We start from the raw sequence: 57671 nt of genomic DNA, 5'->3' as shown, positions 1-57671 counted from the left end.
ACCCCAAGGATGTCCAGTGCTGCTGTGTTCACACCGTCTACTGAACCATCGGGGTTATGCACCACGACGCCTGATGTCATTGTTGCGAATAGGTTGCGATATCGTTCTTCACTTGCCGTCAGTTTAATGAGTGCCTGATCGAGTTTTTGAGTTCGCTCGAGCACTTTCGCCTCAAGCTCTTCATTTAATCTGGCAAGTTCAGACTCGGTCTTTTTATGTCCCGAAATGTCGCGTGTGACTCCGAGGAAAAAGTCGAAATTGCCATCAACGTCATATACAGGATGTGCGGTGATCTCTACCGGAATTGTTGAGCCATCCTTGCAGAATGCTTCCAACTGCTCGGAAATGGCTACGTCAAGCTTCTCGCCTTGTCTGATACTCTGGAGATATTTTTGAAATACAGGTTTAAGCTTTTGCAGGGAACGAGCATCAATCTGCTTATCGAAGGGCAAATTCTTGAATTCTTCTGGGGTAAAGCCACGTACATCCAGAACAGCCGGACTCACATAGGTAAGATTCAGGTCTATGTCACGAGTCCAGATCACGTCTTTGAAGTTTTGGGCAATTGCTTCCAGCTTCTGTTTACTTTCAGCGAGTTCTTTCTCGGTCTTCTTGGTGCTTTGCAGATCCACAAAGCTTTCAAGGAGATATCTTCTCTTCCCGAGTCGAAAAGGTATAACATCCTTCTTGACTGGAAAAGACTCGGTATTTGAATGCTGCCGCAACATCATTTCCCAGGAAAATATGTTTTTCTGAACATTCCGAACCGGACAGGTGTCAAGTCCCTCGGCACACCCATGCAAATAGCATGTACTCCCAAGCAGTTCTTCTCTTGAGCGGTTTAGCAAATTGCAAGCTGCCTGGTTGATCTCAAGAATCGTATGGGACGCCTCATCCACGATCATGATCCCTGTTGCAAGCATTTCGAAAACCTGCCAGTAGAGCCCAGGACTCTCTTGGAATCTACTTGTAGAGTCCTCTGCGGGATGACCTTGATCAAGATTGTCCAAGACTGGTTTTACTGCGAGAAGTAAATCACGTTCAGTCTGGGTGAAATCGATGCCTGCCTTTTCCAATTCATCGAGTTTTCCACACTGGTGTATGATCTCCTGTAAAATGTCGCTTTTCAATTTGAGGTGATCTATCATCGTAATTATTTTCCCCCGGTATCAACAATCGGTTAGACAACACCCCTCATTATCTCCCATCTCATTGGAGATGTCGAGGGTGACGAATATCCATTTGTTGGAGGTTATTGATTTCTGCTGGACAGCTTGTGAAGCTTGAATATCTTTCTGATGACAGAGGTGTTGAAAGGCTCTTGATAGGTGCGGGGAGGCCAGTATTGGTGTAGCAGTGGGGTGTTCGATCAATCTGCCCCGGAAAAAGTCTACAACATGCTACGGAATGAATGAATACCGGTGCTACCTGGCATTGGAGGTAAAATTCAGAAATAATAGAGTGGATTGATAATTATTGCGATGATGACATTATACCGTTGTCAGACTTAGCTCTTGATTCAAGTGGATAAGCCAAGAGCTAAGTCTGGTATCGAATTAGGCAGAAAGTCCAAGCGACAATCGCTTCAATTTGATTCTTTCATCCATTTTCTCTGCTGCCTTGACATAATCAGGTTCCACAAGGAACGCTGCACCAAATATATTTTCCAATCCATTTAAGGCAATATCTGTGACAAGTTTAGAACCGGTTATTTGCGGCGGGGTGCCAATATGCACGGGAATCCCGGATGCCACGCAGTACAAGCCGATAGCAACAGCTTTCTCAGAATACCATTCAGGGGAGCTGCCCCAAACTGGCAAGTCGGAGATATCAACACCTAGTGCATTCGCTATTAAGCCGCAAAGATGAATTACTCTTGAATTATCGACACAGGAACCAAAATGGAGGACAGGAGGTATCTTGAGAGCAGAACAGATTTTCTTCAATCCGGGGCCAGCCATTTCACTGCCCTCGGGAACGAGAAGCCCTGCCTTTCCAGCGGCCGTTGTAATACAGCCGGTTGCCAGTACCAGAATATCTTTTTTTATCAATTCCTTTGCCAAGCCTACGTTCTGGGAGTCGTGCTGGAACTTTGGATTATTGCATCCTACGATTGCCGCTACCCCTCGAATAGATCCTTCTTTTACGGCATCGAGCAGCGGGTCGAGGCTGCCGCCAAGCATATTCAGCAAAGCCTCATTTGAAAAACCGGTAATAGTGTCTACTGCTGCAACCGGGATCTCGACCCGTGATTGATCACGTAGCGCATAAGCTGCTATTGCCATTTCGATGATTTCTTTTGCCTGATCTGCAGCCGTTGCGGTGTTGAAAGAAATATGCGTAGCCCCGGTAAATTGTGCCTTATCAGCTGTAGTGATAAATTTGGTATGATAACAGGCGGCGACTTGAACCATGCTTGGCATTATGCACTGGTAATCAACGACAACGGCCTCGACTGCGCCGGTGACAATTGCCAGCTCTGTCATAAGGTGATTTCCTGCCATAGGAATCCCCTGTCTGCCGAGAAGCTCGTTGCCAGTACAACAGAGACCTCCGATATTGATGCCTTCTGCGCCAGCTTTCTGAGCTTGAGCGATCATCTCAGGATTTCTCGCAGCTGCAAGCACCATCTCAGAGACTACTGGATTATGGCCATGTACGAGGATGTTGACCATATCAGCTTTAATCACCCCAAGATTCACCTGGGACCTTGATGGGGTTGGGACACCAAAGATAATGTCGGAGAGTTCGGTACCGATCATCGATCCACCCCAACCATCAGCCAAGGCAGTTTTGGCAGAATGCAACAGAGTGCTCACGGCATCATTGTCACAACCCATGTGCGTTCTATGCATCATTTCGGCAATTTCCCGGTCCACCCCGCGCGGCATAACTTTATACTTTTTCCAGATCTCTCTGCGCACTTCTGGTACGCGACTGACAAATCCGAGCTCTTTTCTGCGGCTGCCAAAATCTGCGAAACAGGCTTCTACCAGGTCCTTCGCAATTGCCATGGTTTCCCGGTTGTCAACGGATATGCCAAGTTCTGCCGAGACCCTACGTAATTTGTCTTCGTCAGAGATTTTATAATCATGAGCCTCTCCCTCGGTAATGGCTTCAAGGACTTCAATGAGATCACGACCATGGTCCGAATGTCCTGCTGATCCACCCGCAACAAAGCGGCCGAAATTTCGAGCCACGATAACGTCTCCATCAGCTCCGCAAACACCTCGCTGCATTTTGCCGTCTTCCTTGAGACTTATTCTGCAGGGTCCCATGTTGCAATTTTTGCAGGTCAACCCAAGTTCACAGAATTTGCATCCCGGCTGCTGCTGTTCGAAGCGGTCCCAAACGGTTTCAACCCCGTCTCTTCTCGCCTTTTCAATCATTTTTTGGGCATCTTCCCAAATGGTTAAATCTTTAGCTGGGGTGGGCTGTTTGGACATGGTAACTCCTCAAGTAGTATTGAATTTATCATCTAGCTGTTTCGCTTTTGGGGTAAAAGCTGAGGCTAGATTATTTCACTCAAATGGGGATACTACTATGGAGGACTATGTAAAACTGTCGCGTGGCCGACAGAGGATTGAAAACTTGTGCAATGGTTTCAGGAGAGGGTAACTCCCCCTACAGATTCTAATGCCGACAGGTTTGGGATGAGGAATTTTCCGCGCTCGGGTCTTTCGATAAGCCCTGCTCTGACAAGATCGCTGAGGAGCATTGATACCGTTTGCCGTGTTGAACCTACTAAACGCGCAATCTGCTCGACAGACAAGTCGATTTGGATCTGTACACTGCCATCTTCTAAAGACATACCGTGTCTTCTCGCCTCATTTGATAATAAGGCAACCAAACGTGAATTTACATCCTTGAAAGCCAGCCCATCAATTATGGTGAATGAAGTTTTTAGAATATTACCGAGTACGCGAACCATGGCCTTTGTTACCTCGGGATCTCCAACCATTCGTTGCCTGAATGTTTTTACATCTGTCATCAAGACAACTGCATCTGTGAGAGCCTGGACAAATGTTCCTGTATGTGTTGAATAAATGTCGCCTTTGGTAAGTATACCGAGGTTAAACTCCTTTTCTTCGCAGCCAAGATAGACTCTTACCCTACCGCTCACTACAATAAATACCTGGTTGGATCCCATTCCTGGTTGGCAGATATATGAGCCCTTGGAGAATTTGTGATTGATCAACACCGAATGAAGTTCTGCAAATTCAGGACGCTGCAGATGATCTAGAAGATTTTCCTCTAAGAATTTCATTTCTTTCCTATCTCAAATTATTCCAGGATGTTCGTGTATATCTTATCCCATCTGGCTTCCAGAAAATGAAAATATAATTTAATGCATTCTCCTTATCAGGAGAATACTCTTAATCGTTATATATATCTGTCAGCTACCTGACAGATATGTACGCTATTACCTGTCGTGCGCGAAAATGTTAACGAATGGGAGAAGATATAGGGGCCTACTCATCCAGTAGCGCTATGGCACCGAGAATGAGTTGCCTTGAAAAATTGACCAGCAGCTTTGATTTCAAGTTCCAGCAATGCCAGTAGAGTTTGACGGGGATGTTGTGATCAGGTGCCAGATCAACAAGCCGACCGTCTCTCGTAAAAGGCTCGCTCTGCTGACGTGGTAACATTCCGTAACCAAGGCCCATCTCAATGAAATTGACGAATTTTTCAGAGGATGGCACATAGTTGGCTGGTATGGAGTCAGGTACTTGTCCGAAGACGAGCTGGAAGAGTTTATTGTGTAATGCATCCTTACGGTTGAAAATTATAGCGGGGGCACTGCAGGCATCAGCAATGGTGAGTCCGGAAGGGAACCATTTTTTCGCAAATTCCGGAGAGGCATACATGTGGTAATTCATCTGCCCCAGGTAGTCGAGTCTACAACCTTGCAAGGGCTGATCCTTGGTACTGATACATCCTACCGCATCACCATCTTTGAGTAATTGGTGGGTCTGTTCCTGATCATCGACTCTAATATCCAACAAGACACCATTCTCTTTGACAAAAGATTGAATTGCGGCAAGAAACCAGGTGGCAAGGCTATCTGCATTAAGAGCTACTGCTATGGGCGTGTACCTGTTGTCACTCTGTAAAGCCATCTCTCCGAGGAGATCATCTTCCAGCCGCTTGACCTGAAGATAGTGTTTTAAAAGATATCGACCAGCCGAGGTTAGCCGGGGAGGTGATGTGCGCGCTACCAAAATCTGTCCCATCTGCTCTTCGAGGAGTTTTACACGCTGAGAGACAGCCGATTGAGTTATGTTCATTGCATGAGCTGCTTTGTCAAATCCGCCACCCTGAGAAACAAGCGCCAATGCTTCGATGAGTTTATAATCAAGCATAATGAAATATTATTAGAAGAATTTATTGGATATAAAAACAATTAATTTTACTTTCTAAACTGTCTCGCCTATTTTCTCAAGTAAACACTAGTTGAGGAAATTGAAGGAATGATGATAGCACCTTTTATACAAGGATTTGGGGCGGGTGGGGGACTGATTGTAGCCATAGGTGCGCAGAACGCCTTTGTCCTATCCCAGGGAGTTCGTGGCAATCACCACGTGATCATTGCGCTTATATGTATTCTTTGCGATGCCATCTTTATCACTGCTGGAGTCGCAGGCATAGGTGGCACGGTGTCCGCCGATCCGGCTTTAGCGCAGTGGGTAACGTGGGGTGGGGCGGGGTTTCTCTTTGTCTATGGCTGTGGTTCTCTTCGCTCTGCCGTAAGGGGCGGGAGTCTTGAAACAAATGATCGTACCGTCCTGTCTTTGAACGCTGCTGTCATGACAACCTTGGCAGTGACACTCCTTAACCCGCATTTTTATCTGGATACGGTCGTACTCCTGGGTAGCATTAGCAGCCGGTTTGATGGCGAAAATCGTTTATTGTTCTGGGCAGGCTCTGTCTCTGCTTCGACACTGTGGTTTATCTGTCTCAGCCTTGGCGGACAGATGCTGGCACCAGTCTTTAGGAAACCAATATCATGGCGGATTCTCGATACCTTGGTATGGGCTACCATGTGGACAATTGCCGCGTCATTACTCATGCCAGGGATGCTTGATTGAAAAGAAAAACGTCCACTCAGTTGTTTTCAGACTCAATATAGCGCTGCTGTGCCTGACAAAAAAAAGCATCTTTGAGTAATTTTGTGTAATACGAAGCGATAGTGAGTTTCTTGCCGGTATTTGTCGTTTCGCTGTACAGGACCTCGACAATTCCATAGGTATGGAGGTTATTACTATAGAAACCTCGCTCATATTGATTTGATTCCAGCTTTTATATACGTTATGCTCTTGATGTTCCTTCTGTTACTACCATCATGCTTGTGAGCGTTGGGCGCTTCCATGTTCACGGCGGGAGCTTGCAAGACATTACATTTTTCACAATTTAGCTGGTGATGGGTTGTCCGAAAGCCGAGCATGGATATTCTCATGAACATTGTGCTGTGTGTAATTGTGATGTGATATCGTTATAATATTAAGATGTTGACCTTGTGTTACCTCCCCCTATCTTTATTGAAGGTCTGCTCATCCGGAACTATTTTTCATGGTGTTTCGTTGGTGGCTAGACACAGCTAAAAAATCCTTTTGAAACAATGGATCGCAGCTTCGCATTTACTGATTGATGATTTCGGTTTGACGACGATCCCGCTGCGGTACTGGAGCACGAGAGAAGGTTGTCTTGCCCAGATTGGTAGTGGGGTCAATGGGGCTTTTGAGCAGTATTTCTCTTTGTAAAACAGCCGAAAAACTGCAGTAGCTGAGTTCGAGGAGCTTTAGGATTTAGTCCTTTTGACATCCGTCTTTGGCGCTATTGTCCTGTAGCATAAAGCGTGAAGTTTGAAGAGGTGTCCAGGGAAGAATGTGAAACGATGCGGCCTGGAGGTTTGCCGCTGCAAAGAAGAATATTCATTTTGAGGAGAAAATTATGCGATGTGCTCTTAGAGCATGGTTGATGACATTGTTGGTAATGACTTTTGGTGCTTCAGGAGTGCAGGCTGTTACCTGCGGGCAGGTCCGTTTTTCCGATGTAGGTTGGACAGACATCACTGCTACTACAGCCCTGACCAGTGTTGTTCTTGAAGGTCTCGGCTATACCACCAAAAGCCACGTCCTTGCTGTACCTGTAACTTTTGCCAGCCTGAAAAATGCGGATATCGATGTATTTCTGGGACTCTGGATGCCGACTATGACTGCTGATGTCAAGGCATACAAGGAAGACGGTAGCGTAGAGGTGCTTCGTCCAAACCTTAAAGGTGCCAAATACACTCTTGCCGTTCCCAAATATGTTTATGATGCAGGCGTGCATGATTTTATTGATCTGCAAGCGCATAAGGACAAGTTCAAATCCCGCATCTACGGGATAGAGCCAGGGAATGACGGTAACCGTCTCATTCAGGATATGATCGACACTGACGCGTTCGGCCTCAAGGGCTGGAAGGTGGTTGAGTCCAGTGAGCAGGGAATGTTGAGCCAAGTCGGGCGGGCGGCGAAGCGCCAGGAATGGGTTGTCTTCCTTGGGTGGGAACCTCATCCAATGAATGCCAATATCGATATGGCTTATCTGGCTGGCGGTGACGCATATTTCGGACCGGATTACGGAGGGGCCACTGTCTATACCACGGTTCGCAAAGGGTATAGCGAGGAATGTCCAAATGTAGGTACCCTTCTCAATCAGCTTGAGTTCAGTCTTGCCATGGAAAATGAGGTGATGGCGTTAATTCTTGACGATGGCCTGAAGCAGAAACAGGCCGCCAGGCAGTGGCTGGTCAAGAATCCAGGAGTTCTCGATTCTTGGCTTGAAGGAGTGAAAACGGTTGATGGCAAACCGGGCCTGGCTGGAGTCAAGGCGTCGTTGGGCTTGTAAGTTTTTTTTCTGCACTTGTTATAGCGTGCCGGCTTAAGCCGCCACGCAGCAGTGTGACTCCTACCGGTTCTTGCAGACGCAGAACCGGTTAACTTCGGCTACCCGGGTAACTACCACCCCTTAACAGCGGTTTGCCGGCAAACGATACCCCAAAAAACATGACCATGAATACTATCGTAGCGCTATGGACACATCCACGATCTATTTCCACTGCTTTTGAGCGGGTGATAATGGAGCGTGGTGATTTCAATATTTTGCATGAGCCTTTTTCCTATCTTTACTATGTCAAGGGTGAGGATGCCACCATTGGCCAACAGTATGTTGATCCGGATCACCCCACAGATTATCAGGGTATCAGGGAGCATATTCTGCAGGCAGGGGCTGAGAAACCTGTCTTTTTCAAGGACATGTGTGCCCACTGTCACACCCAGCTGGCGGAGGATAAAAATTTTCTGGCGCGGCTGACTAACACTTTCCTCATTCGTGACCCGGCCAAGACCATTGCCTCTTTCTACGCCATGAATCCCAAAGTGACAGCCGATGAGATCGGTCTTGAACAGCTTGCGCAGATTTTCCAGGCTGTTGCGGCTCAGAACGGGGAGCCACCAATTGTTGTTGATGCCGAAGATCTCGAAGATAATCCAAATGAGACAATCAACGCGTATTGCCAACGGCTTGGGATTCCATTCATTCCAGAGGCCATGACCTGGGAAGCCACGCATAAAAAAGAGTGGGATATCTGGAAAGACTGGCACCGTGACGCTGCTCAATCTACGGGTATTGTCAAAAATATGGAGAAGTTTCAGGAGACGGTGGACAACAATGAGCATCTGCGTGGCTATTATGAAAAGCTGGTACCATTCTATAATGAAATGTATGCTCATAAACTGACGCCTGTAGCGCCGTAAGAAAAAATAGAAATGGATCTTACACCCTCGTTTTTGTTGAATAAAATACCAGTAGGTCAATGGGTCGCTAAAGGGCTGGAGTTTCTAACCAGTAATTTTGACCAACAGTTCCGCTTCTTCTCAGATGGGCTGGAGTGGCTTATACTTTGTACCATTGATTTGCTCACCGTGACCCCACCCTTGATTGTTATCAGCGGCGTCATGGGCCTCTGGTACGTGTTGCATCGTAATCTCAAGGGTGCGGTTGGGTTGGCTTTGGCTTTACTATTGATTCTCAACCTGGGTTATTGGCAGGAAACCATGGAGACGGTAGCCCTGGTCCTGTTTGCCACCCTTATTTCTGTATTGGTGGGGGTGCCGATTGGGATTCTAGCTGCCCGCAAGAGCTGGCTTTATATTGGTCTGCGGCCGGTGCTCGACCTTATGCAAACCATCCCGACCTTTGTTTATCTGATTCCTACCTTGATGCTTTTTGGTCTGGGGATGGTGCCAGGGTTGATTTCCACGGTGGTTTTCTCTGTACCTGCGCCGATTCGTCTTACGTACCTCGGGATAAGCGGCGTGCCGAGGGAACTGGTGGAAGCTGGAAAGTCTTTCGGGGCATCACCACTGCAACTTCTTTACAAGGTAGAGCTTCCCCATGCCATGCCGACAATCATGGCCGGACTCACTCAGTGCATCATGCTTTCCTTGTCGATGGTAGTTATTGCTGCCCTTGTGGGGGCTGACGGTCTGGGCAAGCCTGTTATTCGTGCCTTGAATACTGTCAATATGGCTCAGGGTTTTGAGGCGGGACTGGCGATTGTCATCGTAGCCATCGTTCTGGACAGATTGCTGAAGCAGTCCGATCAAAAGACCTCTTCACAGGACCGATAGGAAGGAGATGATGGAAGCAATCAGATTTGAACATGTAGATGTCCTGTTTGGTCCGGAACCGGAAAAAGGACTGGCCTTGTTAGATGAGGGAGCCGACAAGGACAAGATCTATCAGGAAACCGAGAATATTGTCGCCGTCCATGATGCCTCTCTTTCAGTTAATCGTGGTGATATCTCCGTGCTTATGGGCCTTTCCGGATCGGGAAAGTCCTCACTGCTCAGATGTATCAATGGCTTGAATAAGGTCAACCGGGGTCGGATGCTGATCCGGGATAACGGTTCAATGGTGGATCTCTCAACCTGCGGCAAAAAGGTGTTGCATCAAATACGGACGGAGAGGATCTCCATGGTTTTTCAACAGTTCGCTCTTATGCCCTGGCGGACTGTATGGGAAAATGTCAGCTTTGGCCTGGAGTTGTCCGGGGTGCCGCGTAAAAAACGTGAGGAGCTTATCCGCACCAATCTTGAGTTGGTCAAGCTTGAGGAGTGGGCTGATAAATATCCGAGTGAGCTCTCCGGTGGCATGCAGCAGCGAGTGGGTTTAGCCCGGGCGTTGGCCACCGATGCCGATATTTTGCTGATGGACGAGCCGTTTTCTGCGCTTGATCCTCTGATCCGTGAGCATTTGCAGGATGAGCTGCTTATGCTTCAGAAAAATCTCAGGAAAACTATCGTTTTTGTCAGTCATGACCTCGATGAAGCATTAAAGCTTGGTAATCAGGTGTCGATTATGGAGTCCGGCCGTATCGTTCAGACAGGCAGTGGTGAGAATATCCTGCTGAACCCTGCCAACGACTACGTCCGGCAGTTTGTCGCCTCAATGAATCCGCTCAAGGTATTGAATTGCAATGCACTGATGCGGCCGGTGACGGAACTTTCAGTAGAACCGAGTCGGGATGCCGGGATCGTCCTTGACGAAGATCGAGGCATAGTCGGTCGGGTTGATATCGATGGATGTCTTGAGCAGGTTGCCTGCGACGGGGCCATTTACAAAATGGTGGAACTGAATGATGTGAATGATATGAAAACGCTGTCTGCTAACACCATTGTTACTGGGACACCAGAGACTTCCATGCGGGATGCGGTGGAGATTAACCACCACTCGGGTCATCCGATGCCTGTGCTTTCTGAGGATAACCGGTTGATAGGGGTAGTTGGCAGGGAGGAGATCCTGGGCGGGATTGTCCGGGATAGTTGAGGTGAAGGGAGTAGGAAAAAGTACGGCTATAACCCTGTAGAATTGTGACAGCTTTGGCTATTTTTCTATTTTTTTCGAAGAAAAATTGACCGACTGGAAGAAAAATAGCGTCAATCAGAGCGTGTATGAAGTTAAAGAGCAGGGTAGAGCTTTTGCTCATTGTGATTCAATTGTTGCTTTTTCTTCCATCGCAGGTTGTGGGGTGATGGGGAAACTCAACGTAAATGTTGTGCCCTTCTCGAGTTCCGAGTTGACCTCGATATATCCTTGGTGTGCATCGACGACTTCTTTCACAAGCGAAAGACCGAGGCCGGACCCGGTAATATGACGGGTTGCTTTGCCTTTGACCCGGAAGAAACGATCGAAGATATGCGGAAGGTCTTCCTTGCTGATTCCGATACCGGAATCTTTGACCACGATATTGGCAAATCCTCCACTTATTGAGGTGGAGATGTCTACTTTGCCACCATCAGGGGTATATTTCACCGCATTGGAGATGATGTTCATACACGCAGAGCGGATATGGTCGTAATCAACATTGAACCACCATTCTTCTTCGCTCGGGTTGTAGGTGATGGTGATACCTCTGTTCTTTGCCTGCAGGGTGATCACGTCAAGGATGTGGTCAAGAACTTCATGACCACGGATAGGTTCAAGGTTGAACTCCACCGTGCCGTTTTCCATCTTTGAGAGATTGAGCAGGTTGTCGATCATGGAGAGGAGATCGCGGGTACGGACGGTGATACGGTTATGCATGGTGGAGCAGGCCGCGCCGGATTCATGCTCGCAGCCAATTTGCAGGGCATAGATCATCTGCTCAATGGATGCGAGAGGTGACTTGAGTTCATGAGCGACCATGGCTACAAAGTCCGACTTCATCCGGTCAATTTCCTTGTGGGTGCTGATATCCTCAAAGGCGGTGACCGAGCCGATCACCACACCATTGTCGACGGTAACAGGGGCGCAGTGGGCGCGTAAAAATTTTCGTGAGATGGTTCCCGGCGGAAATTCGCGGGTAACAACACTGGAATTGGCCATGGCCTGCTTCACCATATTCACAGCGGTGTCATCAAGTATTGAGGCTGCCAGTGGTTTGCCAATGACCGGGTCGGTCTGGATTTCAAGAATCTTGATGGCGGCGGGGTTGTGATGGACCACAATACTGTTACTGTCGGTGATAACCACCGCTTCAGCCATACAGCCGAAAACGGTTTTCAGTCGGCTCTTTTCGTTCTGGATAGCCGCGAGATTTAATGAATGTTCCTCGCGTAATCGTTCCGCTTCGGCTGAAAGCTTGATTTTTTCGGCAGCACGACTGACAACGATCCGGATATAATCTGGGGTAAAAGGTTTACCGACGAAATCGAACGCGCCCTGTTTCATGGCGGTGACAGCTTTTGAGACAGTGGCAAAACCGGTGACCACCACCACTTCTGTCTGTGGCCGGTTTTCCTTGATCCAGTCAAGCACGGCAAACCCATCAATTCCCGGCATCATCAGATCGAGCAATACAATATCGAATCCGCTGTTGCGGATCATCTCGATCCCTTTCTCGCCATTTTCTGCCTTGGCGATTTCATATCCTCTGCCGGACAGGGCCCTCTGGACGCCTTCGCGGATTACTTCCTCATCGTCAATTATGAGAATTCGGATGTCTCCCATTTCTTTCTCCAGAAAAATAATTCCTTTATCCGACAACCACCGGAAATACTCCTGCAACTGTCTGTGCGCAGTCAGAACCATTGCCATCCCGATATTCACTGATTGGGATGGCTCTATGGCTACTGTAATGTGCAGTTTTCTCGTTTTAAGCCAGCTGCCTTGACTGTGCTTACAGGGCAGCTGGCTTGCGGGTTATACCAGCCAGCGCCGTATCAGGCTTAGCAGCTCCGGCGGATCGACCGGTTTTGGCATATAGTCTTCCGCCTCACTCTCCAGCATATCGCGATGCGAATACTTGGAAGTAGTGACCCGGTCGGCCACCGCAGTCAGTAAAATTATCGGTATCTCACGAGTCTCAGGGTTTTTCTTTAATGCGGCGCAGGCAGCGTGGCCGTCCATCACCGGCATCATGACATCGAGCACGATCAGGTCAGGTTTTTTCTCCTTGACCATTTCGAGACCTTCCTTGCCATCAAAGGCAACCCGAACATCATATCCTCCACTTTCAACTATCACTTTTACGGCTTCGACGAAATCAGGATCATCGTCTACCAGAAGTACGTTCTTTTTCTCTGCCATAGTTTCCTCCTTGTCTTGAAGTGAAGGATGAGAAAAACTCTCTCCTTCTCAGGTCAGTCGACATGCGGTCTTGGTAACAGCCCTGCGTCCCCTACGATTTTGCCCAGTTTTTCTTCCCATTCAATCGCCATCACATGCACTCCGGCGACACCTTCTATTTCTTTTAATTCCTGAATTTGCTCGACACACATCTCAATGCCCTTGGCAGCCTGTTTTTCCTTTGGCTCATCGGCAATGCGCTTGATCACATCATCCGGAATGTCCATACCGGCCACAAACTTCTTCATGAATTTTGCCATGCCAGCCGATTTGAGTGGTGTAACCCCTGCCAGGATCTTTACCCTGTCGTGAAGGCCCATTTTTTTTGCATCTTCCATGTACTGTTTGAATTTGGCCATATTGTAGATGCACTGGGTCTGGACGAAATCAGCTCCGGCGTCGACCTTGAGTTTAAAGCGCGGCACCCTGATCTCATAAGGGTCGGCAAAAGGATTCACGGCGCAGCCGATATAGAATTTCGGTTCCCCCTCAAGTTTTTTCCCGGACGGAAAAATGCCTTCATCCCGCATGGTTTTCACCATGTGGATGAGTTGAATCGAATCGATATCAAAGACATTTTTTGCTTGTGGATCTTCACCGAATTTCTGATGATCGCCTGAGAGGCACAGCAGGTTTTTTACTCCCATGGCCGAGGCACCAAGCAGATCAGATTGCAAGGCGATACGGTTACGATCGCGGACCACCATTTGAATAAGAGGCTCCGTTCCACATTCTTTCACCAGCAGGCAACCTGCCAGCGAACTCATGCGCACGACCGAAGTCTGGTTGTCGGTAACATTACAGGCATCGACATTTCCTTTCACGAACGCGGCTTTTTTTCGGACGATTTCAGCATCGGCGCCACGGGGCGGCCCGCACTCAGCAGTGACAGCAAAATGGCCGGCGGCCAGTACCTTTTCAAGGTTGCTTCCAGCTTTCATAATGTCATGTCCTCCCTGATGATGCGGCGCGGACCACCGTCTCTTGAGGTCGACCAGCCTTTGTAGGGGATGAGCTTGCCGTAATTCTCCAACTGATTCAGTGCTTTTAACCGATCAATGATGAGCTGCCAGCCGCAGGCTACATCTGGTGACACCTCACAGATACCCTTGGCTGAACCACCGCATGGACCATGGAAGAGCGATTTGGCGCAGCGACTGACCGGGCAGATACCTCCGGTGAGGTGAAGGACACAGTCACCGCAACCCTGGCATCGCTCAGCCCATTCTCCCTGGCGTTCGGTGACGCCGAGAAAACCAGTGTTAATCCCTGGTAGAACAGGGGTCTTTTGAAATTTCTCTGCAACGAACTGGATGCCTGCCCCACAAGCGATAGATAGCACCGCATCGTAATCTTCAGCGTAGGGGCGAAGTGCCTCAAGATATTCAGGGTCGCACTGGCGCTCCAGGCAGACTTCTTTGATTTCCAGCTTGTTATCCTTGGCCTCGCGGGCAAGGCGAAGTGAAGAGGAGAGCACCTGCACCTCCTTCTCACCACCGACCCGACAGACCGTGACGCAGCCAAAGCATCCGGCGACGACGATCCGTTTGTAGGGCTCAAGCATAGCCAGTATTTCATCTATCGGTTTTGGGGTTCCGGTAATCATGGATGGTATCTCCTTCTTCAGCTCGAAAAGGTTATGCTGTAACCTGTTCCGCTTTCGTATTGCGAACCTGGTTGATGATGCTTGGCCCGAGCTGATCGATATGCTCGGAAAATTCATTGGCATAGGCGGCAAACTTTGCGCCTTCTCCGGCGCTCAGGTTGTACATCCGAACCCGATCACCGCCGATACCGATCGACTCCAGTATGTCGGAGACTCTCTGTACCCTGGCCCTGGCCCTGATGTTACCGGATAGGTAATGGCAGTCGCCCTCTAAGCAACCGACCACCATTACACCATCCGCTCCTCCCTCAAAGGCCTGTAAAATTATTGCTTCCTCGATTCTGCCGGTACAGGGCAGCATGACGATGGAGATCGAGGAGGGGTATTGTCTTCGTTCCGAACCTGCCAGGTCCGCAGCCGAGTACGCTCAGTGACGGCAGGCAAAGGCGACGATGTTGTTTGCTTTCGCTGGCATCATGCAATGTCCTCCTCGACGGCTTGGGGTTCAGGTCGCTCAGATCGAATCTTGGCGAACATATTCTTATCGTTATAACGACCAAGTGAGATGGTCTTGGCCGGACATTCTGCGACACAAATGCCGCAACCATGACATAGCGCGGGGTTGATCTCGGCGCTATGTTCGGCATTGATTACCGGAACACCGTATGGACAGGCCCGCACACACGTGAGGCATACTGCACAGTTTTTCGGGTCTACCTTCGACACCACCGCCGAGAGTGTCAGCTTGTCACGGGAAAGAATGGTGAGTGCCCTTGAAACAGCCGCCTGCGCCTGGGAGATGGTCTCCGGAATATTTTTCGGCCCGTGCGCGGTACCGGCCATAAAGAGTCCTTCGCTTGGCAGATCAACCGGTCGAAGTTTGGCATGTGCCTCAATGAAGAAGCCATGGCGGTTTCTGGTGCAGCGCAGCATGGACGACAGTTCGTCCGTGTCCCGAGGTTTTATGCCTGTGGAAAGTACCAGCAGGTCGGGGTTAAGAAAGACATCGCTGCGAATCGAAGGATCATTGACAAGAACCTGCAATCCTCCTTCAGTAGAAGAGAGAATTGGCATATTCTTTTCAGGCTCATACCTGATGAAGTTCACGCCAAGTTCCCTGGATTTGCGATAACTCAGTTCCCCGAGACCATAAGTGCGCATATCACGATAGAGGATATCGACCCTGCCTTCCGGACGAAGTTTTTTGAACGAAAGGCTGTTTTTTACCGCCTGGTTGCAACAGACACGTGAGCAGTAATCCTGCTGTTCCTTGTCGCGAGAACCGACGCACTGGATCATGACGATATGTCTGGTGAGAGAGAATTTTTCCGGTTCATCTGCCATCATCCGTTCGAATTCGGCCTGGGTGACGACCTGTTTGGATTCGCCAAGACTGAAAAGGCTGGGGCGGTTTTCCATGCCGCCGGTGGCAAGGATGATCGCGCCATGCTTCAGTGTACGCTGGGCACCGGTTGGAGTGATGATCTCTGTCTGGAAGGCACCGACAAAACCTGAATGTTCTACCACCATAGAACTGGTGTAGACCTTGATGCGTTCGTCCTGCCGGACCTTGGTGATCAGGGTGTTGAGATATTCCTGAATGTTGCGATGATCAGTGGTTTGGCGAAGCGTATTGAGATTGCCACCGAGAGTCGCCTCTTTCTCCACCAGGAACACAGAGCACCCCTGGTTGGCCGCCGACAGTGCGGCGTTCATTCCGGCGACACCCCCGCCGATGATGAGCAAGCGGGTATCGACAGGAAACTCCATCTCCTGCAGCGGCTCTGTCTGGGATGCGTTTGCTACAGCCATACGGGTGAGGCGTTTGGCTTTTTCTGTGGCCTTGTCGGGTTCCAGCGGATGGACCCAACTGCATTGATCGCGGATGTTGGCCATGTCAAAATAATACTTGTTAAGGCCTGCCGCCCGGATTGTGGACATGAATAACGGTTCGTGGGTGGTGGGCGAGCAGGCCGAAACAACTATACGATTCAGGTTGTTTTCTTCGATAATGGTGCGCATCTGTTCCTGCGAATCCTGGGAACAGGTGTAGAGCGGTTTGTCGACATAGACCACGCCGGGCAAGGTTCGAGCGTACTCCATGACCTCGGGAACATTCACTACCGAAGCGATATTGGTGCCGCAGTGGCAGATAAACACCCCGATTCTTAATTCTTCATCGGGCTGCAATTCTCTTTCGGTCGGAAGCTGTTCACGGGTAATGCGACTGCCGCGGGCAGAGGCAATAGCGGCGGAAGCCACCTGGGCTGCGCCTGAAGCCTCACTTACCGTTTCCGGGATGTCTTTAGGGCCGTTGAAGGCACCGCTGACATAGATGCCAGGTCTTGAGGCTGCCAGAGGCGAAAAGGTATCGGTGACGGCAAATCCGTATTTGTCCACCGCAATGCCGAGCAGATCTGCGAGTTGCTTACTCGATTCATGAACCTGGATGCCAACGGAAAGCACCACCATGTCAAACTCTTCTGTCAGCCTTTTTCCGGTTTCATCGGTGTAACGCAGTTCGAGATTACCGGTTTGGGGATCTTCATAGAGGCGGCTGACCATGGCCCGAACGTACCTGACCTTGTTCTCCTTGGCGCGCTCGATATATTCGTCGAAGTTCTTGCCAAAAGAGCGCATATCGATATAGAAGATGGTCGGCTCGATGCTCTTGTCATGCTCGCGTGCGATATAAGCCTCTTTGGTAGCGTACATGCAGCAGACCGATGAACAATACTCACGGTTGCAGCTGTGATCACGTGAGCCGACACATTGGATCCATGCTATCTTTTTGGGATGGCTGCCGTCACCTGGACGTGTGACTGTGCCGGAAGTAGGTCCGGAGGCGGAGAGCAGTCGTTCAAATTCGATAGAGGTGACCACGTTCTGGTAAATCCCATAACCAAATTCTGCTCGCAGTTTTGGATCGGAGACTTCAAAGCCAGGTGAGTAGATGACTGAGCCAATTTCAACGGTTTGTTCATTGATCTCGTCTCGGTAGTTAATGGCCCCGACGCCGCAGATTGAACTGCAGATTCCGCAATTACCGGTGTTGAGCTGGACGCAGGAATCCGGATCGATGGTCGGTACTCGCGGTACCGCTTGCGGGTAATGGATGTTGACCGGCTTTCTGCGATTGAGGCGTTCATTGAACTCATCAAGGAGTGGTTGGGCTGTTCTGTTGGTAAGTTTCTCCATGGCCAGATAGTCCACCGGACATACAGAAATACATGATCCGCACATCTGGCAGATGTCAACGCCGGCTTCAATACCCTGTTCATGAAGCTTCAGGGCGTTGATGCCCATTGCCTCTTTACACATCATGGCGCAGAGGCCGCAGCGGATGCAGTGCTCCGGTTGATTCTTGGCAAACGCCTTGCGCAATTCCTGAGATCTGGTGACGATAGCTGCACCAAGACTTTTTTCCAGTTCAGGGGCATTGCTTATTTCGACAGCATTGAATTTGTCGGGGCAAGCGGTAAAGCAGGCTCCGCAGCCCGTACATTTTGCGGAATCAACGTTGGCCGTATTGCCTTTTTCCCAGATGATGGCATTCTGCAGACAGGCTTTGCTGCAGAGTCCACATTTGCCACATTTTTCTTGATTGACCGAGAATGTCCAGGCGGCAAGACTTGAAGGGTTTGGCAACTCTTTTACGGTTATAAGCCGCTTATCTTTGGACTTAGGGTATTTTTTCTTGCCGTCGTCATCTGTTTGTTGTGGAAACTCAGAACGATAGGTGACAGGGCAGGTGTATTCACAGAGGCCGCAGCCGGTGCATTTTGCGATATCGACAAAGCGGGCATGACTTCTGATAGTTGCAGAAAAATTACCCTGTTCACCGGTAAGACCGGTCAACTCACTGTGGGTGAACAGCTCGATATTCTTATGGCGTCCTACTTCAACCAGTTTCGGTGAGACGATACACATTGAGCAGTCGTTGGTAGGAAAGGTTTTATCGAGCTGGGCCATCTTGCCACCGATGGCCGGCGACTTTTCGACCATATAGACCTTAAAGCCGCTGTTGGCCAGATCGAGAGCCGACTGCATGCCGCTGATGCCGCCTCCGACAACGAGCACTGCCCCCACGGGCAGCGGAGTTTTGATGCTGGTCGTTTGGGGATCGAGATTCATCGTGTCTCCTCCGTGCTGGAAAGAGCGGCCTGGTTCAGATGGTTCTGCAGAACCTGGGCGGAAACTAGATGGACTTTTTGCTGTTTTTCAGGATAACTTCCGCTCATCGCGGCGGTTATCAGCTCGGTTGCATAATAAACAGGTATGTGTGGCCCGGACGGATTGATATCGAGTTGTCGACCTTCGACATTGGCCTGGCACATCGGACAATCGGTAACCATGGCATTGGCACCGCCACGCTCTGCCGCTCGTACGATATCGCCAACCAGTTTGCCGGCGATATCCGGCCGGGTCATGGTGAGACTGCCGGAGCAGCATTCGGTGCGGTGACTCCAGGAGACAGGACGAGCGCCTACCGCCGAGACTATGGTTTCCAACGTTGTTGGCATTTCGTGGTTTACGGCATCAGTGAGGTGTTGAGGTCGAAGTGACAAACACCCGTAATAGCAGGCAACCCGCATATCTCCAACAGGCCGGGAAATTTTTGCTGAGATGCGTTCCAAAATTTCGGGTTTTGCAAGAAACGTCGAGATGTGGACCAGCTCGAATTTAGGGCTGTAGTCATCGACATCCCAGTGGTAAGGGTCGTGTTTCAATGCTTTGTCTGCCGCTTTTAATCGTTGAAAACAGGCCGGGCAGGGCACGAGAATGTCAAGCTTTTCATCTTTGACCTGCATCAGATTCCTGATGGAGAGACGCATCGCCACTTCGTGGTTGGTCATATGTGCTGACGACGCACCGCAGCAGTTCCAGTCAGGAATTTCCACCAACTCAATATCGAGGGTGTTGCAGATATCCAGGATCGATTCGTTGTAGTCACGGGCGGTGCCCTGCAGCGAGCAGCCGGGGTAATAGGCCATCTTCATCGCTCATACTCCTTTCCCTTGCCCGCAAAGATGTCGCGGATTTCCGGTTTACCTTCGATGGAGTGGGGCACGAGGCTCAATTTGCCCTTCATAAACATGGAGAGACCAAGTTTCATGTCACCCATATAATCGCCCGATCGCAATTTATATGCTCCGATCATGCCGATCTCGTAGGTTCGGCCCCAGCGTTTGACCGATTCCATAAAGGAAAGATGGAAGGCAGGCACCTGTGGTACAGCCGGTTTGATCCCCTTTCTGAGTGCAAGCTCTCGCATAACATCCATCAGCCCAGTTATGTCGATACTGTTCGGGCAGCGAGTGGCGCAGGTGTCGCATGAAGCGCACAGCCAGATAGTCTCGCTGGCCAGCAGTTTTTCCTCCATGCCGTAACCGGCAAGTCGCACAACCTCCATGGGCTGCAGGTCGAAAAAGTCAGCTATGGGACAACCGGCAGAGCAGCGACCGCACTGGTAGCAGGTCTGGACGTCGATATTTCTCTCTTTCAACTTCTTCAGGAACTTTCGGTTCCCCTTAGCCGGTGAAATAGTCATGTTCTGCATGGTTTTCTCCAGTTGGGGTTTCCTGCACTGCAGGAAAACGCAAGGCAAAGGTGGTGCCCTCAGAAGACGATTCGGCAACACGGATGGTGCCCTGGTGTTCCTTGACAATGGCGTAGGAGACGGAAAGGCCGAGGCCGGTGCCTTCTCCCGGTTTCTTGGTGGTGAAAAATGGATCAAAGATCTTCTCACGAAGTTCCGGTTCTATACCATGGCCGGAATCGGAGATGAGGATTTCGGCAATATCACTGTTGGCACGATTCCTGGAGGTGATTGTCAGCTTGCCTCCGGTTGGCATGGCCTGGGCAGCGTTGACCAGAATATTCATGATTACCTGATTGAGGCGAATGGCGTTGCCAAACACTGGCCGCAATTCGCGATCAAGGTTGAGAACGATTTCGATATTATGAAACGATGGTTGATTTTTCAGCACTCCAAGGGTTTTCGTGATGACATCATTCAGGTTGAGTTGATCCATCTCGTAGCTGGTCTGATGGGAGAATTCCAAAAGGTCGGCGACAATAACCTTACAGCGTTCCGCTTCGCGGATAATCGTTTTGAGATCGTCCTCAAGGACATGGTTTTCACCAAGATCTTCAAGGACCATGTTGGCATAGAGCATGATTCCTGACATCGGATTATTGATCTCATGAGCCACGCCAGCTGCGAGCCGGCCAAGGCCAGCCATTTTTTCCGATTGCATCAGCATTTGGTGTGTATTTTCTAGATCTTCCTCGATCTTCTGCATTGCCCTCAGGTCAGTAAAAATGCCATAGGTGGCTATTTCCTGGTCGTTGTCATAGATGATGCCGCCGGAAAAGCTGACCGGGATATCCTGGCCACTCTTATGTTTCACTACCAGTTCTTGATGGCGGAGTTTGCCTTTGCCGCCAAACTCATTGCTGCGCATCCGTTTGATGACCTCATAAGCCACTCCTTCGTTATAGAGTTGAGTGACATGGAAGCCGGCGCCTGCCAGGGTCTCTTCTTCTGAATAGCCAAGTAATGACTGGGCACCCTGGTTAAAAAGGATGATGTTGCCGGTCATGTCGGCGGCGATAATGCCATCCACCGAAGAATCGATGAGGTTATGGAAAAAGACATTTCTGCGGCGGAGTTCCCGCTCGAGAATTTTTAGGTGCGTAATTTCTATAAGATAGAGGATGTAATAATCGGGACGAGATGGAGGGTAGACAAAAACCACATCAAGCATCCGCTTTTCTTTCCCTTCTTTCGCTATAGTGATTTCTTTTCTGAATCGTGAGGATTGTTTGCCGGTTTTATGCGCAAAAAAATCAACAAAGAGAGCAAAGAGATCTTTGTTGTCTTCGCCGAGAACAGTGCCGAGGTGGCTGCCGCCAAGCTGGGCGAAAGGAACATCGAGAAATAAGCTGGCCGCCGGATTGGCGTAGGTGATCCTGTGGGATGTGTTTACTACCATGACCCCGTTAGGTGTTTCTTCAAGGATCTGATAGAGATAGAGGTCAGACTTGAGGTCTTCACCGCCCATGATCCCCGTATTTCCAGGAAGTCGGCTGGCCATAGATTCTCCTAGCGTCCGATCATACTGAGGAAATCGGGTAACCGTTCTCTGAGGCCGATAGACAGGAGTACGGTGCCGTTGCCTAGCGTGGCGAGATCGCGATAAAGATCAGAAGCAATCTCCATGCCGGCGTCCCGTTTTACCGGTGCGTTCATCATTTTCTTTAAGAATTCCTGGGGAACGGAAGGAACACCGGGCAGATTGTTCAAGTATTTGACCATGGTGACCGACTTGAGAAACATGATCGAGGTGTAGAGCTTCAAACCGGTTTTTTCTGCAGCAGGCAAAAAAATGTCGATGATGTTCAAGTCATACGTGGGACCGAGGGTGACTGATTTGATGCCATTGTCGGCCATGTAGGAAAAGGTTTCAGCTAGCTGGCGGTTGGCACTGCTATTGTCTGTCAGTTCAATCTCAACACCGGCCGAAAAGGCGGTGGAACCGTCCAGCGGTTCACCTCCGAGGTCATTACCGCCATTCAGGGCAGCAACAGATTTAATCATGGTTTGCAGGTCGAGATCGCCGCTGGAGCGGGTAACGGGTTGATCGCCTTCAGCCGGATCATGTCCTTTTTTGATAGTGATCTCGCGGATACCAAGTGCGGAGGCTGCGAGTAGGTCAGCTTGGAACGAAATGCGGTTACGGTCCCTTCCGTTAATCACCATGATCGGATTAATGTGATTTTCCATGAGCGAAAGACATGGAGCGTAGGGTGCCATGCGCATGATGGCGTGCTCACTGTCGGTGACCCGAACCGCGTCGATTCGACCCTTGAGTTGTAGGGCAGTATCGAGAAATGGTTGAATATTTGTACCTTTTGGCGGGTCGAGTTCGGCGATTATCTTAAAAGAGGTCGGGGGGGTATCTGGAGCAGGGGACTCGTGGGCGTCGTGCATAGCACCTCCTGTATGCAGAATTGCGTAAAGGCGAATTCCCAGAGCGGATTCACACAGGGCGCGTGTAGCAGCACGCGTAATGCCCGGTGTGCCGTCTGATACATAACATCAGGAAGCAGGCACGGTTGATGCGAGGTGAGCAGACTGATGACAGTGGCACGTTGCCTAGAGTAGAGCAGTACTCATGGGCAGTGTAGGGGACAGGTAGGGTGATATCGAAGAACTGCTCCTCCGGTTGCACTGGAAGAACCTGTCAACTCCTGTCTTCAGAAGAGAAGGCAGGGCACTTTCACTCTAAGCCCGTAATCCACCATCACAGTGTAAATACAGACTAACGGGTAGAAATAAAATTGTCAAATACAGAATTTCAAAATAATTGATAAGTCGATATCGATTCTCAAAGGAAGGTAATGGAGGAATAGCGGATAGAATCGGACGGGGTGACGTGTTTTTCGGATGAAAATGTGAAACGGTGCAAAAATGCTCGGGAAAAACGTTTTTCAGGCTCGACCTTTAGGGTTGAACAAGGTAAGATTTACGGGTTTAAATATAGAAAAAGTCACAAGAAACGCATTTTCGCACAAACGGCATTATTTGCACAGGCGAAATTTGTCTGGTGTTGTTTGTTTAACGGTGAATCTCGAGCTTGTGCCAAAGCTTGTGTGCCGATGCGTCTGAATTGTGCTTTAGATGTTCAGAAACTCTGTTCGGATAGTGGTGTAAAGATCATCATAAACGGGAGACGTGTATGGAAAAGCAGATGGAAGAAGTTCTGGAGTCGATTTACCAGAAAAGTGTCGCCCATGGCGACAACATCATCACGGTTTTGCAGAATATGCAGAACGAGCTGGGCTACATACAGGAGGAGGCGGTCTACTGGTACTCGAAACGTGCCAACATTCCTGCTTCTCAGTTTTATGGTGTTGCCACCTTCTATTCCCAGTTTCACCTCAACCCTCGCGGCAAGAATATTATTACTGTCTGCTCAGGTACCGTCTGTCATGTAAAGGGAGCGCAAAGGATCGTCTCCAAGCTCAAAGAAGAGCTGAAGCTGAAAGACAAAGAGCAGACCACCAAAGACATGAACTTCACGTTGGAAAACGTCAACTGTGTGGGCGCTTGCAGTATTGCTCCGGTTGTCATTGTAAACGAGAAGGTGTTCGGCAAGCAGAGCCCGGACAAAATGGTCAAGAACATCAAACCATATAAGGAATAACACCGTGAATCGCGAAATAACTGTCAACGTGTGCATGGGCACCGGTGGTATCGCAGCCGGTGGTGAACAGGTGATGAAGGCGCTGAAGCAGGAATTCGAGGCGGCTGGCATCAAAAATGCGAAAATAATGGAGAATTGCAAACTCCATAAGGTCGGCTGTCGTGGCTTCTGTGCCCGCGACGTGCTCGTGGATGTAACCATTGATGGTGAAACATCCACCTATCAGTACATTGAAGAGAAGATGGTCAAGCGCCTGGTACAGGACCATGTTGTCGGCGGCAAGCCGATAACCGAATGGCTGGTCGGCGATGATTATCATACCTTCCATGAAAAGCAGACGAAGATCGTTCTTCACGATCTCGGCAAGATAGACCCGGAATCCATTGATGAGTATCTGGGCGTCGATGGTTACAAGGCCGCCCAAAAGGTTGTCGCCGAGATGACACCGGAAGAAGTTATCAAGACCATAAAGGATTCCGGCCTGAGAGGCCGAGGAGGCGGTGGTTTTCCTGCAGGTGTCAAGTGGGCCTTCTGCGCAGCCAATGAGTCTGATCAGCGCTATATAATTTGTAATGCTGACGAGGGTGACCCTGGCGCATTCATGGATCGCTCGGTAATTGAGGGCAACCCGCACGCGGTAATCGAGGGCATGATTATCGGTGCCTACGCCATCGGTTCTAGTCTTGGTTATGTGTATATCCGTGCTGAATATCCACTGGCTGTTGACAGGCTGCACACTGCACTGAATGCTGCCCGTGAGAGAGGGTATCTCGGTGAGAAACTGTTCGGCACCGATTTTAATTTCGATATTAAAGTAAAACTTGGCGCCGGCGCTTTCGTCTGCGGTGAAGAGACGGCACTTATCGCCTCGATTGAAGGTGAGCGAGGAATGCCAAGGGCCAAGCCACCGTTTCCAGCGAACAAGGGGCTCTGGGGTAAACCGACTATCATTAACAACGTCGAGACCTTTGCCAACGTTCCACCGATCATCAATAAGGGTGCGGACTGGTTCGCCTCAATCGGTTCAGAAAAGTCAAAAGGCACCAAGGTAATTGCCCTGACCGGTAAGATCCGTAACACCGGTCTGATCGAAATTCCCATGGGTATGACCTTAAAAGAGATCATCTACGATATCGGCGGCGGTATCGAAGGCGATAAACTGTTCAAGGCTGTACAGACCGGTGGGCCATCCGGTGGCTGTATCCCGCAACAGTATATCGATCTGCCTGTCCATTATGAGGGCTTGCAGTCGGTCGGTTCGATGATGGGTTCCGGCGGTATGGTTGTTCTCGATGAGACCGACTGTATGGTGGCCATCGCCAAGTTCTTCCTCACCTTTACCCAGGAAGAGTCCTGCGGAAAGTGTGTGCCGTGCCGTATCGGTACCAAGCGGTTGCTGGAGATCCTCACCCGAATCACTGAAGGCGAGGGGAGAAAAGGCGATATCGAATTGCTGCAGCAACTCGCCGAAGATGTGCGCGACTCAAGCCTTTGTGGTCTCGGCATGTCGGCTCCGAACCCTGTCATCAGTACTATTAAGTATTTCCGGCATGAGTACGAGGCGCATATCAATCAGAAGAAGTGCCCGTCCAAGACCTGCAACAAGCTGCTCACTTTCTTTATCCGTGAGCATCAGTGTGTAGGCTGCGGCATGTGTATTCGGGCCTGTGCTGTCAATGCGATAACTGGTGAGAAGAAGCAACCGCATCATATTGATCAGGATAAATGCATCAAATGTGGTTCATGCTTTGACGCGTGTAAATTTAACGCAGTGCTGAAGGAGTAGGCGCCATGATTACCTTGACGATTGATAATAAAACAGTCGAAGTGGTGAAAGGATCGACAGTTCTTGAAGCCGCGAAGAAGCTGAAAATTGATATTCCAACTCTCTGTTATGATTCGCGCATGAAACCCCATGGGGCGTGCCGTCTGTGCATCGTGGAGATAGAAGGCATGCGCCGTCCAGTCACCTCGTGTACAACTCCTGCCGAGCAGGGGATGGCGGTAACTACGACAAGCGCCCATCTGGAGCGTCTTAGAAAAACCACGGTGGAGCTTCTTCTCTCCGATCACCCCAACGATTGCATGGTCTGTATCCGTGCGGGAAGCTGCACCTTGCAGGAGCTTGCCTATAAATATGGTATTCGTGAAAACCGTTTCGGCGGAGCGATGCGCGACCATAATCGGGTGGACGAGAATCCGTTCATCATGCGCGAGCAGAATAAATGTGTACTTTGCGGTCTCTGTGTTCGGGTCTGTGAAGAAGTGCAGGGCGTAAGCGCTATCGGCTATGCCGGTCGCGGTTTCGAGGCGAAAATATGCTCGCCATTTGAGCACGATCTGAACTGTGAGTTCTGCGGTCAGTGTGTCTCAGTTTGTCCTACCGGTGCGCTGTCTGCCAAAATGTGGGCCGGTCATCCTCGCCATGAAGGTGTGGAACTGACCGAGACCACCTGTACGTACTGCGGTTGCGGATGCAATATAACTCTGCATTCATTAGGAAATGAGATCACCCGTGTATCGTCAAGAACCGACAACCATAACCGGGGATGGCTCTGTGTAAAGGGGCGGTTTGGCTACGAGTTCATAAACAGCGAGGACCGGCTCACCACACCATTGATCAGGCGGGAGAAGGGCGGCGCATTAGAACCTGCCAGCTGGGAAGAAGCAATCTCGCTCGTGGTCGACAAATTCTCCGCGATTAAGGAGAAGCACGGTGCAGATGCCCTGGGCGGCTTGGCCTCGGCCAGGTGCACCAACGAAGAAAACTACATGTTCCAGAAACTGTTCAGGTCGGCGATAGGGACGAATAACGTCGACCACTGTGCCCGCTACTGACACAGTGCAACCGTGGCCGGTCTGGCCGCAAAATTCGGTTCTGGTGCAATGACCAACTCCGTTGCTGAAATAGAGACTGCCAAAGCATTGTTGGTAATTGGTTCCAATACAACGGAAAACCATCCTATCATCGCTCTCAGGATGAAAGAGGCTGTACGAAAAGGGGCTAAGCTGATAGTTGCAGACCCCAGAAAAATACCCCTGACAAAATTTGCAACACTCTGGTTGAGGCATAAGCCGGGTACCGACTCGGTGCTGCTGAACGCCATGATGAATGTCATTCTTGCCGAAGGCCTTGAAGACAAAAATTTCATCAATGAACGGACAGAAGGTTTTGCGGAGTTCGCCGATTCATTGAAGGAGTTCACCCCGGAAATGGCCGAGCCCATTACCGGTGTTCCGGCAGAAGATATCCGTAAGGCGGCCCGCATCTATGCCGAAGCCGAAAATGCCGGTATCTATTACGCCATGGGTATCACCCAACACGTCATGGGCACCAATAACGTTCATGCCGTCGGCAACCTGGCCATGTTGACAGGAAATCTTGGTAAGCCCGGCGCTGGTGTTAATCCCCTTCGTGGCCAGAATAATGTTCAGGGTGCCTGTGACATGGGTTCGCTGCCTAATGTCTACCCAGGCTACCAGAAGGTAGACAGCCCCGAGGTGCAGAAGAAGTTTGAAGCTGCCTGGGGTAAGCCACTTTCAAGCAAGATTGGCTTGCCGGCATCGTTGATGACCGAGGCCATGATCGAGGGGAAACTGAAAGGAATGTACATCTTCGGTGAGAATCCGGCGCTGTCCGATCCTAATACGCATCATGCGGTGAAAGGATTTGAGAGCCTGGAATTTCTGGTGGTACAGGATATCTTCAACACTGAAACAACAGATCTTGCCGATGTGGTTTTGCCGAGTGCCTCTTTTGCAGAAAAAACGGGTACATTTACCTGTTCCGAGCGGCGCATTCAAAAGGTAAGGCCAGCGATTGCTTCTCCTGGCGAAGCGCGTGAGGATCTGGCAGTTATAAGTGAGATCTATCAGCGTCTGAATGGCGAAGCAGTTACAGTTCCCGATCCGGAAGCAGTTTTTGCCGAGGTCGCATCACTGTGGCCTGGTATTTCCGGTGTCAGCTATGAGCGGCTCGAAGAAGAGAGTCTTCAGTGGCCGTGTCCTTCTGCCGACCATCCGGGAACACCGTATCTCTTTAAAGAGATGTTCCCGCGTGAGGGAGGCAAGGCTCAGTTCACCGTGGTTCCGCGAGTTATCTCCAGTGAGTTGCCGGATACGGAATATCCGTATCTGTTGACCACCGGTCGAGAGCTGTTCCATTATCATACCGGCACAATGACCAGGCGTTCCACTGGTCTGGACGCTGTGGCGCCAACGGCATTTATTGAGATCAATCCTGCCGATGCTCTAAAGTTGGGTATCGCTGATGGGGATCAGGTGAATGTCAGTTCCCGCAGGGGGACAATCAAACTGCCGACACGTGTGAGTGAAATTGTACCGCCGGAGGTGGTCTTTATTCCGTTCCACTATAAAGAGGCCTCGGCAAATAAGCTCACCAGTGATGCCCTCGATCCGATCTGTAAGATCATGGAGGCTAAAGTTTGCGCTGTCCGTATTGAAAAATAGAGTAGATGCAGTAAATTGTCTGTAATGGACAAGTAGCGGGGGATTGGGGTCCAACTCAATCCCCCGTTTTCGTGGTGGGTCGTTTTGGAGAGTTGAGAAAAGGTTGAGATGAGTAGCGAAGAGAGAACTATTCAGATAATTACCGATACCGATATGAGAGTCGATTCTGTCGGGGCTATTCTGGTTCCTGAAATTGCATTGAGTGAGCCTGGTTATATTAAAACTATGACAGCCAGCATGGAGGCATATTCAAAACATGAGTTTTTTGCTATGGCCCAAATGGCGTATTTCCAGTATCAGGATGAAGAGTTGTCGATTATGAACGTCGATGGCCCAATACGCTTGCAACAAGCAGAAACAGTAGAAGAGATTGCATGCGGTATGGTTATCTATCGAGACGCTGGAGGCGAGTTGCATGTTGTTTTGCATAACAGCTTGAATCCAAAGAAAATGCTTGAGGCGACCAACAGGTATTGTACCCGCTGGGTTCGTCTTGATATATAAAAGGGGAGCGAGTGCGTGGGGACTGCGACAGGACCATCCAAAGGAGTTAGGCAGAAAATCATTGTTTTCCAGCAGCACGGCAGCGGCGAGAAGAAAATTGCAGGTATTCGTGAATATGCCGAGGATTCCATAGAACTTGCGGTCATTTCCATCGATGAGCCGTTGCCGCCAGTCATCGAGGATGGCAGTGAGTATTTACCAGAAACACTCGATGCCGATCTGGTGCTCGATTTCTTGAAACATCCCGATCTTTCTCATGACCTAGTATCGCTCTGTCACCGTCAGCAAATACCGGTTATTTCTTCTGGGAAGAAGATTCCCAGTAAGTGGGTACTGACGCCTCCCACATGATGTGGCCTTGCCCGGCAGGTTGGCCTGGGCGAGTATGGAGATCGTTTCGGTGCTCCGGAGTATGAGGTGAAAATTGAAAATGGTATGATTGTCGATGTTCAGGTGGTCCGGGGTGCCTCGTGTGCAGCATCCTGGGAGGCGGCAAAACGGATCATCGGTACCCCGGTTGATGATGCGGCCAGGAAGATGGGGATCGAATCACAGTTTTTCTGTTCGGCTAATCCTGCTGGTTGGGATCCTATTTATGGTAAAAGTCCTGTACATTTTGCGGGTAAGGTACATGCAAAGGCCATCGCTGATGCCATCATAGAGGCAATGGGAGGTGAGCGATAAGACGATCATTTTCATCTTCAGGAAAAGGTAGAAGCCTTTTTGCTGGCCTGAATGGGGATGTTGCATTACCGTATGTGAAGATTACCAACTATGTTAACAGTATAACGTTAATTCAGTCGTATGCTGCGAGCTGGTGATATCGCGATCAGCGAACACCGCAATATATTCAAAGCAATCAGATCGTCAGGTTAATACAGAGCATTTTATTGTATCTACACGCATATCCACCACCTGAAAACCATGGGAGATGACATGAGCGAAAAGGCTACCCTAATCCTTGATGGAAAACAGTTTGAATATGATATTATTACCGGATCGGAAAATGAACGCTGTATAGACATTACTCATCTGCGTAAAGAGACCGGTTGCATCACCATGGATCAGGGGTTTGGTAATACCGGTTCATGCTTCTCCTCGATAACCTTTGTCGACGGCGGCAAAGGAATCTTGCGGTATCGTGGCTACCCCATAGAGGAAATTGCCGAGAAGGCAACCTTTGTCGAGACAGCCTATCTTATCTTAAATGGCGAACTCCCCAATTCTGATCAACTGCGTGTCTTCACCGCCGCGCTTCGTGAACACGCCTTTCTGCATGAAAACCTGAAACACCAATTTGCCGGTTTGCCTACCGATGCGCCACCCATGGCTATCCTGTCCTCGATGTTGAATGTGGTGGCATGCTTTCATCCGGAAGTGCTGCAGGTACATACGAGCGGACCTGGTTTTGACCGGACGGCTGCACTGCTGTTGTCAAAAGTGCGTACAATTGCCGCATGGGCTTATCGTACCGCCAACGGTAAACCGTTTAATCATCCCAATCCTAACCTGAGCTATTGTGCGAACTTTCTGCATATGATGTTCAGCGAGCCGTATCAGGAGTACATCCCGTTGCCGGTAGTTGAGAAAGCGCTCAATCTCTTTCTGGTCCTCCATGCTGACCACGAGCAGAACTGTTCAACCTCCACTGTCCGCGTGGTCGGCAGTTCCCGGGCCAACCTGTTCAGTTCAGTCTCGGCAGGTGTTTGTGCGCTGTGGGGACCACTGCATGGCGGGGCGAATATGGCAGTTATTGAAATGCTTGAGGAGATCCGTTCTTCTGGGCGCCCAATCACTGACTATATCAATATGGCCAAGGCCAAGAACAATTCGTTTCGTTTGATGGGTTTTGGGCACAGGGTGTATAAAAACTTCGATCCTCGCTCACTGATTCTGAAAAAACAGGTGGATGACGTATTGAAGGCGTTGAATATGGAGGATCCACTCCTGGATATAGCTCGTGAGCTTGAGGTCAAAACGCTCCAGGATGACTACTTCAAGGAGCGTAATCTCTATCCCAACGTCGATTTTTACAGTGGTATTCTGCTTCGGGCCGTCGGTATTCCGCTCAACATGTATCCAGTCATGTTTGCCATCGGCAGGATGCCTGGCTGGATTGCCAACTGGCGTGAACTCCATGACCATAAACAGCGCATTTCCCGGCCACGCCAGATTTACACCGGCGAGACGACCAGGAGCTTTGTTCCCGTGGAACAAAGATAGGCTGTAACAAGGAAACAAAGGATCGCGCACACATTTCCATAGAGTTATGCCGGGACTTGTTTTCGACAAGTCCCGACGAGTTGCTTAAGGAGCCTTTTCGTGAAACGGCATCATGCGATTAATTATGTCGAGTTTCCTGCCAGGGATCTCGAGGCAACGAAGAAGTTTTTTGCAGAGGCTTTTGGCTGGGTATTTGTTGATTACGGTCCTGAGTACGTTGCCTTTTCCGGCCAGGGAATAGATGGCGGCTTCTATCTGGCGGATCTCGCGGCGGCTCCAGCAAGTGGTTCGGCACTGATAGTACTCTATTCTGATAATCTATCAGCAACTCTTGCCGGGGTTGAAGCCGCTGCAGGGCGGATAGTGCGACCCATTTTTTCTTTTCCTGGTGGGCGCAGGTTCCATTTTACTGAGCCAAGCGGCAATGAACTCGCTGTCTGGTCTGACTTGCCCTGAATTAAAAAAAATCTGCTGGTACAACATGGAGGTATGGAATGGTGGCCCGTAACGCCATGGAGATTTTTACCGCACTCAATAAAACAAATTGCCGTGAATGTGGGGAAAAAACCTGTCTGGCTTTTGCCGGGGCTGTGTTTACCGGCAGGAAATCTATTCAAGGATGTCCGTACCTTTCGTCAGCGGAGAAGCAACGCCTTGGCAGTGTAGATGATGGGCAAGCAAAACCGGCAGAGGATGAGACCGATAAGGAACTCGGTCTTCTCATCTCGCAGCTGAAAAATATCGATTTTGCCGAAGCTGCGGCTCGTTCAGGTGGCAGGGTATCTCAAGGAAAACTCTGCATCAAGGTGATGGGGAAAGAGTTTCGGGTTGATCGAGACGGTAATTTTTCCTCAGATATTCACATCAATAACTGGGTCGTGGTGCCCTATCTGCTCTATGTTCTGTACGGCAAAGGGCTCACACCAAAAGAAGAATGGATATCATACCGTGAGGTGAAGGGTGGACGAGAGCGGTATGGGCTTTTTCAAAAACGTTGTGAAGAGGATCTCCGCAAAATTGCCGATGCCTGGCCTGAGCTTTTTCATGATATGGTAGGAATTTTTCAAGGCCGGGAAGTGGAGAGCCGTTTTGCCGCTGATGTGTCAGTAGTGTTGCTGCCGCTGCCACGCGTTCCTGTGATGATCTGCTATTGGCGGCCGGACGAGGGGCTGGACTCTACTCTCAACATCTATTTTGATGCGACTGTTGACCAGAATATCGGCAACGACGGTATCTATTCTTTATGTGCCGGACTTGTTGGCATGTTCACCAAGTTGGCAGAGCGGCATGGCTTTAAGCTGCTCAACTAACGATAGCTGTCTGTTTCAAAGCCACCTTTCGTCAATGCACGTTGTAAGGCAACAGAATGGAAAACTCCGTGCCCTCACCGGGAGCACTCTTTACCGTGATGGAGCCATGTAGTGAATCGATAATCGATTTGACAATGGCCAGTCCTAGGCCTGTACCGTGGATGGTGCGAGTGTTGGAGTCTTTGACCCGGTAGAAGCGGGAAAAAATTTTGTCGAGATCCTCTTCTGGAATGCCGAAACCGGAATCGGCAACCTCAATGCTCAGGCACTCACTCTTTACCCCTGCCGAGATGCGAATCGAGCCTCCTTCAGGAGAGTACTTGATGGCATTGGTAATAAGATTGGAGAGTACCTCGTCCATATGGCGTGGATTGGCGAGAATTTTAGGCAGATTATTTTCGATGGTCAGCTCGATTTCCATCTGCTTCTTCTGGGCATAGGGCGTATGAAAAATTTTCTGCTCGCTTAACAGCCCGGCTATATCGACTAGCTCTTTTTCGTGGGCGACCAGCCCCGATTCTATTCTCGAAAGGTCAAGAAGTTCTGTGACCAAGTTGTTGAGATTGAGCATTTTATCGGTTGCTCGCTCAAGAATCTCACGCTGTTTCGGAGTGGTTTCACCAGCTAAGCCGTCGAGTATGATTTTCAGCTGCATCAAAAGAGAGTTGATCGGGCTTCTAATTTCATGCGAAACCATGGAAACGAAGTCGGACTTCATCTGGTCCATCTTTTTTACGGCTGTGATGTCGTGCAAAACGGTTATGGTGCCGATATTGTGATCGGTACGGCCCCGGAAAGGAGAGCAACGGACGCTGAATATCTTTTCCCCATCGATTCCAGAGCCGGGAATACTCAATTCATGGACGATTTCGGAAAAAGACCCTGGCGGGGTGGCAAGGGCTTGGTCAACGGCCTTGAGCAGAGTTTCATCGGTGATTGTTTCGCTGACAAGACTCCCAACCATGGTGCTGCCCTTGAAACCTATCATGTGCCGAAAGGCCGGGTTGGCGAGAACGATGCGTTTATCACTGTCGGTGGTCATTACCCCGTCCATCAACCGGTTGACCATAACACGCATCCGCGATTTACTGGTGACGATATCCTGCAGAGCGTGGGTATAGCGAAGCGATTTGCTGACTACGGCCCGAAGCTGGTCAGGAGTGAAGGGTTTGGGGATAAAGTCAAAGGCCCCTTTTTTCATGGCCTCAATGGAATGTTCGAGTGTGGCGTAGCCGGTGATGACGATGACAACGGTGTCAGGGTCGATGTCGCGTACCCGGGTCAGCACCTCAAAGCCTGACATGTTGGGCATCATCAGATCAAGCAGGAGAATGTCAAAATGTTTCTCCTCTATGAGATCTAGACCTTTAGGACCGTCGCTTGCGGTTTCAACTGTGAACCCCATCGACGTGAGAACCATCCTGCAGGCATCCCGAATGCGCTGTTCATCGTCGACAACGAGAATATGTGGAGTGATGAGACCGAGATCTGGTAAATCCTTAACCATGATAGACTCCTGTAGTACATCGGGTAATTCAAGGGAATTACCTGTAATGAAAACCGTGTTTCCGGGCAATGGTAATATAGGTGTTGTTAATTTGAAACAATTATTTATCGGTTGCTAAGGCCGGATCAGGTGTGTGAGCGTAGCTTGGTGCTCTGCAGGATTTTATTACCTTCTGATAAAACAATTGCTGGCCATGATGATGCATTATTGATCTTGGATATCTTTCAGGTTTATTGAAAAAACATCTGAATGAAGTCACTATACTGTGGAGGCTGGTTGCTTTTCAACTGGCGTTGTGGGATAGTAGCCGGGTATATTGTAGTTTCTACGATGTGACATTTTTCTACTAAATGACTGACAATATAGTATCAATCATAAAAATCATTTATCATAACAAACATTCTGTATTATACTGCCATCTGCTGGCAGTAACGAGTTCTAAGATTTAATCGTCGTCTTCTGATCAATACCCGCAAAGATGCTGGTGATTACAGAATGTTCAGCATCCTGAATCTGCCGGGAACGCACCTAAAGGAGGGCTTGCTTTGACAAGAATTACCCCCGGACAGGAACGGAAGCATAATGTTGGTTCTGTACTGGTCGTTGGCTCGGGAATAGGGGGGATGCAGGCATCGCTTGATCTCGCCAACAGTGGACTCCTGGTCCATATGATCAATGACGAGCCGTCCATCGGCGGTACCATGTCGCGGCTCGATAAAACCTTCCCCACCGGCGATTGTGCGATGTGCATGATATCGCCGCGCATGGTCGAGAGCAGTCGACATGCCAATATTAAATTACATACACTTGCACGAGTCAGCAAGATCGAGGGCGAGGAAGGAAATTTCACCGTCACGATCACCGAGAAAGCTCGCTACGTTGATGCTGAGCGATGTACCGGTTGTGGCGCTTGCGAGACGGCGTGCCCAAGTCGAGTACCCGACTACTTCAATCAGGGCCTCAATAACCGGCGTGCCATCTACGCCCTTTTTCCCCAGGCCGTACCTAACACTCGGGCGATTGACAGTGCTCACTGTCTCTATCTCACCAAAGGCGTGTGTCGTAAGTGTGAAAAGGCGTGCGACGCCAATGCCATCAATTTTGAAGACACCGATAAGGAATATCAGGTAGAGGTTGGTTCGGTTATTTTAACACCCGGTCTGAAAACCTATGATCCGGCCATTCGCCAGGAATTTGGTTATGGCCGCCACAAGAATGTGGTGACTGCTCTGCAGTTTGAAAGGTTACTCTCTGCCTCGGGTCCATGTGGTGGCCATGTAGCCCGGCCAAGCGATGAAGACTCTCCGAAAAAAATAGCATGGATTCAGTGTGTTGGTTCACGAAACGAGCATAACGCCAACCCATGGTGTTCCTCGGTCTGCTGTATGTACGCCGCCAAGCAGTGCATCATTGCCAAAGAGCATGACCCAGGAGTCGAACAGACCGTCTTCTATATGGAGTTGCGCGCTTTTGGTAAGGATTTCGACAAATTTATCGACAAAGCGAAAAATGTCTCCGGTGTCCGTTACAAACGTGCAATGGTCTCTGAGGTTTTGGAGGATCCTGACACAAAAAATCTTTACATCCATTATGTTGATGAAGACGGCAAGCTGGTTAATGAAGAATTTGATATGGTTGTGCTTTCCATCGGCTTTGAGCCCCGTGACGAGGCGGCAGAGTTTGCCAAGATATTCGGGATAGAAACGGATGAGTACGGATTTGCTAAAACATCCAAATTGACACCGGTGGAGACGAGCCGCAAGGGCATCTTTGTGGCCGGTATTTACCAGGGACCTAAAGATATTCCCGAGACGGTAGTTCAGGGAAGTGGTTCAGCAGCTAAAGCTATGGCATTGCTCGGTGAGAGCAGAGGGACCGAGGTGGAGGAGGTTGTGTTGCCCGATGAGCGGGACATAACCGGTGAGGAACCAAAAGTCGGGGTCTTTGTCTGTCACTGCGGTGTCAATATAGCTGGCACTGTAGATGTCCAAAAAGTGGCGGATGAAGCAGCCAAGGAAGCCAATGTCACGCACAGTGAAACGATAATCTACGCTTGCGCTCCGGACGGTCAGGCCAAGGTGAAAGATATTATCAAGGAGAAGGGGCTCAACCGGGTGGTGATTGCCTCCTGTACTCCCCGGACCCACTCTCCACTCTTTATGGATACCATCCGAGAGGTGGGACTCAATAAGTTTCTCTTCGAACTGGCCGATATCCGCGAGCAATGTTCCTGGTGTCACATGAACGATAAGGAGCATGCCACTGAGAAAGCGCTTGAGATCGTCAAGATGAATGTGGCCAAAGCCCGGCTGCTCGACCCGGTACAACAGGCTTCAGTTGGCGTTACCCATCACGCCATGGTCGTTGGTGGTGGCGTGGCAGGAATGACTGCCGCTCTGTCTCTTAGCCAGCAGGGCTATGGTGTCCATTTGATTGAACGGACCGATGAGCTGGGTGGTCTGGTGAAAAGAGTACGTCGCACTCTGGAAGGTGATGATGTTCAGGCCTTTCTTCTCGACCTTATTGAAAAGGTTAAGGCAGATGAGCGGATTACCCTGCATATGGGAACTACGGTAGCCAATACGGATGGTTTTGTTGGCAATTTCGTCACCCGTTTGGCAAGCGGTGCCACCATCGAACATGGTGCGATTCTCCTTGCCACTGGAGGTGTTGAATATGAACCGACCCAGTATGCTTACGGAACCTCGGATCGGATTATTACCCAGCGAAGTCTTGAAGATATGTTAGCTGAGCGTGATCCGAAAAATGACGAAACGTATGTGATGATCCAGTGTGTCGGCTCACGTGAGGAACCGGATAATTACTGTTCGCGTATCTGCTGCCAGGATGCATTGAAAAACGCCATCTTCATTAAGGAGAAGGCACCTGAAGCGCAGGTAGTTGTTCTTTATCGTGATATGCGAGCGTATGGCTTAAAAGAGGAATATTATAAAAAAGCTCGCGATCTTGGCGTGCTCTTTTTTCTCTTCGTTCCAGAGCAACGACCGGAAGTCGAGGTGGTGGACGGGGCCTGCAGGGTGAAGTTTGACAGCAAGATTCTAGGTCGGGAAATGGCTGTTGACGCTGATTACGTGATACTCTCCACCGGGTTGCGACCCCAGGACGATGTGGAGGATGTCTCCAAAAAGTACAAGTTGACATGCAACCTCGACCGTTTCTTCCTTGAGGCTCATGTTAAACTGCGCCCGGTTGATTTTCCCAGCGAGGGTTTCTTCCTGGCTGGACTTGCCCATGCACCAAAGAACCTTGAGGAAACCATTGCCCAGTCGCTGGCGGGTGCCGGCAGGGTAGGAGCTCTGCTCTCCCACGAAAAACTCTCGGTTTCCGGTGTAATTTCGAAACATAACCGTGATATCTGCATGTCCTGTCTCGCGTGCTTCCGGGCCTGTCCTTTCGGCTCGCCCTTTATCGATGAAGACGGCATGGTAAGCCATAATGAGGTCAAATGTACCGGCTGCGGAATCTGTGCCGGTGTCTGTCCGGCGAAGGCCTTTCAGGTTAACTTTTTCAGAGATGACCAGATTAAGGCAATGATCGACGCTGCAACGGAAATTGACTGATATTTTCAACACAAGGAGAAGGTATGGCACCTGGTGAGGAAAAAGTTACAGAACGGGTGAGCCCCGAGACTAAATCCCAGGATATACCCGCCGACTGGCAGGCAAATATTATCGCATTTGCCTGCCATTATTGTGCATTCGCCGCTGCCGATCTGGCAGGGGTTATGCGGCTTTCATATCCCTATAATGTTAAGGTGGTTCGGCTGCCATGTACCGGCAAGCTTGACCATTCCTATGTGCTGCGAGCCTTTGAACGCGGAGTTGATGGCGTGTTCGTTGCCGGCTGACTTGAGGGTCAATGTCATTTCCTGGAAGGAAATCTCAACGCGAAAAAAAGAGTACAACGGCTGCATGGTCTACTTGAGTCTGTGGGGATCGATTCACAGCGACTGCATTTTTTCAATCTCTCGGCAGCGATGGGGCCACGATGGGCCGAGATCTGTACAGAGTTTACCCAAAAAGTTCAGGAACTCGGGCCGTCGCCCATCTGGCTTGCTTTGAAGAAAAAAGGCGGCAAAAGCGTCACGAAAACAGAAGAGCAGCCAGCCTAATAAATTAGTTTGATTGAGAACTCGGTATTGATCAAGGAGTCGAAATACTATGATAGTAGGTGAACAGAAGCCATTGGAAGAAATATGGGAGATGGTCAAACAGCACAAAAACGTCACGGTTTTTGGCTGTAATACCTGCGTGGCTGTCTGCCATCAGGGGGGCAACAAAGAAGCTGAGATTCTTGCCTCGCTGCTTAGGATGAAGGCCACTCAGGAAGGGGTCGAAATCGAATTTGTCGACAGCGGTATTGAGCGGCAATGTGAACATGAGTTTTTTGAGAAGACCCAGGATCTTGTTGTTAAATCCGAAGCAGTACTCAGTCTTGCCTGCGGGATTGGGGTACAGTTCATGGCTACCAAATACTCTTCAATTCCTATCTACCCCGCGTTGAACACCACCTTTCTTGGCGACGTTATAAAAGCTGGTCATTTCACTGAGAAATGCCAAGCTTGTGGCGACTGTGTGCTGGGGCTCACCGCTGGCGTCTGTCCGGTGAGCCGTTGTGCCAAAAGGGTGTTGAACGGCCCGTGTGGCGGTTCAACCAGTGGCAAGTGTGAAATTTCCAAGGATGTTGACTGTGCATGGCAGCTTATTATCGATCGGCTTGACGCCATCGGCAAACTTGAAAACTATGAAAAGCTGAGCAGCATCAAGGACTGGTCGAAAGACAGGTCAGGCGGGCCGAGATCTTTTATACTGGAGGGCTTTTAATCGTGGAATTGAAAACGGAAAGCAAGCTGGAGAAAGTCTTCAAAAGCGGTCAGATAGCTGTTACCAGTGAGTGTGGGCCGCCACGTTCGAGTGACCCCGCCCACATTATAGAGAAAGGTCATCTTATCAAGAATCATGTTGATGCTATCAACATCACAGATAACCAGACATCTGTTACTCGTATTTGCAGTCTGGCTGCTTGTGTACACCTGAAGAATGAAGGCCTCGAGCCGGTTCTGCAGATGGTTACCCGTGACCGAAACAGAATTGCCCTGCAGAGCGACCTGCTCGGTGCCGCCTCGTTTGGCATTAATAATGTGCTCTGTCTTTCCGGCGATCACCAGAGTTTTGGCGATCATCGTCAGGCCCAGAATGTATTTGATCTTGATTCCATGCAGTTGATCCAGACTGTTCGCCATATGCGTGACGAGGGGAAATTCCTAAGTGGTGACGAGATCAAGGTGCCGCCCAAATTCTTTGTTGGCGCTGCCGCCAATCCTTTTGGCGATCCCTTCAAGATCAGGGTGCCGCGACTTGCCAAAAAGGTTGCCGCCGGGGCGGAATTCATCCAGACCCAGTGCATCTACAATATGGACCGTTTTGAGAAGTGGATGGAGGGGGTACGTGAACGCGGCCTGGACGAGCAGGTTTATATAATGGCCGGCATAACACCCATGCGTTCTGTTGGTATGGCAAAGTATATGAAGCGCGCCGTACCGGGAATGGATGTTCCAGACGAGTTGATCGAAAGATTGCAAGGGGTTGAGAAGAAGCAACAGGCTCAGGAAGGCATTGACATTGCAGTGGAGCAGATCCAGCGTTTAAAGGAAGTGAAAGGCGTGGCCGGTTTTCACATCATGGCTATTGAGTGGGAAGAAAAGGTTCCGGAGATTGTTGAACGGGCAGGTCTCTATCCGCGGCCAACTTTCGATTAACGAGGGAGAAGGGGAGCCGGGTACTTTGTGCATCACAGAGTACCCGGTGTTGTGTAGAAACGAAATCAATGGTGTGTGCTGCAATATTCCTGTTGATTGCGTCTCATCAATGGTGATGATGGTGATGATGGTGGTCGTGGCTATGTTCTGCAGGGCCACCAGCTTTGTTCAGGGCATTTTGCAGGGCTTCATTAGCCTTGAACATGTCGCTGATTGCTTCGGCGATATGAGTGGCGACTGCTGATTCACCATCATTGTCGGCAATCTGGCGCCAGCGCTCAAATTCCTCGGCATGGCTTTTGTTGTGATCTATCCAGTGCTGGAGTAGTACCCGTAGTTTTTCTTTGTTTTCCATGAATTCCTCTGAAAGTACGTGATTTGCGGACGGGAAGTTCCACGAGCGTCTATTGTCCGGTCCGAATGAGAAGAGTTACGATCGTTGTTCTAGAAACACTTTGCCAGCCAGAAAATCTATATTGCGTATAAGGGCGTTTGGAATTTCTTTCGAGCCTTCAAAAAGAGAGGAGATCGCCACCGAACTATCATGGACCACAAGCTTGGTTACATTTTGCATAATGAGTTCTTCGACGCCATCCTGTTCCATCACGACTCGTATTTCGCACATATCTTGCCTCGTTACGGGATTGGTGGTTTGTGACTTATTGACTTTATTGTCAACTTCAGAAAACAAGTTTTACCGCATCGGCCAATGAGGCGTCAACGACCATTTGGCCGAAAGAAGTATTTAGCCTTCACATAGAAAAGATCGATACTGTCATTGCTCAACTGTTCGAAGCCTGACAAACTTGGCCTCGTGGATTCTTTCTGCGATATAACAGAAAGGTGAAGCTTGTGTGCAACTTGTGCAGCAGTGCACATTTGATGGTATAAATGTATCGTAAAGCTATCGCTATTGTTCTGAAAAATACAGGAAATAACGTAGGATTAAGAGCTTTTGACGTAACTGGAAAGATTGCTTAAATCAAAAAAACATATCCCATAGGTTTTCTGTCAAAACAACTTGCAAGAGTGTGATAATTTAGAGTAGGTTAGCTTGGATATTGGAGGAAAATAAGGCCGCTAGCATTTCAACCGGGTGACAGGGTATTGCCCATACCGTGTTGCCTGCCACCTTCACCTGAATCAAAGGAATCGTTATGGCATTAGATCCGACCAAACACAAGGACTGGGAAATCGCCGAAGAGGCGGAAACACGAATGTTAACGATTTACCAGGTTGCAGAAAAACTGGGACTGACAAAAGAAGAACTTCTGCCCCAGGGTCACTACATTGGTAAAATTGATTTTCAGGCAGTTCTTAAACGTCTGAAAGACAAACCAAACGGAAAGTACATTGACGTTACAGCCATTACCCCGACACCTCTGGGTGAAGGAAAGTCCACATCTTCCATGGGTCTTGTCCAGGGATTAGGTAAACGTGGCAAAAATGTTTGTGCAGCCATCCGTCAGCCTTCCGGCGGCCCGACTATGAACATCAAAGGCTCTGCCGCTGGTGGTGGTCTTGCTCAGTGTATTCCTCTGACTCCGTTCTCGCTTGGTTTTACCGGTGACATCAATGCCATCATGAATGCCCATAACCTGGCAATGGTTGCATTGACTTCTCGCCTCCAGCACGAAAGAAACTACGATGATGAGCAGCTTGAGCGTCTTTCCGGTATGAAACGTATCGATATCGATCCTACCAGGGTTGAGATGGGTTTCATTATCGATTTCTGCTGCCAGGCTCTTAGGAACATCATCATCGGTATTGATGGTGTGAATGGCAAATCTGACGGTTTCATGATGAAATCGAAGTTTGGTATTGCCGTATCTTCCGAGGTTATGGCAATCCTTTCAGTTTCTCGTGATCTGAAAGATATGCGTGAGCGGATGGGCAAGATCGTTGTTGCCTACACCAAAAAAGGCAAGCCGGTTACAACAGAAGATCTTGAAGTTGCTGGTGCCATGACCGCCTGGATGGTAGATGCCCTTAATCCAAGCCTTATGCAGACTCTCGAAGGTCAGCCGGTTATCGTTCATGCCGGTCCTTTTGCCAATATCGCTATTGGCCAGAGCTCCATCATCGCCGACCGCGTTGGACTGAAGCTTGCTGATTATCACGTCACCGAGTCAGGTTTTGGTGCAGACATCGGCTTTGAGAAATTCTGGAATATCAAGTGTCGCTACAGCGGCCTTATCCCTGATTGCGCAGTTGTTGTTGCCACCATTCGTGCCCTTAAGTGCCACGGTGGAGCCCCTGTACCTGTTCCTGGTAAGCCGATGCCGGTTGAATACAGTACAGAGAATGTTGAATGGGTAGCCAAGGGTTGTGCTAACTTGATCCATCACATTAACACTGTTCGTAAAGCTGGAATCAGCCCGGTAGTCTGTATCAACGCATTCTACACTGACACAGATGCTGAAATCGCAAAAGTACGTGAGCTTGCAGAAGCTGCAGGAGCAAAAGTTGCTCTTTCTCGTCACTGGGAGCATGGTGGCGAGGGTGCTTTGGAGTTTGCTGATGCGGTTATCGAAGCTTGCGAAGAAAAAACCGAATTCAAGCTTCTCTATGAACTTGATGAACCAATCAAAGATCGTATCGAGAAGATTGCCAAGGAAGTATATGGCGCTGACGGCGTTGATTATTCTGCTGCAGCCAATACCGCCATCGAAAGAATTCAGAAAGACCCTGAGCTCTCGAAACTGGCACTCTGTATGGTCAAAACCCATCTGTCGCTTTCCGACAATCCTACACTGAAAGGTGTTCCGAAGGGATGGCGTCTCTCCATCCGTGAGGTACTTACCTATGGTGGTGCTGGATTCATCGTTCCTGTTGCAGGTGCTATCAGCCTGATGCCTGGCACCAGCTCCAACCCGGCCTTCAAACGTGTTGATGTCGACGTTGAGACCGGTAAGGTTAAAGGCGTTTTCTAAGAGCCCTATAGCCAAACGGCCCGTCCTGATTACAGGGCGGGTCGTTTTTGTTTATGGGGATTGCGCAGATTGAAGAAGTGCGAATATACTTGCGCCCAAACGAGTGCAGTTGAAAAGGAGATGTGTCAATGACAGCAGAAATCATCAGCGGTACCCAGATACGTAAGGCAATACTGGCAGAGTTGACGGAAGAGGTGAAGCAGATCAAGGAGAAGTATGGCAAGCCTCCTGGGCTGGTCACCATTCTCGTCGGTGCCAACCCGGCTTCCATCAGCTATGTTACCCTCAAAGTGCAGACTGCTGAGAGCCTTGGTTTCCATGAGATTCAGGACAACCAGCCGGATGATATTTCCGAGGCTGATCTCCTCGCCCTGATCGAAAAATACAACACTGATCCTGATATCCACGGTATTCTCGTTCAGCTGCCGCTGCCCAAGCATATCGACGATAAGAAGGTGTTGAATGCCATTAATCCTGACAAGGATGTTGACGGTTTCCATCCGGTCAACGTTGGTCGGTTGATGATTGGCGGCGATGAAGTTCTCTTCCCACCGTGTACCCCGGCAGGTATCCAGGAGATGATCGTACGTTCCGGTACCGAAACTTCGGGTGCAGAAGTTGTAGTTGTCGGTCGCTCCAATATTGTTGGCAAGCCCATCGCCATTATGATGGCCCAGAAGGGTGTTGGCGCCAACTCTACTGTAACGATCGTCCATACCCGCACGAAGGATCTGGCTTCTCACTGTAAGCGCGCTGACATTCTGATCGTGGCTGCTGGTGTCCCCAACCTGGTGAAACCGGAATGGATTAAGCCAGGCTCAACTGTTATTGATGTCGGTGTAAACCGCGTTGGCATGAACGAGGCAACCGGCAAGGCAATTCTCCGTGGCGACGTCGATTACGAGAAAGCTGCCGAGATAGCCGGTAAGATTACACCGGTTCCTGGTGGAGTTGGTCCGATGACCATCGCCATGTTGATGAAGAACACTGTTCGTTCAGCCAAGATACATCTGGCCAGGTAGTAAACGAACGAACCACGCAGCAAACAAAAAGGCCGCTACCGGATTATCCGGTTGCGGCCTTTTTGTGTTTGAATTGTATAGGTGGGCACCGTATGGCAGATGGCTAACGATGCGCCAAATCCGGGTTAATTCTCGCTGATTGTGTACTTGCCGTCAGCAAAGTCAGTTTTTGCATTCAGGAATTTGGCGTTATATCCTTTTTCCTTGAGTGCGATATAGGCCATTTCTGCGCGGATACCGGTTGAACAGTAGGTGATGATCGATTTGTCTTTTGGTATCTCGCCGACTCTTTCAGCAATTTCATCTGTGGGGATGTTCATGGCTCCAGCGATTGTTCCAGTCTCTGCTTCTTCTTCTGTACGTACGTCAACAATGATGGTGTTATCTGCTTTTTGAGCAAGGATTGTTTTGAAATCCTCAGCACTCATTGCTCCTGGAATCGGCTTAGGAACATAAACGATATCTGTAGCTGCTGGACCTGCAATGGTAGCAAATCCTGCTTTTTGCCAGCCTTTTACACCACCCTGCAATATGGAAGCGTTCTTGTAACCCCAACCTCGAACAGTAGTGAATGCTTCAAGAGCTGCTTTGTCGTCTGCGGCAACAATGACCACCGGTGCGGTTTTCTTGCTGGGGAATTTCTCCTGCATAGACGCAAGCTTCTCAGCGGAAATAGCCGTCGCGCCATCGATATGGGCAGTTTTCACGTCTGAATCGGGGCGAATGTCCACGACCACAACGGAGTTTTTAAAAGCCGACATCTCTTTGACATATTTCGCCGAAGAAAAAAGCGGTTTTTTATTCTTTTTCCATTCAGGAAGGCCATCAAGGAAAACCTTGACGTTGGTGTAACCAAGTTTTTCCGCCCGCCGGGCGGAAGAGGGACTAAGGCGTCAGGTAGGCCCTCCGCAATAAAATACTAGGAGTTGGTCTTTATTCTGAGGCAATTTGGCGAGGTTCTCGTCAAACTGGGCGTCATAAATTGAGATTGCGCCGGGGATGTGGCCTTCCAGAAAGAGTTTACCGGGCCGGGCGTCGACAATAGTAAATTTGCCTGCATCCGGTCCCTTTTCAACTAACGGGGCGAGGGTATCGATCTTGATAAGTTGTTTCGGGTCAAGCTTGGTGGGCGGTTTGACGTTCACTGCCTTGGCAAAGAGCTGCCCATCTTCTTCAATGAACTTGACACTTACTTCATGCTCGATGTCGATTTTGTCCAGGGATTCTGCGCCTTGAAGTGCCGTTTCGTCATCAAAACCCACGAGCCAGGTTGCGTTTCCAGTGCTGACACTCAGAGTTTCAGCCTTCATCGAAACACTGCTCAGTTTCCCGCGGATTGTGTCGGCGGGATCGCCTTTGTGACACTGCATACAGGGTTTCAATACCTTCGGTTTTTCTCCTTCTGCCATGGCTGCAACAGGCAGGAGCAGGCAGGCTGTGGTCAGGGAACACAGCGCTGTCTTCAATAACTTCTTTTTGATCATGGTCTTCTCCTTCTGCAATCTGAAAACAATACCCGCCTTGAACTGTTCTCAAGGAAAGTGACAACCAGGAACCATCCTATGGTTTTCAAGGGGTTCCGAAGTTTCTTCCGCGGACAACAGCCACAACGTGGTACGTGGCCTTTGTCCATAGATACTATTACCTTGCAGTATACCCCGACGTGATAATTAAGCAATATGGAATATAACTAAATACAGGAATAGGCGACCGGTCAACATGATGTTTGACAAGGATTAACAAGGTTTTACATCATTTCTAAAGCAGGCGGGAAAGATGGAAATTCTATAGAGACCCTTTTGGATTCTGCTGATTTTTTCTCAGTAGTAGTTCTACCTTCTGGAAAAGAACCTGTTTGGTGATCGGTTTCATGATAAAGTCGGAGATTCCTGCCTGAAGCGCCTTTTCACCCGATACAACTGAGCTGAATCCGGTACAGAGCAGAATAGGAATATCGGATCGAATGGCAAGAACGGCCTTGGCGAGTTCAAATCCTGTCATGGCCGGCATGGTCTGGTCGGTGATAAGCAGATCAAATGTTTCGGGATTCTGTTTGAATATTTTCAAAGCTTCGCGGCTGTCGCTAATTGCTGTGGTTATATAACCGTTACGCTTGAGCATGGTCGAGGTAAACATGGCTATAGCTTCTTCATCGTCAACAATGAGAATGTGTTCTTTGTTGCCGGATGGGATTGATTCTGGTTTCGGTTCTGTAGTGGCCTCCATATTGATCAGCGGGAAATAGATTCGAAAGGTGGTTCCCTGTCCAATAACTGTTTGTACATCAATTGCACCACCGTGACTGGTGACAATGCCGTGTACTACCGCCAGGCCCATGCCTGTTCCTTTACCAGTTGGTTTAGTGGTGAAAAACGGTTCATAGATCCGGCGAAGATGAAGGGGATCTATGCCCTTGCCGGTATCGCTGACAATGATGCACGCATATTCACCAGGGGGGATTTCTACGGGTTTATCCTGATCCCTTTCAGAAAATTGCCGTTTATCCAAAGAAACAGAAAGGGTACCTCCATTCATTTCCATGGCGTGGGCTGCATTTGTGCAGATATTTATGATGACCTGGTGTATCTGGGTGGCATCGGCAAGTATTATCCCAGTCTTATGATTGAGGGTGATTTCGAAATTGATAGTGGAAGGTAGAGAGGCGCGCAGCAGCTGGATTGCTTCGGTCATGACATGTCCGATGATGACAGCCGATTTCTGATGTTCCTGTTTACGACTGAATATCAGCAGGTGTTGAACAAGATCCTTGGCGCGGAGTGAAGCCTTTATAATCTGTTGCTGTTCCGCGTACACCGTACTGTCAGGAGGGAGGCTGTCGAGAACTATCTGGCTAAAACCAAGGATTGCTGAAAGTATATTGTTGAAATCATGCGCAATGCCTCCTGCAAGAGTGCCGATCGCCTCCATTTTTTGCGATTGTCTAAGATTTTCTTCGAGCTTTTTCTGTTGGGTGATGTCTGTGATAACCGAAATAAACCCCGTGAGCTTTCCCTCAGCGTCGCGGTCATATTGTCAATCTACCTCTACATCGATGATATTTCCTTTGTCAGTTAACGTTTGAGTGAAAAAAGGTGTTGGGGGAGGCTGTTTTTCAATGAGATGGTTGAGATAACTCTGGAGTGCACGTTTTTTCTCTTCGTTGATGGCATTGTCCCAAATAGTTCGTCCGATGGCTGCACCATTTTCACATTCGAAAATTCTGTCATATGCACTGTTGGTAAAAGTGATACGACCATGCAGATTTGATTCTTGAATGCCATTGGGAATAACCTCTATCAGGTTACGATATTGTCGCTCACTACTGAGGATATTCTGTTCACGCATCTTTATTGTTTCCGTCATGGAGGTGAAATTTTCTCGTAACTGTTGAAATTCACGATATCCATCTGAGGCACTCGAAAGTGTGTAATTGCCATCCGTCACTCGTTGGACATCTTGTATTAAGGAGTGGAGTGGGCGTAGAGTAAATTTCGTTGCGATAATTGCGACGAATAGAGCTACCAGTGCAGTGAGCAGTATACCGATGACGAGAGTAACGTTCATGCGGGTGACAGAGATAAACGCATCGTTCTGGTGCCGAAGGTAAATAAGTTGCCAGCCAGTGAGTGGCACCGGAACTACACTTGTGAGCATTTCAGTGTCTTGTAGCACTACTGAAAATGTTCCCGTGGTACTTTTCAGGCCTTGCCAGGCCGATGCAATGTTTTGAAGGTTGGTTCTCTGCTGAACAGGTTCAGGAATGAGGTCATCTATTACGGTTCCCTTATCATCAGTGATGAGGGTCAATTGATGCTCATTACTCATTCTGCCAACAATGGTGGATATGGTCGCAAGGTTGAGATAGCCGACAGCTATCCCTTCGTTGGATGGAATCGAAATCGTTAGTGACGGAGCACCTGATATCGTAGATATGAAGGTTTGAGACCAGTGGGGCCCATTGTTCCGGTCAGACGAGATAAAGATGGGTTGACGGGACATGTCAGCACCAATAGATGCTTCATCAGAAGGCGATACAAAGACAACTTTCCCATTATTGTCCAGATACTGAATCATCTCAAAGAATGGATGATCGCTGATCACTGAATCGAGGTAAGGTGAAATAGTCTCTGGTGAAAAGCGGGCGTTTGTTGAAAGCACAGCCTGAACCTGGCGCATCAGAAAGAGTGGTTCTTGTAGAAACGTTTCTATTTCGCTCACGAGAGAAGTTGCGAGTAAATGATTCTTGGTAGTGATCTCTTTGGAAAGATTGTGTGTGAGGAGCTGTTGGCAGGTAATACCAAGAACAAGCAGCGGCACAACACCGATGAGGATGTAATTACGTAAAAGTGCTGTGTAGAGACTGGCATTGTTTTTCACTGTATCTGCTCCATACGAACGAAATGTAGGGTCGCCAATATACCCGATGAAGCTTGGGATCGGTCGGTGAAACGTGCGATAGGTTATTGAGATTGAATCGCACACGATCCCTGATGTTTCCGGGAATATTGAGGAGCGTTACATGAATAGAGAACGTTAAACTCACATTCAAGTATATGGGTGAAAGCCTGACTTGTCTATTGAGTCTGGCAGCAGGTGGAGAATTTTTGCAGGAGGTGAGGAATCGATAAAGATGATAGCGGCAGAATGTGAGAAAAGGTTATCTGGGGTATCCTGTAAGAGAGGATGCCTTATTTGTTTCCGATGACAGAATGGATAATCTGTGCTTCACATGAATTTGGGTTTTCCGGGCAATCATGCCGGTGGCAGGGCTCGACATGGATAGTGATGTCGGCGTTGTTCAGTTCGGCTTCAATCTGATCTTCGAGGAGTTCTGTTATTCTGTGGGATTCATCGACGGTAAGATTTTTGCACACAGTCAGATGAAAATCGATAATCTTTCGAGAACCTGATTTTCTCGTTCGCAAGTTGTGGCAGCTCAGCATATCGCCACCATGGATCTCTATTGCCTTCTCAATCTTTTTACGAAGGTCTTCCGGGAGTTGTGTGTCAAGAACGTCATACATCGCGTGACGGGCCAATTTGATCGCTTCGTATAGAATATAACCGCCAACAAATAGGGACAGTAGAGGGTCGAGCCAAGGGAGATGAAAAAAATGGATAACCAAAAGACCAGCTGCAAGCGCGATGTTGGTATAAACATCCATGGCAAAATGGAGAGAATCGGCCCTGAGCGCTGCAGAGTCTGTTTCTTTGGCGACTTTTACCAGATACCGGCTGATCAGCCAGGAGGCGATCACCGAAACTATCAGAACAATCATCCCGCTGCCTAATTTGCTCGGAGTGCTGCCGCTGATAAGACGGCGAACAGATTCTATCAGAATCCAGACACCTGATCCGCCAATCACAAGAGCCTGAATGAGCGCAGCCATGGTTTCAAATTTTCCGTGTCCATAGGCATGGTCGTCATCAGCTGGCTGCTCAGCATGGCGAATCGCCAGGAAATTGACACCGGACATGAGGATATCCAGCATGGAGTCAATGGCCGAAGAAAGAACAGCCATGGAACCGGTGAGAAGGCCGACAATGAATTTCATCAAGGAAAGACTGACAGCGGTGCTGATGGACAACTTCGCGGCAAAGAGCTTTTTTGAGGACGGGTTTTTCATGTACGTTCAATGAGAAGTAATAGCCGATAATCGGAAATATTTTACATGTTCTCTATGGCGATAAAAAACGATGGAAACAAAAACCGGTATTAGCGTGCTATTCAACAATCAGGACATGCATTTCTCTGGGACCATGGGCACCATGAACCATATGAGCCTCGATATCGCCAGTTTTCGATGGCCCGGAAATAAAAGTGAACGAGCTGTTTATTCCGTTGTGTTGAAGCATTGCATAGGCCTCGGCGAGATTGGCCAGTAATCGGTTTTTTCGCAAAATGCCGATATGGATGGATGGCACAAGAGAGGTGGAGCGAGGCCTTGAGGGGGCAGTTACCTGGACAAGAGTAGCTGATTCGGCGATGCCCCAATCTGCAACCGTAATTCCAATAAATGATGCTCTGGTCTTTTCAGCGATTTCCGTATCTTCGGTAAAGGTGGTATGAACGGTGATCGGGTCATTAGCCAATCGTTTCCAAAGCTGTAACTCATGAGTGTCGGGATGTGCATGTTGGATGATATGTTTTTCAATATCAAATTCGGGTTCGGCAGAACGGGCAAACTGGGTGATCCACTCGCCTGCTTCGTAGAGGTTACGAACCCGATGAACACCCAGGTTCAACGGAGTGCAATTTTCTTTAAATGAGGCGATAAGATTCACAAAGTCGAGATCGTTCCGCTGTTGTATCCGCTCAACACTTTGGAGACAGTCTGTTTTTTGAAAGATGTGAAGGAAATCCTTCTTTTGCCGAACTTCTTTTGCACCTGGTACAAGGGATTCACGAACCGTATGAAGGAATTTTGCCTCGTTTGAATGAGCGGTAGTCGAGTCTATCATGATTTCTCCTCCATCTTTCGTGATGAATGGTGTTTGCGCCAGCGTTCTGTAAATGTTTCTGTGGCAAGAGGTTTCAGATCACGATCCCTGGTCCACTTGCCGGCCGGGCCTGGCATAGAGGAGATCATTCCGTTTTCGGCTATACGCCCTTTTTGCAGAAACCGACCAACTTTAAGCAGCATATTATAGGCTTTGCGACTGCTTATTGCTTTACGCCAACCTTTGAACCCGGCTGCCTCTATCCTGTTGTATGGTTTTACCTGCCAATATTTATCGCCATAGGCCAGCTTATGGCGCAGTGCACTCAGCATGCGGGGCAAATCGTTTTCCACCGGACAGACATCTTTGCAGGCACCACAGAGTGTTTCTCCCTTACACAGATCCGCGTGATCATTGATCCCGTTGAGTAGCGGGGTGACCACCGCACCGATGGGGCCACAGTAATGGGAATTATAGGCATGTCCGCCGATGCGGCCGTAGACAGGGCAGATGTTGAGGCAGGCGCCGCAGCGAATGCAGGCGAGAACTTCACGAAATTCAGGATCTGCAAGGATTTTCGAACGACCATTGTCAATTACGATAAGGTGAAACTCTTCCGGGCCGTCAGGATCGCCCTCGTGACGGGGGCCACCGACGAAGCTGACATAGGTGGACAGTTTCTGTACGGTCGCACCGGTGATCAATAACTGTAACAACTCACGATGCTCATCAAAGGTGGCGGCAATCCGTTCCATGCCCATCAACGCGACATGCACTCGGGGCATGGTTGTGGACATCCTGATGTTGCCTTCGTTGGAGACCAGAGAAATCTGACCGGTTTCGGCACAGGCAATGTTGCAACCAGTGATACCCATATCCGCACTGAGAAGTTTTTCGCGCAGTGATTTCCTGGCCATGCGGGTGAGTGTCGGCGGGTCATCGGAGTATTCGTGACCGAGCTTGTCGGTGAAAAGTTTGCCGATCTGGAAGCGGTCCATATGGATGCAGGGAGCGATGATATGCGATGGTGCATCCTCGGCAAGTTGGATGATATATTCGCCGAGGTCTGTTTCAACGACCTCTATGCCGGCGTTTTGAAGGGCTGGGTCAATGCCTATTTCAGCTGAGGTCATCGATTTGCCCTTTACCACCTTATTGACCTTGTTACGCTCAGCAACCTGCAAGGTATAACGGACGGCGTCTTCTGCGGTTGCGGCAAAATAGACATGTCCTCCATGTTCGCGAATCTTTTCTGCAAGCTCAGCAAGGACAATATCAAGGTGTTCAAGGGTCTGCATGCGGCGTGCTTTCGCACGCGGACGCAAATCGCTATCGGTCATGGTCTGCCAATGACGCATAGCCTTTTTGCCGAAACCGTTTTGGATTTTTTTCAGACTTTTTTGCAGGGTCGCATTGGCGAGTCCGGCTTTGGCCCCATCTGTATAGGATATAGTTGATGGTTTCATTCTGCGACTCCTGTTCCTGCAAGAATTTCTGCAATATGCATAACCCTGACATTTTCTTTTCTTCTGGAAAGTCTGCCTTGAATGTTCATGAGGCAACTGATGTCGCAACCGGTAACCACTTCGGCACCGCTGGAAAGGATATTCTCAATCTTTTCATCAACCATAGCGGTGGAAATTTCAGGATAATTAATAGCAAAAGTGCCTCCAAAGCCACAACAGGTATCGCTGTCGACCATCTCGATGAATTCAAGTCCTGCTGTGTTCTGTAAAAGAAGACGTGGCTGCTTGGCAATACCAAGTCCACGACTCAGATGGCAGGAATCATGATAGGTGACACTATGAGGAAAAGTGGCATGCATCGTTTCAAGGCCCAGGCAGTCAACCAGATACTCGGTGAGCTCAAATGTTTTGCGACCGATAGCATGCGCCCTTTTCTGCATTTCAGGGTCATTGGCAAAGAGGGCCGGGTAGTGGTGGCGCACCATGTGGACACAGGAGCCTGAAGGACAGACGACGACCTCAGAAGGCTCGAAAAGTTCAATGAAGCGCCTGGCCGCTGCTGCAGCTTCATTGCGATAACCAGAGTTAAATGCAGGCTGGCCGCAGCAGGTCTGGCCTTCCGGGTAATCGACCGGGATTCCAAGCCGGTCAAAGATGGTGATCATTCCATCTCCGACCTCAGGGTACATCGAGTCGACAAGGCATTGAATAAAAAGGGAAACCGTTTGGTTAGTATTCATGAAGTACGTATTCCGTTATGAAAGCAGAAAAAATGTGTGTTGATTGAGCAAGGTGCGTCCTGACACACCTGTTTCCACAATATCCTTAAAAGGTCAATAGATTATCGAAACAATTCACCATAGACAAAAGCCAGCGAGAGGTGGCCTCGTCTTCTTCTGAAATACTCTGGCACCCCCTATAATGCCTGTATCGATGTGTTGATGGGATGGTGGCAACAAAATTTACAAACGCGTTTATATCCTTTTTTCCCAGATTGTGAGTTGGCTGAGTGAATGCTGGAATTTGCGCCGTGTCTCGCGGATGACAAATTCAACATCCCGTGGTTCCGCTATTCGTTTGAAGTGCGGTTGTAAAATTTCTGTCAGACCCTCAAGGGTGCTAAAGGGTTCGCCGTCTTTTCGAAAACCGCCAATCCATTTATCTTTTTTGGTAAAGGATTCAAGCCAGGTGTATGGGGAGGCCAGAACCAAAAGGCCTCCAGGATTAAGTCGTTCGTGGATGGTGCTCAAAAATCTAGCGGGATTGACCATTCGGTCGATGAGGTTGCCAGCGAATACAAGATCATACCCGGTGAAGACATCCTTAAGGTTGGCGGCATCGGCCTGATGAAAGGCAACTTTGCCGCGAAATTGGTCAAGGCCGTATTCTGCAAGACTGTGCTCGTGATAGCTGACAATATCACCTTCCTCACAGAGTTCGTAACGTATATAGCCTTTTTCCTGCAGTTGAAACGCAATCTTGATAAATCTGGCGGAAAAGTCGAGGCCGTGTACCGTATCGAACTCTTTGGCCAGTTCAAACGATGCACGACCCACAGAACAGCCAAGTTCCAACGCTTTCGTCTTAGGTCGACCTGCCATGTGTTCAAGACATATCCTGGCGCATTGAACTGGAAATGATTCGACTCCGAAATGGTCTGGACCGAAATGGAGATCGCAATACTGTGAAACGGCCTGATCAGTCTCATACATAGCCTGTGGTTCGGCAAGTGGTTGCGAGGATTCAACATAGCGAAAACCTGCATGTTGGAAGAAATGGCGTCGGAAAGCATATCGGCTGTCACGGGTTGCTTCGTTGCCAGTAGAAATCCATGAACCGCCTTTTATCAGATTATGCTGGGTATCGAAGGTGGGAGTGGAAAAATCATCGTAAAAAGGATGAACCTCAAATCCTTCAAAACCTGAGATCGGTGTTTCCGTCCACTGCCAGACGTTGCCGATGATATCGTAAAAATTACCAAACCGAAATTGGTCTATCGGGCAGGATGAAGCCCAGTGTTCAAGATTGATATTGCCGGGTGCTGTTTGCCACCAGGGTTGATCGGGGATATCATGGATATCACGTAAACGATACCACTCATCTTCAGACGGCAATCGAATAGGAAGATCGGTTTTGGCTGCTTTCCAGTTACAAAAGGCTTTTGCTTCGAGATAATTCACTTCCACCGGCCAGTTCCAGGGCATATCGATAATTTTTGCCATGGTGCGGAACTGATAGCTTCCATTGTTATTAATCCAGAAGAGTGGATGTTCACTTTTTGAATATGTGACCCAATTCCAACCTTCGGCTGTCCACCATTGACTGTTGTGATAGCCTTCGTCTCTCACAAATTCGAGGAACTCACGGTTGGATACCAGATACTGTGCGGCCTTGAAATCTAGAATAGTGGCGGTGTGAGTGCCGAATTCGTTATCCCAGCCATAAAGGGGATGTGTCTTCTCTTTGCCGAGAGACACTTGCCCCCCTTTCACTGGTAATAGGCTGTTTGGCGGAGGTTCGCCGCTGTCAGGACAAATGGGCCAGAGAGGTAGCTCCTGAACTTCGTGAATGGGCAGTCGGCGGATGATAACCGAAGATGTTTCCAAATGAATTCGCTGGTGTTCGATACCCATCATGATAGCCCAGAATGGGCTGTCCCAGGTGATTGGCAGGGTTAGTGGCAAGCTGCGTATGAGACTATCGACTTCTTCCCGAACCTGCTGCCGATAGGCTCTGACTTCGCTTACAGTTGGCCAGTCGTAATGGGCATCGTTGAGGTCATCCCAGCTCATTTCATCCACCCCAATGGCGAACATTGATTCGAACCGGTGGTTAATGCGGTGGTCGATCAGTTTGGCGATAGAAAGTTTGTTGATATAAAAGGCAGCGGTGTGGCCGAGATAAAAAATTAACGGGTGCCGAAGCGGTTCCGGTCGCAGGTAGAACGCTTCATCGCGGATGAGTGTGTCGTAGAGCTGCTCATCAATGGAATAGGTGGCGTGGAAGTAGCGGAGGATTTCTTCTCTTTTTGATTCCGGAGTTCCTGCATTGAGAATTGTGGTGCGCGTTCTGCGAAGCTCTATCGTATCCTTGAAATCTAACGGATTCATGCCATACCTCGTTGGGGGAAGTGTGGAAGTTACTTGCAGGGAAATTAAGACGATCGAAATACAATGAAAACAATATCACATGCTTTCAGGAAAGCAAGGGCGACCGCCAATGGTGAATCAGCAGCGTGATGATGGTCTGGCCAAAGGATTGTGAAGATTGGCGAGTGAGCAACCAAGATAAAAAGATCCTGCGAGAATATAGAGATCTCCAAGATTGAAGACACCGGTGCGAAAGGTGCCAATACCGATGACCATAAAGTCGATTACGCCGCCGCTATTGTGGAGACGGTCAATGAGATTGCCAACTCCTCCGGCCAGTACAAAGAAACCGGCGACTGACTGGGCCAAAGCGATCTTTTGCTGGCGAATAAGGATGCAGGCGAAAATGATGAGGACAATTGCTACGCCTATTGTCAGTAATGGCAGGCGAACGGAGTTTGGTAGGAAGCTTAAATATCCAAGAAAACCAGAAAAATTTTCTATATAACGAAACTCAAGGCAACCCCAAAGAGTCAGGATAGGGTCGTTGCCGGCAAGATAATAATGCGCCAGTGCTTTGGTGAGTTGGTCCGCTGCCGTGCCTAAGAAGAGTATAATACAGAACAGGCGTAAGCGGCGGATCATCTGGCGATTGGAAGGGGGCGCAAAATGGGCATTTCTATTTGTCGTTTTTTTCTATTTCGCGGACAACGACATTGGAACCGTTCGGCGCACTTACGCAACGGCTCTTATAGAGGAGTTCGATTTCGAGAAGGTTTGCATCCAGGTTGTCGAGTTCCTGTTCAGTGAGTTCATCGTTTGTTTTGGGTTCCTGGGTCATAAGGCGGCCTCATGCAGTAGTGGGAGGAAGCTGTTCAGATAACGTTACAGCGACAACCTAAGGTGTTTGGGGCCTTGTTGCAACCGCTTTTTTGGCGTTGCAGGTTGAAGTGTACCTGAACAGATATAAAGAGCGTTTCACTGGTTACGTCAGGACTTCTTGGGGGTATAGGCACAAAAACCTGAGCGTGGTCCAATCTTAGGATGATTTCTGCAGGTGTCTGGACGTTTCTCATATATTGTGCACTGACGACTAGAGCGGTCAAGATAGAGACAGTCACCGTTTGCTAAACGGGTCAGGGTGAACATTTTTGTCTTTTGCGAAAAATGTTCGACAGCACCTTGTTTTCCGAGGCGCTTCGCAATGGATTTCATGTTGTCCTGAAGCTCGAATTCGTCCATCAACTCCATGCGAATTAAGTCGGTCGGGCTTACTTCGACAGGAAGACTGCAGCAGCTGGCATGGCAATCTCGGCAAAGCTTAGTGCTGAATTTCTTCCAGGTGGCTGGCTCGTCTATTCGTGAATGGTGTGGTATCATCTGAAAAACCTCTGTGCTCGTTCTGATCAATCTATGTCTCGAAAAAAAAATCGAGGAAGATAGCACAAAAATTGCTCAAATGCCACTGACAAAAAAATGCTAAAACAAGAACCTGATACGACAGCAACGATAGATGGTACTACATCCACAAATTCTGAGTGGAGCAGGTGGTTTTATGCAGAAAACGATATCGTTCTCGGAGTTGTGCTGCTGGTTCATGGTTTGAATCAACGGCCTTCAAGCTGGCAGGAGATGATTCTCTATCTGAACCGCAAGGGTCTTCATGTGTATCGTTTGGCGTTGAAAGGGCATCGAGGGCTCGACATGCATGACATGGAGACTGTGCATGCCGGAGTCTGGGAAGAAGAATTGCGGGAGGCGGTGAATGAACTCAAACGTTCATATCCTGATACGCCAAGATACCTCATGGGGTTTTCCATGGGTGCATTGCTGGCACTGACGGTTCAGTTGAAAGATAAAAAGCAATATTTCGACCGTCAGGTGCTGTTTGCTCCAGCGGTTGCCGTTCAACATTATACACGGCTCGTGCTGCCAATTTGCCAGATGTTACCTTCTCTTCCTTCGCGATCTCCGAGAAGCTACGTGGCCAACAGCGAAGGTACTACGGCAGAAGCGTACCGGGCACTCTTTCAATTGGAGCATGATTTTCGCAGATGCGAGAGTCTTCAAATTCTCAACATCCCGACCCTAGTCCTCATGCGCTCTGATGATGAATTGATCAGTTACAAAAGACTTCTGCAACTGATAAGGAACGAGGCGCTCGATAACTGGCGGATGGTGCATTTGACCGACGACAGTTCATTTATCAGTCGTTGGATGACTTATCGCCATTTGATTGTGGACAGGGAATCTGCCGGTGAAATGATCTGGAGCCAAATTCTCAGAGAGCTTGATACCTTTTTTGCCACAACAAATAATTGTGATATGCGGAATTGAGCAGGTGTGAGGAGATTCGGGCTAGCAGCAAGCTGACGAGCTTTTCCTGCCTGTTATCCGTTGCAGCCAGCTATGAATAAGAAGGGTAGCACAGCCGCAGCCTTCATCGGGATTGACAAAGATAGCCGCCACCGGGCAGTTCAGGCTGCAGGCGCCACACTCCATACAACCACCTCGATCGTCTATTTTAGCTTTGTGATCCTGCATGGTGAAAACCCGATGGGGACAGACGGTAACACAATTGCCGCAACCGGTGCAGAGGTTTTCATCGAGTCGTAGCTGAATTGTTTCTTCGAGATAGCGAAAATCTTTCATAATTTCCTTTAGGTAAACCCCCGGCTTTGCCGGGGGACTACAAAAGTTTGACGGTTCCTGCAAAATGAAGAAGCCTCCGCTCTCGTGGACCGCTCAAAGTCACGAGAAGGAGGCTTCATGAACAACACACAATGTTTAAGCCACTCGAAGTGGGAATGCAAGTACCACGTCGTGTGGATACCGAAGTGTCGAAAGAAAACGCTTTATGGGCAGCTGAGAAAACACCTTGGTGAGGTGTTGCATGATTTGGCTCGGCAGAAGGAGAGCAAAGTGCTGGAAGGGCATCTGCAGCCGGACCACATTCA

The 57671-nt window shown here is 49.2% G+C and carries 51 protein-coding genes and 1 pseudogene (1 of these 52 running past the window's edge); 21 read left to right on the top strand and 31 right to left on the bottom strand.

Annotation, left to right across the window (positions count from 1 at the left end; genetic code table 11):
* The 4 genes from BUF15_RS07875 to BUF15_RS07860 all read right to left on the bottom strand — a co-directional run.
* Positions 1–1148: the beginning of a PAS domain S-box protein gene (locus BUF15_RS07875; RefSeq protein ID WP_073612924.1), read on the bottom strand. 4138 nt of this gene lie to the left of the window's left edge; the window shows 1148 of its 5286 coding nt (coding positions 1–1148); its start codon is at positions 1146–1148; its stop codon lies beyond the left edge, outside the window.
* Positions 1149–1556: 408 nt separating this feature from the next.
* Positions 1557–3446 (bottom strand): anaerobic carbon-monoxide dehydrogenase catalytic subunit, encoded by a 1890-nt coding sequence (cooS, locus tag BUF15_RS07870; RefSeq protein WP_073612923.1) that lies wholly within the window; start codon positions 3444–3446, stop codon positions 1557–1559.
* 158 nt (positions 3447–3604) lie between these two features.
* Positions 3605–4267: a Crp/Fnr family transcriptional regulator gene (locus tag BUF15_RS07865; protein ID WP_073612922.1), complete on the bottom strand. Its 663-nt coding sequence runs from the start codon at positions 4265–4267 to the stop codon at positions 3605–3607.
* A gap of 205 nt (positions 4268–4472) precedes the next feature.
* Positions 4473–5363, bottom strand: coding sequence for a LysR family transcriptional regulator ArgP (locus BUF15_RS07860; protein ID WP_073612921.1), 891 nt, complete (start codon positions 5361–5363; stop codon positions 4473–4475).
* Positions 5364–5471: 108 nt separating this feature from the next.
* On the opposite strand from BUF15_RS07860, the gene BUF15_RS07855 reads away from it, so the two are divergent.
* The 5 genes from BUF15_RS07855 (at position 5472) to choV (ending at position 10872) form a co-directional block, all read left to right on the top strand.
* The gene (locus tag BUF15_RS07855) at positions 5472–6089 is read left to right on the top strand and encodes a LysE/ArgO family amino acid transporter (protein ID WP_073612920.1); all 618 of its coding nucleotides are present in this window, start codon (positions 5472–5474) and stop codon (positions 6087–6089) included.
* 862 nt (positions 6090–6951) lie between these two features.
* Positions 6952–7890 carry a choline ABC transporter substrate-binding protein gene (locus tag BUF15_RS07850; RefSeq protein WP_084553724.1) on the top strand — a complete coding sequence of 313 codons (939 nt, stop codon included), beginning with the start codon at positions 6952–6954 and terminating at the stop codon, positions 7888–7890.
* A 158-nt stretch (positions 7891–8048) separates the two neighbouring features.
* Positions 8049–8798: a sulfotransferase-like domain-containing protein gene (locus tag BUF15_RS07845; protein WP_073612918.1), complete on the top strand. Its 750-nt coding sequence runs from the start codon at positions 8049–8051 to the stop codon at positions 8796–8798.
* A 12-nt stretch (positions 8799–8810) separates the two neighbouring features.
* Positions 8811–9674, top strand: a complete 864-nt coding sequence (gene choW, locus BUF15_RS07840) for a choline ABC transporter permease subunit (protein ID WP_073612917.1) — start codon at positions 8811–8813, stop codon at positions 9672–9674.
* Between the two features lie 10 nt (positions 9675–9684).
* Entirely contained in the window at positions 9685–10872 is a 1188-nt protein-coding gene (gene choV, locus BUF15_RS07835) for a choline ABC transporter ATP-binding protein (RefSeq protein ID WP_073612916.1), read from the top strand.
* Between the two features lie 156 nt (positions 10873–11028).
* Here the strand turns inward: choV and BUF15_RS07830 are convergent, their stop codons facing one another.
* From BUF15_RS07830 to BUF15_RS07785, 10 genes are all read right to left on the bottom strand, one after another.
* Entirely contained in the window at positions 11029–12534 is a 1506-nt protein-coding gene (locus tag BUF15_RS07830) for a hybrid sensor histidine kinase/response regulator (protein ID WP_159441249.1), read from the bottom strand.
* 192 nt (positions 12535–12726) lie between these two features.
* Positions 12727–13113 carry a response regulator gene (locus tag BUF15_RS07825; RefSeq protein ID WP_073612914.1) on the bottom strand — a complete coding sequence of 129 codons (387 nt, stop codon included), beginning with the start codon at positions 13111–13113 and terminating at the stop codon, positions 12727–12729.
* A gap of 53 nt (positions 13114–13166) precedes the next feature.
* Positions 13167–14093 carry a methylenetetrahydrofolate reductase gene (locus BUF15_RS07820; RefSeq protein WP_073612913.1) on the bottom strand — a complete coding sequence of 309 codons (927 nt, stop codon included), beginning with the start codon at positions 14091–14093 and terminating at the stop codon, positions 13167–13169.
* The gene (locus tag BUF15_RS07815; protein WP_073612912.1) at positions 14090–14758 is read right to left on the bottom strand and encodes a methylenetetrahydrofolate reductase C-terminal domain-containing protein; all 669 of its coding nucleotides are present in this window, start codon (positions 14756–14758) and stop codon (positions 14090–14092) included. Before BUF15_RS07815 ends, BUF15_RS07820 begins: the two co-directional genes overlap by 4 nt.
* Before the next feature lie 31 nt (positions 14759–14789).
* Positions 14790–15233, bottom strand: a complete 444-nt coding sequence (locus BUF15_RS07810) for a hydrogenase iron-sulfur subunit (RefSeq protein WP_084553758.1) — start codon at positions 15231–15233, stop codon at positions 14790–14792.
* Positions 15233–18892 (bottom strand): FAD-dependent oxidoreductase, encoded by a 3660-nt coding sequence (locus tag BUF15_RS07805; protein WP_073612911.1) that lies wholly within the window; start codon positions 18890–18892, stop codon positions 15233–15235. The genes BUF15_RS07810 and BUF15_RS07805 overlap by 1 nt, the downstream gene beginning before the upstream one ends.
* Positions 18889–19758, bottom strand: coding sequence for a CoB--CoM heterodisulfide reductase iron-sulfur subunit B family protein (locus BUF15_RS07800; protein ID WP_073612910.1), 870 nt, complete (start codon positions 19756–19758; stop codon positions 18889–18891). Before BUF15_RS07800 ends, BUF15_RS07805 begins: the two co-directional genes overlap by 4 nt.
* Entirely contained in the window at positions 19755–20318 is a 564-nt protein-coding gene (locus BUF15_RS07795) for a 4Fe-4S dicluster domain-containing protein (protein ID WP_073612909.1), read from the bottom strand. Before BUF15_RS07795 ends, BUF15_RS07800 begins: the two co-directional genes overlap by 4 nt.
* On the bottom strand, positions 20290–21858 hold the full coding sequence (locus BUF15_RS07790) for an ATP-binding protein (RefSeq protein ID WP_073612908.1): 1569 nt from the start codon (positions 21856–21858) through the stop codon (positions 20290–20292). The genes BUF15_RS07795 and BUF15_RS07790 overlap by 29 nt, the downstream gene beginning before the upstream one ends.
* Positions 21859–21866: 8 nt before the next feature.
* A complete protein-coding gene (locus BUF15_RS07785; protein ID WP_073612907.1) occupies positions 21867–22754 on the bottom strand; it encodes a methylenetetrahydrofolate reductase in 888 nt (295 codons plus the stop codon).
* Between the two features lie 748 nt (positions 22755–23502).
* On the opposite strand from BUF15_RS07785, the gene BUF15_RS07780 reads away from it, so the two are divergent.
* The 8 genes from BUF15_RS07780 (at position 23503) to BUF15_RS07745 (ending at position 32477) form a co-directional block, all read left to right on the top strand.
* Positions 23503–23970 (top strand): NADH-quinone oxidoreductase subunit NuoE family protein, encoded by a 468-nt coding sequence (locus BUF15_RS07780; RefSeq protein ID WP_084553720.1) that lies wholly within the window; start codon positions 23503–23505, stop codon positions 23968–23970.
* Positions 23971–24004: 34 nt separating this feature from the next.
* Positions 24005–25756 (top strand): NADH-quinone oxidoreductase subunit NuoF, encoded by a 1752-nt coding sequence (gene nuoF / locus BUF15_RS07775; RefSeq protein ID WP_073613058.1) that lies wholly within the window; start codon positions 24005–24007, stop codon positions 25754–25756.
* Between the two features lie 5 nt (positions 25757–25761).
* A complete protein-coding gene (fdhF, locus tag BUF15_RS07770; protein ID WP_084553718.1) occupies positions 25762–28440 on the top strand; it encodes a formate dehydrogenase subunit alpha in 2679 nt (892 codons plus the stop codon).
* A 108-nt stretch (positions 28441–28548) separates the two neighbouring features.
* Complete coding sequence (locus BUF15_RS07765) at positions 28549–28944, top strand: hypothetical protein (protein WP_073612906.1); 396 nt, start codon at positions 28549–28551, stop codon at positions 28942–28944.
* Positions 28945–28959: 15 nt separating this feature from the next.
* A complete protein-coding gene (dfsP, locus tag BUF15_RS07760) occupies positions 28960–29628 on the top strand; it encodes a DUF166 family (seleno)protein DfsP (protein ID WP_267461794.1) in 669 nt (222 codons plus the stop codon).
* A gap of 252 nt (positions 29629–29880) precedes the next feature.
* Positions 29881–31167, top strand: a complete 1287-nt coding sequence (locus tag BUF15_RS07755; protein WP_073612905.1) for a citrate synthase — start codon at positions 29881–29883, stop codon at positions 31165–31167.
* 99 nt (positions 31168–31266) lie between these two features.
* Positions 31267–31623, top strand: a complete 357-nt coding sequence (locus BUF15_RS07750; RefSeq protein WP_073612904.1) for a VOC family protein — start codon at positions 31267–31269, stop codon at positions 31621–31623.
* Between the two features lie 38 nt (positions 31624–31661).
* Positions 31662–32477, top strand: coding sequence for a DUF3786 domain-containing protein (locus BUF15_RS07745; protein WP_073612903.1), 816 nt, complete (start codon positions 31662–31664; stop codon positions 32475–32477).
* Between the two features lie 31 nt (positions 32478–32508).
* On the opposite strand, the gene BUF15_RS07740 is transcribed toward BUF15_RS07745, so the two are convergent.
* A complete protein-coding gene (locus BUF15_RS07740; protein ID WP_073612902.1) occupies positions 32509–33984 on the bottom strand; it encodes a response regulator in 1476 nt (491 codons plus the stop codon).
* 545 nt (positions 33985–34529) lie between these two features.
* On the opposite strand from BUF15_RS07740, the gene BUF15_RS07735 reads away from it, so the two are divergent.
* The 4 genes from BUF15_RS07735 (at position 34530) to BUF15_RS07720 (ending at position 39763) form a co-directional block, all read left to right on the top strand.
* Complete coding sequence (locus BUF15_RS07735) at positions 34530–37565, top strand: FAD-dependent oxidoreductase (RefSeq protein WP_234981136.1); 3036 nt, start codon at positions 34530–34532, stop codon at positions 37563–37565.
* Between the two features lie 83 nt (positions 37566–37648).
* Positions 37649–38116 (top strand): hydrogenase iron-sulfur subunit, encoded by a 468-nt coding sequence (locus BUF15_RS27675; RefSeq protein WP_407642604.1) that lies wholly within the window; start codon positions 37649–37651, stop codon positions 38114–38116.
* A 49-nt stretch (positions 38117–38165) separates the two neighbouring features.
* Complete coding sequence (locus tag BUF15_RS07725; protein ID WP_073612901.1) at positions 38166–38828, top strand: methylenetetrahydrofolate reductase C-terminal domain-containing protein; 663 nt, start codon at positions 38166–38168, stop codon at positions 38826–38828.
* Positions 38829–38830: 2 nt separating this feature from the next.
* Complete coding sequence (locus BUF15_RS07720) at positions 38831–39763, top strand: methylenetetrahydrofolate reductase (RefSeq protein ID WP_073612900.1); 933 nt, start codon at positions 38831–38833, stop codon at positions 39761–39763.
* A 106-nt stretch (positions 39764–39869) separates the two neighbouring features.
* On the opposite strand, the gene BUF15_RS07715 is transcribed toward BUF15_RS07720, so the two are convergent.
* Entirely contained in the window at positions 39870–40118 is a 249-nt protein-coding gene (locus BUF15_RS07715; RefSeq protein WP_073612899.1) for a DUF8180 domain-containing protein, read from the bottom strand.
* Between the two features lie 75 nt (positions 40119–40193).
* Entirely contained in the window at positions 40194–40388 is a 195-nt protein-coding gene (locus BUF15_RS07710) for a CooT family nickel-binding protein (RefSeq protein WP_073612898.1), read from the bottom strand.
* A 532-nt stretch (positions 40389–40920) separates the two neighbouring features.
* Here BUF15_RS07710 and BUF15_RS07705 point away from each other — a divergent pair.
* Both BUF15_RS07705 and folD read left to right on the top strand, forming a co-directional pair.
* Entirely contained in the window at positions 40921–42696 is a 1776-nt protein-coding gene (locus BUF15_RS07705; RefSeq protein WP_073612897.1) for a formate--tetrahydrofolate ligase, read from the top strand.
* Between the two features lie 128 nt (positions 42697–42824).
* Positions 42825–43718, top strand: coding sequence for a bifunctional methylenetetrahydrofolate dehydrogenase/methenyltetrahydrofolate cyclohydrolase FolD (folD, locus tag BUF15_RS07700; RefSeq protein ID WP_073612896.1), 894 nt, complete (start codon positions 42825–42827; stop codon positions 43716–43718).
* A gap of 125 nt (positions 43719–43843) precedes the next feature.
* Here folD and BUF15_RS28050 read toward each other — a convergent pair whose 3' ends face one another.
* From BUF15_RS28050 to BUF15_RS28315, 13 genes and pseudogenes are all read right to left on the bottom strand, one after another.
* Complete coding sequence (locus BUF15_RS28050; RefSeq protein ID WP_268753172.1) at positions 43844–44146, bottom strand: rhodanese-like domain-containing protein; 303 nt, start codon at positions 44144–44146, stop codon at positions 43844–43846.
* 81 nt (positions 44147–44227) lie between these two features.
* A pseudogene (locus BUF15_RS28045) lies at positions 44228–44488 on the bottom strand (rhodanese-like domain-containing protein); the annotation flags it as partial.
* Positions 44489–44611: 123 nt separating this feature from the next.
* Positions 44612–45202 (bottom strand): rhodanese-like domain-containing protein, encoded by a 591-nt coding sequence (locus tag BUF15_RS26555; RefSeq protein ID WP_084553710.1) that lies wholly within the window; start codon positions 45200–45202, stop codon positions 44612–44614.
* A 301-nt stretch (positions 45203–45503) separates the two neighbouring features.
* A complete protein-coding gene (locus BUF15_RS07690) occupies positions 45504–46646 on the bottom strand; it encodes a response regulator (RefSeq protein ID WP_073612895.1) in 1143 nt (380 codons plus the stop codon).
* A 105-nt stretch (positions 46647–46751) separates the two neighbouring features.
* On the bottom strand, positions 46752–48095 hold the full coding sequence (locus BUF15_RS07685; protein WP_073612894.1) for a cache domain-containing protein: 1344 nt from the start codon (positions 48093–48095) through the stop codon (positions 46752–46754).
* A 311-nt stretch (positions 48096–48406) separates the two neighbouring features.
* Positions 48407–49345: a cation diffusion facilitator family transporter gene (locus BUF15_RS07680; RefSeq protein ID WP_073612893.1), complete on the bottom strand. Its 939-nt coding sequence runs from the start codon at positions 49343–49345 to the stop codon at positions 48407–48409.
* Positions 49346–49442: 97 nt separating this feature from the next.
* Positions 49443–50180: a LutC/YkgG family protein gene (locus BUF15_RS07675; protein WP_073612892.1), complete on the bottom strand. Its 738-nt coding sequence runs from the start codon at positions 50178–50180 to the stop codon at positions 49443–49445.
* Positions 50177–51625 (bottom strand): LutB/LldF family L-lactate oxidation iron-sulfur protein, encoded by a 1449-nt coding sequence (locus tag BUF15_RS07670; protein WP_073612891.1) that lies wholly within the window; start codon positions 51623–51625, stop codon positions 50177–50179. Before BUF15_RS07670 ends, BUF15_RS07675 begins: the two co-directional genes overlap by 4 nt.
* Positions 51622–52365, bottom strand: coding sequence for a (Fe-S)-binding protein (locus BUF15_RS07665; RefSeq protein WP_073612890.1), 744 nt, complete (start codon positions 52363–52365; stop codon positions 51622–51624). The genes BUF15_RS07670 and BUF15_RS07665 overlap by 4 nt, the downstream gene beginning before the upstream one ends.
* Positions 52366–52599: 234 nt before the next feature.
* Complete coding sequence (gene ovoA, locus BUF15_RS07660; RefSeq protein ID WP_073612889.1) at positions 52600–54735, bottom strand: 5-histidylcysteine sulfoxide synthase; 2136 nt, start codon at positions 54733–54735, stop codon at positions 52600–52602.
* A 117-nt stretch (positions 54736–54852) separates the two neighbouring features.
* Positions 54853–55359 carry a signal peptidase II gene (locus BUF15_RS07655; protein WP_073612888.1) on the bottom strand — a complete coding sequence of 169 codons (507 nt, stop codon included), beginning with the start codon at positions 55357–55359 and terminating at the stop codon, positions 54853–54855.
* Positions 55360–55393: 34 nt separating this feature from the next.
* The gene (locus BUF15_RS27040; RefSeq protein ID WP_159441248.1) at positions 55394–55555 is read right to left on the bottom strand and encodes a hypothetical protein; all 162 of its coding nucleotides are present in this window, start codon (positions 55553–55555) and stop codon (positions 55394–55396) included.
* A gap of 149 nt (positions 55556–55704) precedes the next feature.
* Positions 55705–56094, bottom strand: a complete 390-nt coding sequence (locus tag BUF15_RS28315; protein ID WP_073612887.1) for a YkgJ family cysteine cluster protein — start codon at positions 56092–56094, stop codon at positions 55705–55707.
* 96 nt (positions 56095–56190) lie between these two features.
* Here BUF15_RS28315 and BUF15_RS07645 point away from each other — a divergent pair, with 96 nt between their 5' ends.
* Positions 56191–57051, top strand: a complete 861-nt coding sequence (locus tag BUF15_RS07645; RefSeq protein ID WP_084553706.1) for an alpha/beta hydrolase — start codon at positions 56191–56193, stop codon at positions 57049–57051.
* Between the two features lie 21 nt (positions 57052–57072).
* Here the strand turns inward: BUF15_RS07645 and hgcB are convergent, their stop codons facing one another.
* Positions 57073–57366: a mercury methylation ferredoxin HgcB gene (gene hgcB, locus BUF15_RS07640; RefSeq protein WP_073612885.1), complete on the bottom strand. Its 294-nt coding sequence runs from the start codon at positions 57364–57366 to the stop codon at positions 57073–57075.
* A 117-nt stretch (positions 57367–57483) separates the two neighbouring features.
* Between hgcB and tnpA the strand changes: the two genes are divergently transcribed.
* Positions 57484–57671 (top strand): IS200/IS605 family transposase (gene tnpA, locus BUF15_RS07635; RefSeq protein WP_143170660.1); only part of this gene is annotated, 188 nt, incomplete at its 3' end.

This window comes from Desulfopila aestuarii DSM 18488, from assembly GCF_900143695.1.
In the GTDB taxonomy this organism is placed as follows: Bacteria; Desulfobacterota; Desulfobulbia; order Desulfobulbales; family Desulfocapsaceae; genus Desulfopila; species Desulfopila aestuarii.
Note: the sequence above shows the minus strand (reverse complement) of the source record. Positions and strands in the feature narration are given on the sequence as shown.

Coding starts and splice junctions, on each gene's coding strand:
- BUF15_RS07690 (WP_073612895.1), bottom strand. CDS start 46,646: ATGGAGGCGATCGGCACTCTTGCAGGAGGCATTGCGCATGATTTCAAC.
- BUF15_RS07825 (WP_073612914.1), bottom strand. CDS start 13,113: ATGGCAGAGAAAAAGAACGTACTTCTGGTAGACGATGATCCTGATTTC.
- BUF15_RS07860 (WP_073612921.1), bottom strand. CDS start 5,363: ATGCTTGATTATAAACTCATCGAAGCATTGGCGCTTGTTTCTCAGGGT.
- BUF15_RS07665 (WP_073612890.1), bottom strand. CDS start 52,365: ATGAATACTAACCAAACGGTTTCCCTTTTTATTCAATGCCTTGTCGAC.
- BUF15_RS07670 (WP_073612891.1), bottom strand. CDS start 51,625: ATGAAACCATCAACTATATCCTATACAGATGGGGCCAAAGCCGGACTC.
- choW (WP_073612917.1), top strand. CDS start 8,811: ATGGATCTTACACCCTCGTTTTTGTTGAATAAAATACCAGTAGGTCAA.
- BUF15_RS07855 (WP_073612920.1), top strand. CDS start 5,472: ATGATGATAGCACCTTTTATACAAGGATTTGGGGCGGGTGGGGGACTG.
- BUF15_RS07800 (WP_073612910.1), bottom strand. CDS start 19,758: ATGAAGATGGCCTATTACCCCGGCTGCTCGCTGCAGGGCACCGCCCGT.
- BUF15_RS07745 (WP_073612903.1), top strand. CDS start 31,662: ATGGTGGCCCGTAACGCCATGGAGATTTTTACCGCACTCAATAAAACA.
- BUF15_RS07725 (WP_073612901.1), top strand. CDS start 38,166: ATGATAGTAGGTGAACAGAAGCCATTGGAAGAAATATGGGAGATGGTC.
- BUF15_RS07715 (WP_073612899.1), bottom strand. CDS start 40,118: ATGGAAAACAAAGAAAAACTACGGGTACTACTCCAGCACTGGATAGAT.
- hgcB (WP_073612885.1), bottom strand. CDS start 57,366: ATGAAAGATTTTCGCTATCTCGAAGAAACAATTCAGCTACGACTCGAT.
- BUF15_RS07655 (WP_073612888.1), bottom strand. CDS start 55,359: ATGATCCGCCGCTTACGCCTGTTCTGTATTATACTCTTCTTAGGCACG.
- BUF15_RS26555 (WP_084553710.1), bottom strand. CDS start 45,202: ATGATCAAAAAGAAGTTATTGAAGACAGCGCTGTGTTCCCTGACCACA.
- BUF15_RS07740 (WP_073612902.1), bottom strand. CDS start 33,984: ATGGTTAAGGATTTACCAGATCTCGGTCTCATCACTCCACATATTCTC.
- BUF15_RS07850 (WP_084553724.1), top strand. CDS start 6,952: ATGCGATGTGCTCTTAGAGCATGGTTGATGACATTGTTGGTAATGACT.
- BUF15_RS07815 (WP_073612912.1), bottom strand. CDS start 14,758: ATGATTACCGGAACCCCAAAACCGATAGATGAAATACTGGCTATGCTT.
- BUF15_RS07765 (WP_073612906.1), top strand. CDS start 28,549: ATGAGTAGCGAAGAGAGAACTATTCAGATAATTACCGATACCGATATG.
- nuoF (WP_073613058.1), top strand. CDS start 24,005: ATGGGCACCGGTGGTATCGCAGCCGGTGGTGAACAGGTGATGAAGGCG.
- BUF15_RS07820 (WP_073612913.1), bottom strand. CDS start 14,093: ATGAAAGCTGGAAGCAACCTTGAAAAGGTACTGGCCGCCGGCCATTTT.
- BUF15_RS07680 (WP_073612893.1), bottom strand. CDS start 49,345: ATGAAAAACCCGTCCTCAAAAAAGCTCTTTGCCGCGAAGTTGTCCATC.
- BUF15_RS07830 (WP_159441249.1), bottom strand. CDS start 12,534: ATGGGAGACATCCGAATTCTCATAATTGACGATGAGGAAGTAATCCGC.
- BUF15_RS07675 (WP_073612892.1), bottom strand. CDS start 50,180: ATGATAGACTCGACTACCGCTCATTCAAACGAGGCAAAATTCCTTCAT.
- cooS (WP_073612923.1), bottom strand. CDS start 3,446: ATGTCCAAACAGCCCACCCCAGCTAAAGATTTAACCATTTGGGAAGAT.
- BUF15_RS28315 (WP_073612887.1), bottom strand. CDS start 56,094: ATGATACCACACCATTCACGAATAGACGAGCCAGCCACCTGGAAGAAA.
- choV (WP_073612916.1), top strand. CDS start 9,685: ATGGAAGCAATCAGATTTGAACATGTAGATGTCCTGTTTGGTCCGGAA.
- BUF15_RS07785 (WP_073612907.1), bottom strand. CDS start 22,754: ATGCACGACGCCCACGAGTCCCCTGCTCCAGATACCCCCCCGACCTCT.
- BUF15_RS07805 (WP_073612911.1), bottom strand. CDS start 18,892: ATGAATCTCGATCCCCAAACGACCAGCATCAAAACTCCGCTGCCCGTG.
- BUF15_RS07865 (WP_073612922.1), bottom strand. CDS start 4,267: ATGAAATTCTTAGAGGAAAATCTTCTAGATCATCTGCAGCGTCCTGAA.
- BUF15_RS07845 (WP_073612918.1), top strand. CDS start 8,049: ATGACCATGAATACTATCGTAGCGCTATGGACACATCCACGATCTATT.
- BUF15_RS07790 (WP_073612908.1), bottom strand. CDS start 21,858: ATGGCCAGCCGACTTCCTGGAAATACGGGGATCATGGGCGGTGAAGAC.
- folD (WP_073612896.1), top strand. CDS start 42,825: ATGACAGCAGAAATCATCAGCGGTACCCAGATACGTAAGGCAATACTG.
- BUF15_RS07645 (WP_084553706.1), top strand. CDS start 56,191: ATGCTAAAACAAGAACCTGATACGACAGCAACGATAGATGGTACTACA.
- BUF15_RS07780 (WP_084553720.1), top strand. CDS start 23,503: ATGGAAAAGCAGATGGAAGAAGTTCTGGAGTCGATTTACCAGAAAAGT.
- BUF15_RS07755 (WP_073612905.1), top strand. CDS start 29,881: ATGAGCGAAAAGGCTACCCTAATCCTTGATGGAAAACAGTTTGAATAT.
- BUF15_RS07795 (WP_073612909.1), bottom strand. CDS start 20,318: ATGCAGAACATGACTATTTCACCGGCTAAGGGGAACCGAAAGTTCCTG.
- BUF15_RS27040 (WP_159441248.1), bottom strand. CDS start 55,555: ATGACCCAGGAACCCAAAACAAACGATGAACTCACTGAACAGGAACTC.
- BUF15_RS28050 (WP_268753172.1), bottom strand. CDS start 44,146: ATGAGTGCTGAGGATTTCAAAACAATCCTTGCTCAAAAAGCAGATAAC.
- ovoA (WP_073612889.1), bottom strand. CDS start 54,735: ATGAATCCGTTAGATTTCAAGGATACGATAGAGCTTCGCAGAACGCGC.
- BUF15_RS07710 (WP_073612898.1), bottom strand. CDS start 40,388: ATGTGCGAAATACGAGTCGTGATGGAACAGGATGGCGTCGAAGAACTC.
- BUF15_RS07705 (WP_073612897.1), top strand. CDS start 40,921: ATGGCATTAGATCCGACCAAACACAAGGACTGGGAAATCGCCGAAGAG.